Consider the following 57,671-nt stretch of genomic DNA (forward strand, 5'->3'; position numbering starts at 1 on the left):
TGCATTTTGATTAATGCAAGCCAATTAAATTAGTACAAATTATTGACTTAATTTAACCGACCTGATTAATACAATCAGCATTATTAGTATGTTAAAATAGTAATAAAAACTTTTCTATAAGTCATACTTATATTACATAATTTACATTAAAACAGATTTTAAAAATAATCTTATTTGATTTGACTAGAAATTTAAAATCTATTTAAAAATTAAATCTTGAAAATAAGGTTCTAAAATCTTATTGGAAGTTATTTCATAAAAAGTAAATAATTCATAATCGGGAAGTCCCGATTATGAACTATATCTGCTTGCGAGTAATCCACCAAGTACCCCAACTATTCCCATTAATAGGGAAGTGACATTAAGTCCTGATTCTTGCATGCCTACGCCACTTGGATTTGTGCTACTACTTTTATTTGGTGTTGAAGCCATGAGTTCAGGTACATTACCTGTTCCATAGGCACCATCAAATGGCACGTATCTTAGCCCTTCTGCTTTTAGTTGCGCGTTTATGTTAGATGAACAGACGCTTATATCACCTATCCTGTTTTCAGAAGTCAGGTATATAAATGGATTGAAAGTGTTTGTGTTTATAATGCTTATGTTATTTATTGCATTAGCAGTGCTGATAGCTGTATTATTGTTAGAATTATTCAGGGTATTGTTATTGGCTGAACTTTGAGTTTGGGTTTCCGCTTGTGCTTGGTCTTGAGTTTGGTTTTGAGAAGGATCCAGTACTGATGCGCCGCTGCCTATTGTTATGTTTTGAGCAGCAGTACTTCCTATCCCAACACCTGCAATCACAACAAGTGACAAGAATATTATCAATATCAAACTCAAAAACGAACAGGATATATATAAGAAAAATTAATAGAAATATATGCAAAGAGCGGATTTAAAAAACACAATAGATCAGATCAAAAGAGAAGAAGTAGTGCAAAAATGGTTAAAGGGACTAAAAGAAAGCACTAAAAAACCTTATTTAACAGCCTTAGCTGACTTTTGTGTTGTAACAAATAAAAATCCGACAACACTGCTAAATATCACTTATCAAGAACAGGAAAACCGTATCCCGCCATGGGAATTACAAATAGACCAATGGTTTATAGCATATAAAGACTACTGTTATGAACGGAATTATTCAAAACAAACCTGTCAGGGGCGTAGAGCGATAGTAAGCAGCTTTTTTCACATGTTTAAGATAAATACTCCAACTAACTTAGTCAGGCGAGAAAAAGACAAATTAATTGTTAAAAATGAACGTAAAGGTTTAACTAAACAAAATATAATAGATGCTACAAATGCTGCGAAATCATTCAAATTAAAGGCACTAATTCTAACACAAGCTACTTCTGGCATGGCTCAAATTGATGTACTTAAATTAACCATAAAACAATTTGAAAATGGATTAATTGATATAGGGAATGGCTGTAAAATTTGTAAAATAAGCATGAGAAGAACAAAAACCAATCAGGAACATATCACTTTTATAGGATTTGAAGCTGTCGAATTAATACAGAAATATCTTCAACATGAAAGAGGAGAATATCATCCAGAATGGGCTTTATTTTCAGCCGAAAAAGGGATAAAAAAAGCCTTTACTGCAAATGGATATAATTCAGCTATTAAACGTTTAAATAAGCGTTTGGGATGGGAAAATAAAAAATGGTTATTTGGTAAATTAACTACTCACATGTTCCGTAAGTTCTTTGAGACTCAATTAACTGATTCAGGTATGGTTGATGAGCATTTACGTCATTTTATGGGTTGGAAACCTAAGGATCCTTTAAAACAAAAATATTACCTTGCGAATTCTGAGGAGCTTCAAAAAAGTTATATCCAGCATTTAGGTTATTTATGCTTAAATGATGTTGAGACATTGACTATTGAAAGCAAAGAATACAAAGAATTAAAAGAAAAGTATGAAAAAGACGCTAAAGCAAGGGATGAAGAACTTGAAAAGTTAAGAGAGCAAAATGAACTGACAAGAAAATTAGTTGAAGATTTGATTAGAGACATGAAAAGTAATGAATAATTTATGGGCCCATAAGTATGACCCTTTTGTGTAGCCTAATGTTAAACAATGAATGTAACAGGAGGTGAACAAGATAGTGAAATCAAAGGTCAAAAAACAACCCATGTTTGCAGTGAGAATCAAGACAGATAAACCAAAGATAGACTGGAGCAAGTTTGTTAAAGCAAAGAAGAAAGATGAATATGTTACATCTGGATCTTTACTTGAACGAGCAGTATATGAATTTATGGAACGTGAAGGATGGGATATTGAAACTCAACAATTCATAGATTTTAATGATGATGAAATAGACGAGTTGAATCTAAAACACATGCACACTCACATCGATCCAGCATCAATTGAGGAAACTGTTGATCTTGCAGAAAAAATAATTCCCGAGATTCAAGAAAGTAAACAGGAACACTCTAATGAAAACAATGAAACTAAAATTAATGCAGCAAATGAAAATACTGAACAAACAAAGTTTATAAAAGTTAAATCTTCATTAAGTGAAGATTTATTTACTTATGCTTTTTGTAAACTTTGTGGAGACTTAACTGAAGTACATTATGACCATATAGAGCAATTATCATTGCCTTTTTTCAAAACTAAGGATAATAGGGCAGTTATTAATAAGTCTAATATACTTATTGGAAATCAGTGTGTGGTCAGAAAATTTAGTGATAAGAAATGGTATAAAGTCTTGCCAGGTGGAATACAAAGATTTACAACAAAAAATATTTATTTAGATGAAATTTTAGAAAAAGAAATTGAATCGGATTTTCTGGAAGCGCTAAGACCATAAAAATCCATTTAATATTTTCTTTTTTCAAATATTTAAATTTAATCAATAACATCTATGAACTTAATCTATTTTTATGATAATACATTTAAGAATATTTTGAATTAAAGGTTTATACTATTAATTAAAGATAAACATTTATGAATAAAAAAATGGAAAATGAAGACGTGCTGAATTACGTCATAGTTCAATGGGAAGGTAAAAATTCGCCACGAGTAAATATGCCTTCAAAATGGCTTAAAAAGATAAAAGCTAAACGACATGACACGTTTAAAATCAGTTTTGAGCTAATACACAGGCATGAAAGTGAAGAATAATTAAGTAACTTTTAATTAACTTATTTTAGAATATGGTTGATTTTAATTCTTTTTTAGTCCCATAGCTATTACTAAAATAAAATTTAAATATAATGGTGAAGGGTAAAATCAATAAGTTTATTCATCTCCTTTTCAACATAATCAGTCCTCTTTTACCCTTCATAACTAATAGATCACTGAAAGGGTTCTAGAAGGCTATTCAACATATATGTTTGGGATAATATGACAGCTGAAGATATTTTAAATGAATTTAACAATTCAAAAGAATATAAAACCTGGAAAAAAGCATTCATCAATATTTTACAATATATTATGGAGGACTCTTATGATGAGGAGTATATCGATAAAATATTGAATGATCATTTTTGTAATAAAAAAGTTAAAATGTTAAACTAAGTAAAGCTTTTTATATTCATTATTGGCATAGTTATCGGTCATTCCAGCAATATGATCACATATAACAGATAAATATGCATAATGATGTTCTAATATGCACTTAATAAAGATCATTTGTTTTTTTATTTCCTTATCTTTTGAAATATCTTCTTCATAATCGTTTATTTTTTCAAATATCTTTTGAATAATCCTTTTATTATAGTTTTTGTCACATTTTTCACATTCTTTATGTATATGTTCAGCATTGCCATTTATTTGATCTAAAAACTCGTAATTTAAGTTTAAATTATTTTCATTGGGGTAAGTTATCCTAAAAATATTTTCTAACTCTTCCATTTCCATTTCTAATTTTAGAAACTTTATTAATTCATTTATTTCATTTGGATGGCTATTTCTAAATTCTATTTCATCAATGGACATATTCTTCTGGTTCTCTTTTATTTTTGTTTTTAATCTTATTTCACAATCACACCGTTTAGTATTTTCATGAATTCTCATAGATAACTTATCTAATGTCTCCTTTGGCATTTGTCGGGGATTGGTGTAAAATGCTTTAAACAACTGTCTAACAATATAAATAGCCTTACCATCAAATACATTGACATTATAAGAATTTAAAATCCTATTTTTAATATAATATTCAATTTCATCATTTAATTTAGATCCAGAATCACTAAAATCAATTATTTTAGAATCAAAATATTTTCTATTATGCCAGTATACATTATTTCCTGTTTGTATTTTTACATTAGATTTTTTACATGATATATAATCTTTATTTACTAATTGTAATTTAAAATGATTTTCATTTTTAGGACTGTTCAATAGCTTATTTAATTTTTCTAATGAATTAAGAGTTACATCTTTAATAAAATAATCTAATATATCTCTAATTAAAGAATTCCATTTATACTCATCATTTAAACACTTTTTATTCTGATTAATTTTATTTTCTAATTCTTTAAGTAATTTAATTTCTTTATTATCCGGAACAACATATTTTCTAATGAAGTATTTTATAATCAGTTTATCCCATAGTTTACGGTTTATACTACCTTTTTTGAGTATTAATTTAGAAATAATCTTTTTGTCATGCTTTTTATAATATTCAAGAATATCTTTTGAATTTGCATCTTTTGCAAATGAAGCAAATTTAGAATAATATTTTGGCTCTAAATCAGAGATATTATATACATTTTTTTCAGTTTTAGTTCTTATTTTAGAAATATTTTTATTAATATATCCTATAATTTGGTCTTCATCTAGTTTAAGGTCTTTATCTCTTAATCCATCGTCTAAATCATGTTGTCTTTGAGCAATTTCGTCAGCTATAGCTACTATTTGACCTTCTAATGTCACTGGATCTGGATATTTTATAAAGTCTGGAATATGTTCCTTACATTGTATAAACCTTTTAATATCAAATTTTTTATCGGGTTTTTTAACATCTGTATGTTTTAAAATACCATCAAGTACCTGCCAAGTCAAATTTAACCCTTTTTCTTCCCCATATTTTTTTTCTAGAATATCTACAGTCCTTAAGCCATTAAAATTATGTTTAAATCCACAATAATTTATACAATATTTTAAATTTCCACCTAAATTATCTTTACCTCTCATAATTCCATCTAAAACATCTTCTCCTTGATGTCCAAATGGAGTATGACCAATATCATGTCCTAAAGCAATTGCCTCTGTTAAATCTTCATTTAACCCTAAATTTTTTGCTATACTCCTTGCTATTTGCATAACTTCAATTGTATGGGTAAGTCTAGTTCTATAATGATCTCCCTTTACATGAGAATAGACTTGTGCTTTGTGTTCTAATCTTCGGAATGCTTTAGCAAAAATTATTCTGTCTCTATCCCTTGAAAAATGATTTCTATCTACAAAATTAGGATTATCTTCTTTAAAATGAATTCTCCTATCTTTAAAAGAAGATTTTTGTGCATATTCCCTATTTATTTCTTTTTTTAAATTTTTAATTTCTTCCTTAGTGTAATCTAAAGATGACATTTTATCATAACCATTTATACCCTTAATAAATGAATAAAAATTGATATTTATTAAATATATACTTATATGGTGCACCTTAAATTTCTAAATTAATTAACAGATCTAAATTATGAAAAAACTTAAGTAATAATTCATTATATTTGGTTATATACTAGATTAAATCAGTAGAGGCATAAAGATGAGTTAGTATCATAATAATGGAATTGAGACAAGATTTAAAGGAGCAAATCAGTCTATTATTAACTATGAATATATAATAACTTTTGTGATAAAATAGGCGGTGAATAAGTTGAATAGCGACTATCCTGACATAATGGAGGCTTTTAGAGATATTGAAGAATTTTCAGGACCCCATCATTTGAGAAAAGAACATGAACTTATACAAGTGTCGAACGTATTAAGAAATTTTAGAAACTATGCTGAAGATGCAAATAAGTATATTGGACGTCATTCTGGAATAATGGTTTCTAATAGTTTTCAGAATTTGAATAATCCTGCAACAGTTGAAAAAAATATTAGTTGGTTAACTAGTGTTTCAGCATTGAAACTTAATGAAATGAAATTCACAGTAGATGCAGATGATCCTGAAACTTATGATGAAATATATCATAAAAGTTTGAGGATTCAAAATCAAATTAAAAATTTTAAAAATATTATTTCTGAAGGGATTCTTGTTCCAATACCTACTGTAATTGAAGAATATGATGGGATTAATAGGTACAGCCGTAAATATGATCTCTCTAAAAATGTTTTAGATGTGAAATTTTCAAAGGAATTGGAATTCACTGAAGAAAATTTGGTGAAATTACAAATTTTATTGCCCAATGTTGAAAATGTTCCTCTAAGTGAGATTTTAATTATGAGGAAAGAATATAGTGATATCTTTCATCGTTTTCAAAATAAAATGATGGATTATATGAGTGAATTTGATCGAGTAAGTTCTGTGGACAAACTTTTCCAAACTTCTTATAAACTTAATGAGGAAATTCGTAGATTAAATAGTAGTTTTAAAGATATTGACCACAATATGAAGCTTCAAAGACAAGGAATGTATCGTTCATTTGGAGTTATGTCTTTAGCATTTTTTGTTCCACATGACTTATTGCCTGTAATATTAACGCTTGGAGGTTCTGAACTTTTTAGAACTCTAGATAATCTTCGAATGCTATCGTTTGAAAAACAAAAATTACAAGAAGATCCATTTTATATGCCTTATAAACTGAGTAAACTTGCCAAAAAGAAGTCTAAATGATATAATCATATTTAATTGGCCTAATGCTGATTAATTATCATTCAAATTTATTTTTAAGGATAAATATTCTGTATAATTATGGAAAAAGTATTTCTTGAGTTAGTGTAAAATAAACTAGTGATCCAAAATAAATTTGTATAGATATGTAAAATTTAGTAAGTGATGATTATTTTTTAAATGAGTTACTCTCACTAGCCAATACTAAAAAATTAGGTTTGAAAACTATTTATATAATCTAACACTTGAAAAGTAATTTTAGAAGTCAGGAAAAATCAAAAACAATGAAATACAAACAATCTAAGATTAAATGATCTTTCTAGAAATAAAATTGCTGAAAAAACATGTAAATTCATTAAAAATTACCAAACTATGTCTAAGTTCCTTTAACAAATTATCTCTTCAATTTTCTAATTCTTTAAGCTCTTTAAAAGATACAGTATCTGTAATCTAATTTTTGCTCTAACATATTAAAGCACGATAAAACATCTAATTAGCAAATAAACTAACTAGAATTAGATTTAAAGTAGCAAAGACGAGCCCTATTTTATAGAATCCTTCAACTGGATCCAGAATCTAGCCCTAGAATAGTAGCCCTTAGCAGGGGTTAAATAGTTTAGGAAAAGTTGGGATTAAATTCTTAAAGGAGCTCATGAGGAGTAATGCAACCCTCAAGAAAAGCACGGTGGTTCTATTGGAGGTACCTAAGTGAATCCATTAAAAGGTACCAATCAAATGAATCTATTATGAGACCACAAATTAAATTTTTTTTTACGAAATCCTATTTAAACGTTCTATTAAACGAACCATGATTCATTTAGAAATATGCAACGAATATGAATTTTCATAAAATAAAGAATAATAAGTTGATTATACAAGAAAAGAGAAGTTGTGTCAGATAATATTGGATTTTCAAGTAAAAGATGGAAAAATAACATTAATAAGATTATAATCTTCTTGATATTGCATCAAGGCTTTTAAAATAATCAATTCCACTTTTAATTGATCTTATTGAACTGTTTAAATTCTGATTAAAATTATCAAAAAGTCTTGCCTTATTATCATGAGATTTATTATATATTGTATCTAAAGTATCAAATGCCAGTTTAAGGCTAAAATAAGCCATATTTACGGATGAAAGTACACTAGTGTATAGTTCCGGATTTCTACTTACTTTTTGTTCCCTAATTACTTTTTTATTTAAAATATTGAGCTTTTCTTCGGTTTGATTTACAATATGTTGATGTTCCATAAATAAAGAATAGCGATTAATTTGAACTGAATTTCCACTTATCACTGCTCTTGAAACAACATCTAAAACTGTGTCTGTTATTTTTATAAAGTTATTAATAGCTTCAGTACATATTTCCCTAATTTCATCTGTATATCGGTTTTTGATCATTTTTCATCCCCCATTAAATAATGATACAAGTATTGATTTATATTTAGATTATATAATATTAATTATAAGTCAATTAGGATTTATTTAACAGAGGGAAATTTCATGGATAGAATTTGCCCATCTTGCGGAATGTTAATGATGTATAATGAAATAGATAATTGCTGATATTGTGATTATTGCGGATATTTTGAAGAAAATTAATTATTTCCGCTTAAATTCCAAAAACCGGTTATAGTTTAATTCTATTAAAAGAGACCACAAATGAATTCTTTTTTACGGCTTCTTTTTTCATGAAATCATGTTAAAGGGTTCTGTCTAAAGAGGCTATAGTTAATTCTTTGATGAAACATGAATCCCCAAATTTTTTTGACCAGTAGTAAAACAAAGTCAAAGAAAATTTGGAGGTTAAATCATGAATAGAATCCAGGAAGAAACCCAGAAAAATGAAATAATTTATAGAATTCTAAGACGAATTCGTTCTATGAAATTTAAAAGAAGGTTCGCTAGAATTTGCTGTAAGTGTCCAATTGGCACCAATAAAGATACCAAGCAAAAGAATGCGTTTTTTTGTAAAAACTGCAAGTCTTTAGCGGTTAACCATTATAAACAGACTGGTGAAATTAGATTTCCTTTTACTTTGAAATTCAGAAGGTGAATTCTTATTTTTTTCTTTTTTAAAGGTTACAGTGTTGTATCCTTTTTTTAAAGATTTAATATTTGTTTTTTAGGCGAATTCTATTAGATATGCCATATTTCTTTTGGAAATACATGAAATGAAAAATTAAAAACTAATCATTTTATATGTGATAATTCTAAATTAAATTAAATGAGAATAGTGGGTTTTTTATACAGATCTATATTTAAAACTCTAATTATGTCTTCTTTAAATGTATGGTAGTGATAAAATGGAAAGGCAGCAAGGATACCCTGAATTCTGGGAGATGTTAATTGAAAAATTTAATGTTGAAATGCCAGAGGCAAAAATAAGTAAAACACGTGATAAACATTATTTACAAATCCTTACAGGAATTAATGGAATTCATTTTGAATGGTTTTTAGCGGGAAAGCCTTTAGATGGGTTTTTAGTTGCGCTACATTTTGAACTTAAAGATAATTATTATGAAAATCGAAGACTATTAGATTGTTTTGAATCTAGAAAAGAGGAATTTGAAAATATTTTTGAGGAAAAATTACAATTTGGTGGCCATAGTAACTCGACTCATATGTTCTTAAAGAAAGAAACTGATAATATGGACGATGTTACTTTAGATTGGGGAGTTAAAACTATGATTAAATTTTATGATACCCTTAAACCAATTTTAGATGAAGAACTAAATAAATATATTAAGATTTAAGGTGTATTAATATGGCAAGAAATGTGATATATTTCCCTTATATGGAATTACTAGAAGATCAGTGGCTCAATCAGGTTTTGTTATATTGGGATGACGTTTATTCAATAATTCCATCTAATTATAAATCGAATACTTTTGTATTAAGTGATTATACGGTTAAATTGATTAGAGAGGAATTAGTCAAGACTTTTAATCCTGATGATTATTTAAATCCAGATTATTTGAGTGAAAAGAAACTTTACAATTTCTATAATTTATTTTTAGATCATGTTAAAAGGGAGGAATATCCTGTTCCTAATGATACAAAAATAAGAAGTATGTTACCTACTTTAAGCGTTCATATGGATAAATTAGCATATTATAATGAAGAACAAAATATTTTGAGAGATTTAGATAAACTAGGACTTGTAAAAGAGAAGAATTTTCCATGGATTGAAGTTGAAGAATATACTGCAAAATCGTATATTGCTTATTTAGCAGCTTTTGGTGGAGAATTACCGGAAATTCAAGCAAGTCCTGTTACTAATGATCCAAAGGAGCTGAAACCATATACTCCTTCATATTATCAAAATGGTCAAATAAAAATTGAAAAAGATGAAATGCGAACCACTATCTTGGATAATATTTTACCTACTCCAAATGACCCTATAGATATTGAAATACTAAAGAAATTCAAGAATCGTCACTCAGATGATTTAATAGAATTCAGAAAATATATAGAAAGTGAAATTCATGATCTTTTAAAAGAGAGAGATTTATCTTATAGAAATGAACTAAAGGAAGATTTTGTAGTAGAGACTCAAGATAGAATCAATGAAATTTCTGAATCTATGAAAAAAAAAGGATGGAAAATAAATAAGGGAATGTGCTTAAATATTGTGGGAGCAATACTTGATTCTGTGAATGCAATACCTGCTTCTTTAGATTATCATCATATTAATCCTTTGTTACTAGGAAAAGCGGTTTTAAATGGAGCAAAAACAATATATGAGGTTTATAATTATAATAATAATGGAATAAAAGACGATGATTTGGCTTATGCAATATATTGCAAGAAAGAATTATTTAAGGATTAATTTGAAATTCATTCAAATTCAATGATACATTAACAGAAATTATGATATGGCCAAACTAATGAATTCTTTTTTAAGTGACCTATCAAATAGAGTTCAACTAATAGGGCTGGAAATCAAGTAATAGGTATAACATATACCACAAAATAAAAAATTTTGTGAAAAACAGGCATTAGTTATTTTTTTAGTAAACTGCGAACTTTAAACCCGTATCGGGCGTCATACGCGTATATTACAAAGACAACATCCCTTCGAGGAGCCTGATTATCGTAATATACAGGCATATGACGAAGTTCGCATATCTAAAACCATCCCTCACACCCCCTCCCACCTCCGATAAGGGGCTTCGCCCCAGAATGCCCATTTTTAAAATCATTGAAACAACACGTGAATGTATTAAAATTATTACAGAGATTTTACTTATCAATGAGCATTTGGTTATAGGTATTCTAGTTATAGGACATTTGGTAAATGATCACAAGGAACTAAGAAAAATTTATGCTTAAATTATTTTTAAATTTTATTATATTATCTAATTAGTTATTTTATATTATAAAATTAATAATAATATATTGATTTAACTTATAATTTTCTATTTTCCAATAAACACAAATAATAAAAGTAATAATTAGATCATTATACTTTATGTTTTGTTTACTAAGCTAATTTATTATTTTAAGGTCGTTAAAATGAGTGTGCTTGAGGATATACTTGAAGAATTTTTTAAAGACTTAAAAGAAAAAGAAAAAGTGCCTAATGATATTATAAATGGATTAATAGACTTAATTCAAAATGATAAGATTTCATCTGAAGAGTTATTAAAAATAATTAAAAATAGTGACTTAAATGGTTTTGAAGATTAAAAAAATACATATTAAAGCACTTAGAGGTATAAAAGACGCAGAAATTGAACTAAATTCCAATTCTCTTTTGATATATGGTGAAAATGGTACTGGAAAAAGTTCAATAGTTGATGCTATAGAATTTTTTTTTAAAAGAAATATTTCTACTTTAAAAGGGAGGGGTATTAACTTTCAGCGTCATGGTTATCATACTAAATGCAATCTCAACGATGTAAGAGTTGATTTGACATTTAATGGAAATATAACTCTTACTCGTACTTACAACTCTTTTAGTCCTGTGCCATCACAATTTAAAAAATATTTTGATTTAGCTCAAAAAGGTATATTCATTTTACGTAGAGGCCAACTTCTCTCATTTATTAATAGTACTCCCGCAGAACGATTTAAAGTAATAAGTGGTTTTATTGGAGTAGAATCTTTAGACAAAATTGAAAATGAGATAAAAAACTCTGTCAATAGTTTAAAACGAGATATAGATGTTAAAGAAAAAAGAATTGAACAAATTTTGAGTAGTATATCACAAACTGTTGGGAAAAAAATTAGTGATGAAAATGAAGTTTTACCTGTTTTGAATGAATTGTTTGAAAAAAATAAATTGCCTCAACTTAATTCTTTTGAAGATGCTCCAGAACATAGCTCAAAAATGTTTTCAATTGTTAAAGAAAATTCTGAAAATTTGAAAAATATTTTAATTCTTAAGGAAATTCAACAAGAAACAGAGAATATTAACATTGATTTATATGAAGGAGTAGAGGCTCTTAATAATAAAGTTGTAGTTCTTTTGACTCAGAATATGAAGGAAAATATGTCAATAAAGAAGTTACTTGAAAGTGGAAAAGAAGCTTTAGAAATAGAAAAATTAGAAAATAAATGTCCACTGTGTGAACAAAATTATAATAAAGAGATTTTATCTTCTAAAATTCAAAAAAGATTACAATTATTAGAAAAAACTTCTGAAGACTTCTCAAAATTGAAAGAAGAATTGCGTCCAATTACTGTAGAAATAGAAAGTTGGATTGGGAAATGTAATCATATTCTTAAACAAATAGAATCATTTGATGAATTTAAAGACAATAAAGTAAAATTACAGGAAAAAATTCACTTCTTAGTGGATTTCAAGAAAAAATTGAAGTTAACATTAGATTTAAAAGATCAGATACCATTAAAAGGTTTAAATGAAGAATTAAATGGTATTGAAAAAATTTTTGAAAGTATAAACAAAAAAAGTAAAGAAATAATTTCTAAAAGTGATATTACAGATGAAGAAAAGAAGTTTTTAGAATTAGTAGAAACTCTTGCTGTGGCAACAAGTAAGATTAAAGACATAATGGATTTAAATCATGATTTAAAAGATTTAGAATCCCAATTAAAGATAGCTAATAATGTATATAACTCATTTTTAGATGTAAAAAAAAGTAAAATACAATCAATTTTTGATTCCATACAGTTAGATATTCAAGATTTTTACTCGTTACTTCATCCTAATGAACCTCATAATAATATAGCGCTTAAGATTAGTGGTAGGGCGAGTGCTGAACTTAAAATTACTTCTTTTGATCGTGAAGATGAAGATCCAAGAGCTTTAACAAGTGAAGGACATCTTGATTCTTTAGGTTTATGCATATTTCTTGCTTTAGTAAAAAAATTTAATCAGGACTGTTCTTTAGTTATTCTTGATGATATTGTAACCACCGTGGATTCAGCGCATCGACAGATGATATGTAAATTATTGTTTACAAAATTTAAAAAGAAACAATTTATAATAACAACTCATGAAAATCTATGGTACCAGCAGTTAATTAAATCACAACAAGTTTTTGGAGTTAATTTTAAAAATTATACTATTACTAATTGGACTGTTGATGATGGGCCTGATTTAAAACCTTATCAAATTAAATTAGATAGGATCTACAATAAAATTGATTCAGGGGATTTAGCTTGTGCTGGAAATGAAGGAAGACAATATCTTGAGTGGATCTTAGAAGAAATATGTAAGTCTATCGATGCGGAGGTATTAATGAAAGCAAGGTATACTGCTGGTGATCTAGTGGGGCCCGTTAGGCATCAATTAAAAGATATAGTGGCAGATGCTGAAATTAAATGCCAAATAAAGGAAGCTTTTAGAGAATTAGATAATAATAGCATAATGGGCAATATTCTTTCCCATAGTAATTTACTTGCAGGTAATGTATCGCCAACAGAAGTTAGAAGATTTGTTAAATCTGTAAAAAAAAATACATGATCTAATGTCATGTCCTTCTTGTGGAAGATTCCTTTTATATCATAAAAGGGCAGGAATTCTAAAATGTCCTAAAAAGTGTCAAGATTCTGTTATCCCTGCTAATTAATTTTACTTTGGATAATATAAGAAAATATCTCTTGATATTTCAAGATATAAGAATAAAAATATCAAAATTAATTAATCATGTTGAAAAAGGTCCTTATAAGAATACAATAACTCAGTAGAGGAAATTAAATGGCTTCAATTAAATTACCTGAATTACCAAAAGAAAAAGAGTTTGAAGAGTATATTTCTGCTTTGTTTCAATCCAGCGGTTACTTCATAGAAAGAAGTATGATTGATAGGGAAGAAGGAGAAGAAGTACTAGAATTAGATATAGTAATCACAGATTATGATCAAAAATCATCAAACTCGAGATTAGTTGAGGTTAAATCCGGCAAATATGGATTTCCGGATATATTTAAAGTTAGGGGTTGGATGGATTATCTTAATTTTGAGCAAGGAATGTTCATCGTGCAGAATGAAACAGATAAGTTTAATTTTTATAAAGAAAAAGCTAAAAATTTAAATATAGAGCTTATATCTGTTGCAAATTTAACTGAATTTAATATAGAAGAAATTGTTGGGAAAAAAGAAGTTGATCCTCTTGATATAACGGTTTGGAGATTTTCATATTGGGTTGAACGAAATCTACTAAAGCTTCTAAATGATTATGCTAGTTCTCAAAAGGAAAGATTATGTTATAAGTGTTTGAAGAATTATTATTTTCAATTGAATAGTGATGCATTTTTTACTGAAAATGTAATTGAAAGAGTAAATAAAATATATGGTACATTTAATAGATTTTATCGTATATCTGCAAGATGTGGTAATGAATTAGAAGGTAAATCTTTTAAAGATGCACATAGAAATATACCCAATAATATTTTTAGTGATACTTACTATAAATGCAATTTAAATCCTATTCAGATATCGACTTTCATTGAACATAAGGCTAGACTAATATTATTAAAAAATGCTGTCGATTATATAATTTTAAGAGAGAATGATGAGAAAAAAGATGTTATTCAAATTTTAGAATTGGCTAGTCTTCCTCGTTCATTCCATAGGGCTCTAAGAAAGATACGTGAACATGAATATGTTCATAGATATCCGGTGTTTTGGCAATGGTTTATAAGATTATTTGGAGGTTTTATTTTATTGGATTATGAAGATGAAGAATATGAGCTCTTTTCTAAAAAAACAGGAATTCCTCAAGATGAAATTCCAAATGCTCTTGAGGCCTATGAATTACTATTTCCTCAAAAAGATGGTTGGTTTATGGATTTATCTAAAAACAGTTTGAATGTTAAGTTAATGAAGATGTTTCCAGTACCTTTTAGAGGTATTGGGGCATTCTATAGAAATAATGTATACACAGAATCTAATAAATATAAAGATTTAAAATGTGGAGGACTTACAATTTGTGATTTAGTAAAATGGCATCATTTAGGCTATGAAGTTTTGAAAAGAGGATATAAAGAGTAAGATATAAACAAGATTGTTGAAGAATGTTCTAATCTAAAATGATAACTAAATTAAAAACATAAACTTAAATCCTGTTTTTTCTAAAAATTAATCAATAAATAGTAGTGAGCAGCTATTTTTAGTCCTATTTTTTAAGTACCGCAAAATATGATACAAATTAAATTTAATAATAGAATCGAAGGGCGAAATATCGTCTCAGATATTCATAATTTACCCTTTTTAAATTAAAATTCGCCCTTCAACTCATTGCTTGTTGATGTTTCAATACTAAAAAAAAGTATTTTTCTCTATTTTTTTATTCTATTTTATTCAGATGAATGGGATTGACCTGGACATTAAATGGTGGCACTCAACGTCCAGGAAAGGTTAGTATATGGGTAATTTAATACTAATTTTTGACTTATTTATATTTTCATTTTAGTGAATTTATGCCAGAGTGTATAATCATAAATATGAATGAATGTAAAGATGTGTGAAAATGTGAGATTTAATTTCAAATTTAATGGAGAAAATTATTATATGGTTGTTCCTAATTACGCATGCAATTCATGAGGTCCCCTCATTCACGGTGGGTGTTTGTGACAGTATATGATAAAATCGATGATATTTCAGGTCCAAAAGAAGGCTCAAAAATGGTTCTTTCAGTAATGTTAGAAATAAATGTGTTAAGATAGAAAAATGATAATTATACATTAAATGGTTTTTATTGTATTTATTTTTATGAAGCCTATAATGAATTTAATAACGTGTCCTAATTTGAATAATTATTTAGCTAAAATATTGATGATTAAATTAAAATTGAATTGATTTTATGCAAAATATTTTTAAAATTTGTGGACGTATTGAGATTGCTTGGTTGAGCCTACAACGAATTCTTTTAGTGTGTCCTAAAGAGTAGGGTACTTAAAATTGTGAGATTATATAAAGGATAAATTAATGAGTTTCACAGGTGATTTTAAAGATATAATTCTAATTTTGATGTTGAAATTTAAGGGATTTACTTTAAATTGTAAATACTATGAAATTTGAGTTTTAATTTAACTTTCCCATCGGTAAATGCAGAACCATCGAGAAATGAGGAACTTTCATCAAGCATAAGGGCATCTACGAAAAATAAAAAATTTTTCTACAATACCCTTATTGCAGATGAAGTTCAGAAAAAATGGGCGATGGGTCTGCGAAACTATACCGATGGGAAAGAATTTTTTTTCAAATTTCGGATCTCAGATAAATTCAACTATCAAAATCCATTTTTAAACTAAATTATTAAGATTATTATAAAGTGTTCTTTGAAGTGATGGGTCGCTATACTACCCGATGGGAATGAACGAAGGGAATAAATAACTATATAAACCTTTTTATTTGATTTAAAGTCGTTATATTTAAATATAATGTTAATAATAGATATATTTGGAGTTATAATAACTCTGGTAAAGTTGGTGTTAAAATGGAACTATGGAAAGAATTAGTAAAATTAGCAGAATCCGAAGAAGATAGATGTGAAGAAATAAGTGGTATATTAATGACTACAGATCAAATGCAAAGAGATCTATTGAATTATGATCTTTTAGGGTACATATCCAATAAAAGTAAATAAAACTTTTATTTTTTTTATTTTTTATTAGTTGAAACAAATGGAAATTATATTATTAGGTAAAATAATATTTATTCATTTTTTATTATTAAAATTACGATTCATCTAAGCTAAAAAAGAAAATTATTTTATATACATTAACTGAATTTAGTAACATGCCATTATTCTCGCTTAATAACCATAAATTGGATAGAATAAACAAAGTTGATTTTAAATTAGAAAAAGATATACAAAAACTCACAGAAGAGAATTTAAACGAGATTTTTGGTTTAGAATTCGTGATAACTGAATTCCAATTAAATAATTTAAGGGTAGATACCCTCGCTTTTGATAGTGAAACTAATTCTTTTGTAATTGTTGAATATAAAAGAGAAAAGAACTTCAGCGTAATAGATCAAGGTTATGCCTATCTTGCTTTGCTTTTAAATAATAAAGCTGACTTTATTTTGGAATATAACGAGCGAAAAGGAAAGTTTTTAAGAAGAGAAGACATTGACTGGTCACAATCAAGAGTTATTTTTGTTTCACCGCAATTTACAAGATATCAGCAGCAGGCAATTGAATTTAAAGATTTACCTATTGAATTATGGGAAATAAGTAAATATACAAATGAAACTATTCTTTTTAACCAATTAAAATCTCCGGATACAAGTGAATCTATAAATACAGTTAGTTCAAAGAGTAAAGCCGTTCAAAAAGTCAGTATAGAAGTGAAAAAATATAGTGAAGAAAACCATTTAGATATCACTTCTGAGGAATTAAAAGAATTATATTTACAATTAAAAGAAAGAATTCTTGAGTTAGGGGATAATATTGAAATTAAGCCTTTAAAAATTTATATTGCATTTAAGTCAACTAGAAATTTTGTTGATATTGAATTTATGAAAAATACAATGAAAATATGGCTTAATTTAAAGAAAGGAAATTTAGATGATCCCAAATATATGGCAAAAGATGTTTCAAGTACAGGGCATCATGGTAACGGGGATTATGAGATTACATTAACGCCTGATGATGATTTAGATTATTTAATGACTTTAATAAAGCAATCTTATAAGAAAAATTCTTAATAAAAATAAGAAATTATTTATTTAATTTAAATTAAAAATAGGGGATAGTATGGTTATACAAAGTGAAGCAGCTTTGGAAAAATGTCTTATTGATAAACTTACTGATAGTGGATATGAATCTATAGAAATTACAGATTATAATGATTTAAAAATTAATTTTAAAACTCAACTTGAAAAATTTAATAATGTGAAACTTACTGATGATGAATTTGAAAGAATTTTAATTCATTTAGAAGGCGGAACTATCTTTGATAAAGCTAAAAGGCTTAGAGATAAATATGAATTAAGAAGAGAAGATGTAACCATCTATATTGATTTTTTCAATAAGAAGGACTGGTGTAAAAATCTTTTTCAAGTAACTAACCAAGTTACAATGAGGAAAAAATATGAAAATAGATATGATGTTACTATTTTAATAAATGGTCTTCCGCTTGTACAAATTGAACTTAAAAGGAGAGGAATTGAACTTAAAAAAGCATTCAATCAAATTAAACGTTATCATTTACATTCTTACAAGGGTCTTTTCCAATATATCCAGATTGTTGTGATTAGTAATGGTGTGAACACTAAATACTTTGCTAATAATAGTTTTAGAGATTTAAACTACAAATTAACATTTTTCTGGAAAGATAAGAATAATAAAAACATTTCAAATCTTGATGACTTTGTAGAAACGTTTCTAGAGAGATGTCATTTATCTAAAATGATTTCTAAGTATATGGTTTTAAATGAAACTGAAAAATTGCTTATGATTTTAAGGGCATACCAATTCTATGCAGTAGAAGCAATAGTTGATCAAGCCTTAAATACAAACCAAAATGGATACATTTGGCATACTACTGGAAGTGGAAAGACATTAACCTCATTTAAAGTCAGTCAAATCTTATCGCAAGAAGAAAAGATTGATAAAGTAATTTTTGTTGTAGATAGAAAAGATTTAGATGATCAAACGACGACAGAGTTTAATAAATTTTGTAATGGTGCAGTTGATGGAACTGATAATACTTATTCTCTTGTTCAGCAACTTTTAGGAAAAGTGCATCCTGGAGAATTTGAAAACCTTATAATTACAACTATTCAAAAATTAAATCGTGCTGTAAGCAGACATGAAAAAGTTCTAAGTGAAATTAAGGATAAAAAGATCATTTTAATATTTGATGAATGCCATAGAAGCCAGTTTGGAGAAATGCATAAGAATATCACCGACTATTTCACTAATTTGCAGTATTTTGGATTTACTGGAACACCAATTTTTGCAGTAAATGCCAACAATAAACGCACAACAGCTGATATTTTTGGAAAATTACTACATAAATACCTTATCCAGAATGCAATAAACGATAACAACGTTTTAGGCTTCTCTGTAGAATATTTTAAACTTTACAAAAATAAATCTGAAAGAGATTTACAAGTAGAAGGAATTAATACTAATGAACTAGTAGAATCAACAGACCGTTTAAAAACAATAGCCCAATATATTGTGGATAACCATAATAAAAAGACATATGACAGAGAATTTAATTCAATTTTTGCTGTCAGTGGCATACCTATTTTAACTAAATATTATGAAATATTTAAGGAAATAGACCATGACCTTAAAATTGCTACAATATTTAGTTTTGGAGCAAATGAAGATTTGGAAGAAGAAGATGAACATTCACGAGACAAATTAGAGAGATATATAAGTGATTATAACGGCCTTTTTGGCACTAATTTTAGTACAGATACCTTTGGAGAATATTATAAAGATGTTTCTAGAAGATCGAAAGACAGAAAGATCGATATTCTTTTAGTTGTTAACATGTTTTTAACAGGATTTGATAACAAATATCTAAACACACTTTATGTTGACAAAAATTTAAGACATCATAATCTTTTACAAGCTTATTCAAGGACCAATAGAATATTAAATGAAAAGAAAAAACATGGGAACATACTTTGCTTTAGAAATCTAAAAGATGAAACAGATGAGGCCATTAGTTTATATTCTGACGAAAATGCACCTACAAATGTTTTAATGAAATCTTACTGGGAATACGTCTCTGATTTTAAAGCAGTTTTACCTGAGCTATTTGACATTACACCAGATGTAAATGATGTTGATGATTTATCCTCTGAGGATAAGAAAAAGGAATTTGTTCAAATTTTCAGGGAACTTTTAAGAGTTCTTGCACGTTTAAAGACTTTTACTGATTTTAGCTTTGATAATTTGGGCATTACTCAACAGAAGTTTGAAGATTACCAGAGCAAATATTTAGATATATATACTGATATGAGACAGGTTGATGGACCTGAGAAAATATCTGTACTTGATGATATTGATTTTGAAATAGAGCTGGTTAGAAGAGACGATATTAATGCTGCATATATTTTAAAATTACTTAAAGAATTGGATAATACCAAACCTTCTTTTGATAAGGATAAAGAATTTATTCTTAATGAAATGGATAAAAGTTATGAACTTAAAAGTAAAATTAGCTTAATTGAAAAGTTCATTAATGAAAATATTCCTAAAATTCAGGATAAAGATGAATTTGAATGCCATTTTGAAGATTATATAACTAAAGAAAAAAAGAATGCTGTTAATAGTCTCATTAAAGAGGAAAAATTGAATGAAAATGTCACTAAGGATATAATAGCACAGTATGAGTTTTCTGAAAAGATTAGGAATGATTTAATTAAGAATTCTATTACTGAAAGGCTTGGTTTTATTGAAAAGCGCTCTAAAGTACAAGCTATTAAGACAAAAATTGTTGAAATTGTGGATAGGTTTAGCTGGTAAGCTTGCTCTTAATCACTAATATCTCAAAAAATAGAAATACTTATATATTATGACTTTCATAATAAAGAATAGAATGCATTTAATGACTTAGAGCAGCACTAAGTATTTGAAATTATAAGGGCCCTTAAAAAATTTTGGAGGTATTAAATGGAAGAGATAAACCTATCCGATGCAGCAGAAATATCTTCTGGCCTTACACTAGCACGATTTAAGGCTAAAAAAATTTCCAATGCTGAGGAAATCAAAAATTATTATCATATCACTTTAAAAAGTGTGGAAGATAATAAAATTGATTTGAACCTTTTAGAACCATTAAAAGCTAACAGGGGAATTGAAGAGCATTATTTACTCAAAAAAGGAGATATTGTAATTAAATTATCTCCCCCATACAATGCTGCAATGGTGGATTTCAATTGTGAAAATATAGTTGTACCGCCCAATTTTGCTATAATCAGATCTAAAGGAGATTTTGATCCAGAATATTTGGCATTTGTCTTAAATGGGAGTTTTGTAAGACTTCAGTTAAATAGACTTGTTGAAGGTGGAGCTTTATCTATAATTAAAAAAAGTTCTTTAAATCAAATCAGAATAAGAACAAGAGATATGCAGGAGCAAGTTAAATATGCCAAGCTTTTATCTCTTTTATCAAAAAGGAAAGAGCTTAAACTCAGAATCATAGAGCTTGAGGATTTATTAAAGGAAAATATTTTATTGAACATTTAAAAGGAGTAATTATCATGTCAGAATATCAAAATAAATTAGAAAGTAAATTATGGGCTATAGCAGATGAATTAAGGGGAAATATGGATGCTAACGAGTTTAAAAACTATATATTGGGCTTCATATTCTACAAATATCTATCAGAAAAGATTCAAATATACTTTGACAAGGAACTGGAAGAAGATGGAATTGACTTTGCAGACGCATACGAAGATATGAAATATAAGGAAGCTATTGAGGAAGAAGCAGTCGAAAATTTAGGATATTTCCTGGAGCCTAAGTGCATTTTCCAAAATATTGTAATTGAAGCTAAAAATGGCAGATTTATACTCGACAATCTTGAAAAAGCGCTGAAAAAGATAGGAGATTCAGCAGCAGGACATGAAAGTGAAGAAGATTTTGTAAATCTCTTTGAAGATGTTGATTTACAGTCATCAAAACTTGGAAAAACAGTTGAAGACAAAAACCGCATGATATCCAAGATCCTGCTACATTTAGCAGACATTGATTTCAAACTGGATGATGAGGAAAAAGACATTCTAGGAGATGCCTATGAATACTTAATTGGTAAATTTGCATCCAGTGCAGGTAAAAAAGCAGGAGAATTCTATACTCCACAACAAGTATCAAAAATACTTGCTAAAATCGTTACATTAGGTAAAAAAAGGCTTAAATCAGTTTATGACCCAACTTGTGGTTCCGGATCTCTGCTTTTAAGAGTATCCAAAGAAGCAGAAGTAGCTGATTTTTTTGGTCAAGAACTTAATCAAACTACTTACAACCTTGCAAGGATGAATATGATACTTCACGATGTTAAATTTGAAGATTTTGATATCAAACAAGGTGATTCCCTGGAGCATCCACAGCATATGGATATGAAATTTGAAGCAGTAGTGGCCAATCCTCCGTTCTCTGCTAAATGGTCAGCAGCTAAATATTTCCTTGATGATGAGCGTTTCAGTGCCTATGGTAAATTGGCACCTAAATCTAAAGCGGATTTTGGATTCGTTCAACATATGATTTATCATCTTGATGAAAATGGAACTATGGCCGTTGTTTTACCTCATGGAGTCTTATTCAGGGGCGCTGCTGAAGGTGCAATTAGAAAATATCTGGTTGAAGAGAAAAACTATCTGGATGCTGTAATAGGTTTACCTGCAAATATATTCTATGGAACTAGTATTCCTACTGTAATCCTTGTTTTCAAGAAGTGCAGAGAAGATGATGCAGATATACTATTTATTGATGCTTCTAAATACTTTGAAAAGGCTAAAAATCAGAATTATTTAAGAAATGAAGATGTTGAACGGATAGTAAATGTCTATAATAATAGGGAAGAGATTGAAAAGTTCTCTCATTTGGCTTCAATGGATGAAATTCAAGAGAATGACTATAATTTAAATATCCCTCGATATGTGGATACATTTGAGGAAGAAGAACCTGTTGATCTAGATGCAGTAGTTAAAGAACTTGAAAGCCTTGAAACAGAAATTAAAACAATTGATCAAGAAATTAAAAAATACTGCGACGAATTGGGCATTGATGCTCCAATATTATGAGGTGAATAGATGAATGTACCTGAATTAAGGTTTCCAGAGTTTAGTGGGGAATGGAAAGAAAAAAAGTTAGGTGAAATCTCTAAAGATGGAATGTACGGAATGAATACTGCTGCAACAGATTTTGATAGCGAAAATAAGTATATCAGAATAACTGACATAGATGAAAATTCTCATAAATTTCGTCCTAATCCATTATGTTCTCCCGAAGGTTATCTAGATGACAAATTTCTGTTGAAAGAAAATGATCTATTATTTGCAAGAACAGGAGCAAGTACAGGGAAGAGTTATTTGTATGAAAAAGCTGATGGAAAATTATATTTCGCAGGCTTTTTAATTAAATTTCATATAAACAACGCTAATCCTAAATTTATTTTTTATAATACGATACGAGAGAAATATTATAATTGGGTAAAAATGATGTCTGTAAGGTCAGGTCAGCCAGGTATAAATGCAGAAGAATACAAAAAATTTGAAATAAAATTGCCATCATTTCCTGAACAAGAAAAAATAGCCTCATTTTTATCAAAAATTGATGAAAAAATTGAAAAATTAGGGAAAAAAGAAGACTTATGGCAAAATTATAAAAAGGGAATGATGCAACAGCTTTTCAGCCAGAAATTAAGGTTTAAATATGAAAATGGCGATGACTTTTCTGATTGGGAAGAAAAAAAAATAAGCGAAATTGGTAAAATAGTTACTGGAACTACTCCTTCAACTAAAGATAAAGATAATTATGAAAATGGGAAATATCTATGGGTTACTCCGACAGATATAACTTCCTTTAAGTATATTAAGCAAACGGAAAGGAAATTAACGGATAAAGGTATTAAAAAAGGTAGAGAGATACCAGGGAATAGCATTTTAGTAACATGTATTGCTAGTATTGGAAAAAATTGTATAGTTAAAGAGAAATGCAGTTGTAATCAACAAATTAATGCTATAATTCCTAAAAAAGAATTTAATAATGAATTCATATATTATTTAATTGAAGAAAATTCTGACAAATTAAAAAAATATGCGGGGATTACAGCTACTCCTATCCTGAATAAAAATAGTTTCGAAAAATTGAGTTTTAAATTTCCAATATTTTTAGAACAAGCAAAAATAGCAAACTTACTCTCCTCAATCGACAAAAAGATAGAACAAATAAACAAAGAACTTGAAATCAACAGAGAATTCAAAAAAGGACTACTACAAAAAATGTTCCCTAAAGATCAAAAATCTACTGCTAAAGAAAGTACTCAGCATTCTATTTTGCCCAATAAACCAGCAGAACCGAGTGTTCTGCTTTAATTAATTTTTAAAGGTAGTATTAGATTTGATTCTAAGATATATTATGTAATAATAAAGGAGAGATAAGTAGGAATGATAAAACAGAAAATATGTTTAATGAACTTGAGATTAAAATAAAATCTGGAGAATATATGAAAGAAGCTGAAAAAGTAAGTGAATGGGGCGGAGCTGATGTTATTATCCAGAAAAAAATGACTCCACAAACTAAAAAATGGTTAGATAACCAAAATACAGTTATTAGCTCACAGAATACAGACCCCATGAAAAGAGCAGTCATCACACCATATTTTCATGAATTAAGCTGGTTATTCATGCAGTTGATGGATATTTACAGTGGACATTATGACTATATTTCAAAATATGATTTGTTTGGAGGCTTAGCTCAAACGGCTATAGATGCAATAAATGAAAATCCCGGAATAAGTTGTGAAGAACTATTAATGACTGTTTTTAACAAGTCTAAAGATTTAATAATTCAAATAAACCTAATGTGATGTAAAATTAATGGGGAGTGATCTAATAGGCAAGTTTGATTATAAGAAAGAAGAGTTTAAGTTTGAGCTTGATGATAATCATTTTGTTAAAACTAAACATGGTAGGAGGACGGAGCTAACACCAGAGGGTGCTATGACTATTTTAGGCTATTTCTTTAAGCCTCTTGGTATTGAGTATTTTGAGGATAGGAATTTAATAGGAATGGCCTGTAGTTATCCGGAACTTATAGCTTTTATGACTATGGCTATTGAAAGAAAGCCTAGTTATGATGTTTTAAATGGTAATAAAATTTTTATTACTCCTAATGAGGTTAGTTATATGTTTAAGAAGTTTTTAGGGTTTAAGCCTTTTAATAGGACATATGAATAACTTTTTATTTTTTTAATTAATGAAATCCTTTTTTTTAAATTGGCATTGATCGGTCAAAATTCATAAGTTTTAATAGTTCAACCAATATAATTAATATCAGGGGATAATTATGGATAAAATTAGCAAATGTCTTAAAGAATGGAACGCAACAGTCGAAGCCCTTGGTCAGGGAAAACAAACAGTTCTAATAAGAACCTACAAAACCACGCTTAAAGAGTTTCTTTTGTATCCAACAGTTAGTTACGCAAATAAAGACAATTATTTAGAAAACTTCCAGAATAAACACCAATCATTCGTTAAAGAACATGCCCTTCCAAAAAAGGAAGGCAATAAAGTTGAAATCAAATATTATGCTACTTTAGAAAAAATAGCTGAAAAATCTGCTCAAAGTACTAGCCGCTTACGAAATTTTTATATTTGGACTCCAGAACATGTTAAATCTTATTTAAAAGGACAAAAAGCTTATATTTGGGCTTTAAGAGTTTATGAATTAAAAGAACCATTTATGGCAGAGCCTACTCCAGGTGCTATTCGTTACGCTAATTTGAAAAAAGAGGTTTCTCTTGAGGGTATTAAACCTGTTTTAAGTGATGCTAAATTTTCAAAAAAAATTGAAGCTATAGGAAAATAATTTTTTATTTAAAACATCAAATGAAAATAAAGTAGTATCCACCTTAAATGAAATTAATTGAAATATTTAAGAAGAATGGTAAAGTTGGTGCAACTATGGAAAATTGCACCATTTATACTTATAAAAAACTAATTATTTAAATTTTTTGACTAAATAACCCTGAAAACAAGTCTTAATCTTCTTTTAAAATAATTGAAAAAATGATGGATTATATTAAGAATTAGACTGCCAAGTCCATGAATTAAAGCCTAAACTTTTGAAATTATTAAATCCTTGTAAATTTGTGCCATTTATTTCAAATCCAATATAGCTAACATCTCTCATTCTATGATTAATTCCATAACAACCATTAGATACGAGGTTTGCAGGAAGCTTATTATCCCCAAAAAGGGCTGTAACTTTACTGGCAGAATTTAATGGAGTTATAAACCATCCTGCAGTGTATAAACCTCTATTATCTCCTTTAACTATAATAGAAACAACATTGTTATGATGAACATTGTAATTAAAGGACGTTCCATAATAAGATGCATTTTTTAAAGTTGTCCCGGTATAAACTTCTTGAATAATTCTAGTTTTGCCAGCTGCTATATCTGAATAAATCCATTCTTCTTTATATGGTTCCCATTTTTGTTGAATGACATGAATTGGTTCTTTAAAGACATTTTTAGATTCTAAGTTATCTCCAACAACCTTTATTTCTATGTAATTAAGGGTTCCAAAATATGAATCAATTTTATAGGTACAAGAAGTATCATTCCAGGATGTAGGGCTGCTAGATTTAAATTGATCTCCTGAAGCAGTCATAGTAACATTATTATGAAGATAACCGGGAATAGGAACAGTTATATTAAGGATATCAACATCATGATCTCCAAAATTTATTTTACAATCAAGACTAGTAATCCCTGTTTTGCCAGATAAAGGACTTGTATAATTGTTTGTTGTGCTATTCCATGTAATGGGTGATCCCGCAACTTGATATATTTCGGTGACGTTTTTGGTGGAATTTTTGAGCATTAATTCTTGTAATCCAAATTTACGGATATTATTTTTATATGAAACCTCTTTAAATGTATTTAAATGATTTATAATTACATAACCTTCTTTAAAACTTCCATCAGTTCCAGCATTCATGGAAAAACTAATTCTTTTAGTTTGACCAGGGTTCATAGCAGGCACTTTAATATATTTTACAAGCGTCTTGTTATCAAAGGTCTTAATATAAAAATTCAGTGTAGTATTTTGGGAAGCTCCTGTTCCTCCGTTATATACTGTTACTGTATATCCTGGAACTAATTTATGGTACTGGTAAGGAAATCCATTTTTATCTAAACCTGATGACCAAACATCATAATGTGAAACCCTCGTAATGGTTAGATCAGGTATATAAGAAGCATTAGAACATGAAATATTAAAAAAGAAAGTTAATAGTAATGCAGTTACTAAAATACTTATGATAATTTTATAATTTGACATTTATATGTCTCCGTGATTCAATAGAAAAGTTTCTACCATGTAAATAGACCAGTCATCACTATCAAAATAACCGTCATCTCCAGCATTTCCAAAGCCGAAATCATCTAGAAAGTCAATGCTATTGTTATCACTTGAAGCGTTGAAGGGTGATTCTATATATTGGCCTTCTTGTAAGTTATCATAAGGTGAACCTGCACCCATATCATTAAAAAGTACATCAGTAATGATATTGGAGTTAGTGTTAGCGTTAGTCTGGTTAGTATCGCTACTGGTGTCTTCTGTGGGCTGGTTATTGATAAGCCAGTCTAACAAACCTTGATCAAAATTTGAATTCGTAGAACTATTTTGAGAGGTAGAAGAACTGTTCTTTTTGGAATTACCTGTTTTATAACCGGAATTATATTTAGAACTATAACTGGATTGAGGGTAAGAACTATTGGACCTTAAGTTACCTGTTGCATATCTAATTAAATTACTTAAAGTACCGTTTGTTTTGTTAGTTTTGTTTAAGGTGCTTCCAGCAGCTGCACCTAAAGCAGAACCTAAATCATATCCACAAACAACTCCATACGCTACAGGGGCAAAAAGCAGTATGGCCACTATAAATAATGCTATTTCTTGTTTTGAACCTGTTATAATCCGTGATTTCTCTTTTTTTGGCATAACTAATCGAGTGGCAGAGAAGGGGTATAAAAAAGGAACTCCTTTTTTGGTTACTATGTCAAAGAGTATGTGCATCATGTAACCAGATAAAAATGCTATCCCAAGCGTAGAATTAAGTAAAAATGAAAAAACTATTGGAATAAGCCAGATAACAGAATGACCCCAACCTCTATGCTCACCAATTACACGATCCGCAAGGTCAGGTAAGACAGATATCCAAGCAGTGAAAAGTAGTCCTGCTATTGAGAAAGGTAAGTTAAAAATCCAAACCAATAGAGTAAAAAGTAGAATTCCTCCTGCAATATGTGTATAAAACCTCATATTAATCACCTATTTATCTATAAAAAACATTAAACTCCTAACTATTAAAATAGCCATGATAAGTGCACTCATGAAAGTTCTACTAGTAGTTAATCCTAATTTAAATAATATAACAAATATAAACGCCCCTATAACAAAAATAAATGGTATGGTGACGTTCATTTCAGTTCCGTAGTTTTCTTTTTCTTCTTTGTTAACTAAAATGAAAGTTTTATGGAATCCATGCGCCTCTTTTTTGTAAATGCCCCAAATTGAACCAACAAAAACAATGAACTTATTTCCAGATACAGAAAGCCAGAATTGAGCAACTGATTTAGTTATGTTTTCAAAACGGTTAAAAACAATAACTAATTTGTCTTTTTGAATTGTTTTCTTTAAAATTTCTTTTAACTGAACAACTGTATTTTTAGCGAGCTGAGATTTTGTTTTAATATTCTTTCTATTTTTTAATTGAGAAACTTTAATGATTATATCGATAATTTTGGTCTTTATGGGATACATCTCATTAATATAAACAGAATATCTATATTTTTCATTAATTCTATCAAAAAATGGTAGAGTGTTCTTTTTCCAGATTAAAGTATTCATACCTTCACGTATATTGTTCAATACTCCGTTTAAAATCTCCATGTTTTCCATTAAATCAACCTTTTTTGGTATTCATCTGAAATTAGTTGATCAAATTCAATTCCTTCAAGCATGGCCGTGTTATAATCAATAGAATATGATTTTCCATGAATTTTAAGATCCATGATTTTTAAAAATCTCCAGTCTTCACGGTTGATGAATTTAATTGCAATAAAAGATTTAGCCTTTAAACCATTGGCAAAGCTGTTTAATGTGCCTATTTGCATTTTTCTAATCTTAATTAAAGTATTCAAGGTGGTTTTAACTTCCATAACAAAAATAGAATCCCCATCTCCTGCGATCAAGTCAGGGCATGAAGCTCCAGAGGCTGGAAAGCGACATGCTACAAAACCATTTTCTTTAAATGATTTTACAAGCTCTTGTTCATGTTTAATGCCCTCTTTTTTCATATTTTCAATTGTCATAAGCCTAGAACTCATTAAATCACCTTAATAAGGCTTGAATTTATAATGTTTAGTGCATAAAGAAGGATCAAATGTAACCCATTTACCATTTAGTAAGACTAATAATCTTCTGTGATTATTTGATTCCTTTGTTTTAAGCTGCTGAACTTTGACAGTATAACCATTGGCTTCTAAAACCATTTTGGAAAAGTCAGTTAAGCCCCAACAATCCCCATATCCAGTATCAATAACTCCTTGAGCAGTAGTTGCAGCCCCATGTTTCCAATCAAAATTGTAGTAAATGTAGTCTAAGAGTATTTTAAGGCCACTAGCACCATTTAGATTATTTAAATCACCACTAATGCCAGATGTGGGGTCAATAATCATTTCACCCGGAGCAAGCTGATCAAATCCAGAATCATAGGAAATAATATCACATCCTTCATCGTCAGTATTTGGAAGATTTTCATAAGCCATAACTGGGCTTGTAAAAGTAATTCCAAAGATGCAAACTATGAGAATTGCAATTAGCTTTTTATTCATGATAACACATCCATACAGAACAAAGGCTCTAAATAGTGATAATCAATCCATAGTTCAACTAACAGTGTCATGTTCCAAACATTGTATACTATTTCAAGCTTCATTTTATCTCAAAAAGAATTATTAAGAGATTTACTCAAATAGGGAACTATCTCCTTCTTCATCGCTTTAATCATCATCACCATAGTCTACATCAGGATTATAACTATTTCCAGGATCTAAAGGATCATAATCACTTTCATGTTGTTGACCATCATCAAAATCTTCACTATTATTGTCATTGTTCTCGTCTGTATTGACAGTAGAATTATCCGGATTAGTGTTATTGTTGTTATCTCCTGAATCTATTTCAGAATTATCATTGTCTGTGTTAATCTCGTTATTTCCGGAATTAACCTCTGAATTATTGATGTCAGTATTATTATCAACTCCAGAATTTACATCCTGACTACTATTGTCCATATTGTTGTTAGTTGTTTGATTATCATTATTTGGTTGATGTACTGGAGGCTTTGGTTTTATTGGTTTATTAATTTGTTTAGATATCTTATTGTTCTTAAGGGCATGTTTTAAAGCAGTTAATATGCTTAAAGTACCTTGATCATCAATATTGCCCCGATTATCAGAAGCTTCATTAATTTTAGCATTCTGGTTATCTGTTCCATTAGCAAGATTATCCATCATTTCACTTTCATTTAACTCAGTATCATTTTGTACAGGTTGAGCTACCTGCAAAGCATGTGTATTTGGTTGATTTCCCATCATTACGCCATATCCAACACCACCAACAGCAACAATTGCAATAGCGAGGATAAGAACGTATTTAAAATGGAAATTATCAGGAAATTGCATTTTTATTTCTCCTTTTAAATTTGTACAATATTTTCATTCATTCAAGTTCCCAAAAAAAAGGAAAAAAATATGGGGGTAAAAAATTAATTATGGCTCATGAGAAGTATCTTTCGTTATTGTTCTCATTTAGTTCAGAGATTACGTAATAAGGGTCAACTGTAGCTGTTCCTTTATTGAAAGCACCTGTGATAGTGATATTTTTTGTTTCTCCAGCGTTTATTGTACCTGCAGATATGTGTATAGTTCTGTAGGTCCCGTCAGTTTTCTGTACTACCCATTTAACTAGCACTTTGTTAGCATTGCCCAGTCCAATGTTTTCAATTTTGGCTGTTGTAGAGTTGCTTGATTTAGTTATGGAAGAAATCCTTAAATCAGGCATCATAATAGCTTGATAAGCTTGTACACCTGTAGAAGTTCCACCAATTAAGTATCCTCCGAATAGTATAGGTTCGCTAGTTGATGTAAAATCAGTGACTGGTGTTTGAACTGTTCCATCTTCTCTGTTAAGAATTACGAGTTTAGAATTACTTGCAACGAGAACATAAGCGCCTTTAACTAGTATGTATTTAGCAACCTGTCCAGCACCTAATGGGGCTGTAGATGTCCATTTAACAGCACCTGTAGTTTTATTTAATGCTTTAACATCGTTACCTTCTCCAATGAAGAGGTATTTTCCTGCTTTCATAGCAGATCCATTTGAGGAAACAATATTGGAAGTTTTCCATAGTGTTGTACCATTAGGGTCTACTGAAGCTAATCCAGAGGTAGATGCAGAAAAAATATCTACTCCATCACTAGTAATGCTATTAGGTTGACCCGTTGGAGCATTCCAAGCTTGAGTCCAAGCACTGGCAGCGCCTAGTGATGCAACAAGGCAAGCAATAAAAGCTATTAACAGGTATTGTCTTTTAAATTTCAAATTATCACCTCCGCACAACATATAAAAGACACATAATTATAAGTAAGTCATTAAATACTCGTTATGGGACTAAAATAGTATTTATGGGCCCAAAAAGCCAGAATAAGCCAAAAATTTGTATTTAACAATTTGAACATAAAAATAAAATAAAATTTCTTTTTTGAACATTTTTCATTTTGGATATTTACAGCTGTAAAAGTTAGCGTTCAAAAAATTCTTTAAAAAGTGGACAAAAGCACAATTTAATTAGCATGTATGTTGTTACTTTGTTCAATTCTGAACCTTGTTTTTAGACATTATTTTGGCTGAACTTCGTTAAATTTAACTAAAGCGAAGTATAATAAATTAATTTTTGTACTGTTTAAATCATTTTTAGTACTTTATTTTGATTAATATTATATTAAATCTGTGATTAACTGATTTTGTAACTTAATAATCCTAATTAATCTAATTATTGTACTGTAAAGCTTTAAAATTTACATTTAAGCTTTTCTACTTTTCATTAAATAGTATATCTTTTTAATATAGTATGATCTTATAGTACCGTAAGTACTTACAATGGTCAAGTGTTTTAAAGAGGTGTAAAATTGTCTTGCAGAGTAGATGAAAGAAGAATTTTAGCTGCACTAAATCAGCTTGAAAGAAAAACAGGAAAACCAATGCGAAAAAATTTTCTAAATAAAGTCTATCTAAACAGAAAAAAGGATGCAAAACTAACACTGCTAAGTTTTGTGACAAATAAAAGTGAAAGCAAGATTGCAGGGGAATTAATAAGCCAACATATAAAAAATTTTGAAAATGAGAATGGAAGATTAGAAATATTAGCAAAAGAGCTTTTAAAGGTGAGTAAATGCATAAAAGATGTAGGTATTCCGGTGGAATAGGAACTTGCATAGAATGTAAAATTTGCTATCCCAAAAATGATGAGAGTATAAAGAATTACATTAAAAAAATTTTTAGAATGATTAAAACAATGTTCTTTAATTAGAGGAAGAAATTATGAAAAATATTAACTGGTAGAACTGTTATTCAAAAAAGCCAATTTTACATTATATCATATAGCCCATCTTACCGAAAAAACATTAAATTACAATTAAACAATTATGAAAAATGTGTGTGAGTATGGAAAAAAAGCATATTACATTCTATTTTATTTGGAAAATCATTCAAACTCAATTATCTTTAAAATTCTGTTTATTAAATAAAAAGCAGTATTTACTACTATTTTCAACTAATAATCCTTTAAAGTCATTATTTTTCTATTTATTTACTTCTATTCGGTTTAATTTTTCTTATATGATATATAAAAACAATCTAATGAGTAATACTAAAATAAATAAAATTAATTTAGTAATAATAATTCATTAAATTTGTATAATGAAATATGCACAAAATGTTTAACATTTTAGCTAACTTCAAGATAAATCCAACAAAATGTTTAACATTTTAGTAAACTTCTAAATGAACCATTAAAAAGGAAATATTATAACTTCAAATTAAAAATAGAAGGAATTAAAATGTCTAAATATGTTAATAAGCTTTTAAAATTTTATAATGAACAAAAAGATATTAAACCACCTAAACCGTATATTAAATCATTGAAAAAACTTTTAGAATTTTATGGAGTTAAACCAGATTAAGTTGACAATATAAAAATGTTAATTATCAATTCTTGATATATCTATATAAAGCATTTCAGTTTACTTTTTTCTTATAATATCTTCAATTTGTGGTATGTATCTTGTTCACTTTCAAAAATGATGTTATCAATATCTTGTTCATATGGTAACCTCCTATTTTTTGGTGCAGAGCTGGGTTATGACACCCTTAACAACGCAATTGCTCTACTAATGATTAATAATAGGTTTAAAGCAGTTTTTTGTCTTTTTTTGAATTTTTAATGTAAACTAATTGCAGGCTATTTTCCTTGATGATTATATTTGGTAAGTTGTGTTATTACTTGCTTATTTGTGTGTTATTACTTGCTTATTATATCAGTAATATAATAAAAACTTTGCGATTAGTATTAAATACAAAAATAATATTAATATAATATTTTAATTAGTTAATAATTAACTACTAATTTAAGTAATATTAATATAGTCTGTTTTATAATTCTCTTTGATATAATTAAATTTAAAAAAAATTAATGTATAAAATGAAATAGAAATAGAGCTTAATAATAAAATCTAATAGTTTTTTCAGTAGATATGAAAAAATAATTTATATTTAAATCAGTATATTAATTCAATTCTTAAATAATTGATATTCTTCCTAAAAAAGTGCATTTAACTATATTAATTTTGGTTTTAAAATAATAAAAGGTATGATTAAGGAAATTAGTTCCTTAATCTACCATACAATAAACCACTACCTATCATCAATGTTGATAAAACAGCAGGTAATATAGGTAAACCAGTTTTTTGCATAGGTACTGTTTTTCCAGCGGATTTATTTGCAGCATTGTTTGCAGCGTTGTTACCTCCAGCGGCTCCACCAGCAGCAGCTGAATTGTAGTATAAAATACTAATGATTTTCTTTTGGATGATTATAATGGTTGGTTCATCATCTTTGCCATCTTCTTTTCCATCATCGCCATCTTTTGCATCATCGTCATCATTTACTTCAGACTGGTCATCATCATCTTGTTGATCATCAGTTACATCAGATTGACCAGCATCTCCATCATCTACAGCATCCTGACCTTGATCAGCACCTTGTACAGTTGTATCATCTGTACCTGTATCTGCTGCAGCACCAAATCCCATTCCAGCACCTATAACCATTACAAATGCTAGAAGCAATACTAATGCTTTTTTCATATTCTTTTCCTCCAGTATTTTAGGCGTAGGGCCGGGTTAGTAAAACTCCATCTATCTTTAAGATGCCCTACTTAACGATTTATCTGCTTTGAGTCCCTAATTATTTGACTCAATATCAAAAATGGGACATTAAATGCCCTTATTTTTTAGTTTTTGTTTACAAGGATCTTCTAGTTAAGGGAGAGATCAATGGATGCGTAAAACTAATTGTGGAAATTATTGATTTTTTAGATTTGATGGATTGTAACATATCTTCCCCTTTGATAGTTGTATTTCTTGCAAGTATCATGTTATTACTATTGTAGCTTATTATATTATTAATATAATAAAAACTTTACTATTTGTATTAAAAGGAAAAATGATATTAATATACCCGGCAGATCAACCAATAAAAAAATAGTAATTTAACTAATATTAAGAAAGCATTTTTTGCAACCCTCTTTAGTACTAACAAATTTAAAAAAATAAAGTTTAAAAAATAGAGTGCAATTAGAAACTTCTAAATAAATTTGATTTATTTTGCAGTAATTATAATGAAATGAACTTTATTTTGTATATTGAAACGTATAAATCGATAATGACTAATATTTCATGATAATAAACGATTTAAAAGCTAAATCTATTAAGTATTTGAGATAATTAAGACTACATGGTAAGTGTGAAAATAAAAATGGAGTTTAAATTGTATTAATGTTGTATTTAAATCATATGAATTGATAAAAAAAGTTTTTAGTATATATAAATAAATTTAAACCTATAAAATTAAAAAAATAAAATAAATAAGGGTTATTTCCTTAATTTTCCATACAATAAGCTACTACTTACAAGTAATGTTGATAAAAGTGCAGGCACAACCGGTAAACCAGTTTTCTGCAGTGGCAGTGTTTTTCTAGGATCTTTCTGATTATTTGTGCTGGGATCTAAGTTTAGGTTAGATGAATCAATAGTTATATTTCCGACATCGTTTGAATCTTGTTCTGCAGCTGCACTAAGTCCAATACTAACATTTATCGTAACGACAAAAGCTAGAAATAAAACCAATGTTTTATTCATGAGATTTCCTCCATTAATTTTTTGTGCAGGGCATCATCTTGAAATGATTAATTGCCCTCAGGGCGGATAACATGTTGAAACTAATTTATTAGAAATGGAATTTAACTGGCTTAAATTGTTATGCATATATTTTATTGTATTAAATGGATTTTAGGGGAATTTAAGCTGTTAATACATATGGATTGTGAAATATGGATTGTTTGTGCTTTAGTTTTTAGCAGGATTATCCATGCCCATTATGTTAATAATATTATTGATTATTATATTAATAATGCAATAAAAACTTTCTTATTTTTACTAAAAAGAGGAACAAAAATAGTACAATAATTTAATCAATTCAATAGACTATAATAATGCTTATAATAAAAATAAAATTTTTATTATCTATTTTTTTAATAGTAAATAAATTAATAAACTGTTTTGCATCAAATAATGAAAATCTAAATAAAATTCAGAATTAACATATCTAACGGTTAAATATCTTTAAAAATCAATAAATTAAACTAAAATATTTATTATGATAAATAAAAATTTTATACTGAAAAATGTATAAAAATTAAGGAGTGGATTATTTCCTTAATTTTCTATACAATAAACCGCTGCCTACAAGTAATGTTGATAAAAGTGCGGGTACAACTGGTAAACCTGTTTTCTGCATAGGTAATTCATTGATAGATCTATTTTTATAATTATATTCCTGAATTTCACTGTATATTTGACTAGCTTTGCTGCCTGAAGCAAGTTCAGTTCCTGTATTAGATCCTGCATTCACGTTTACATTGTTTATATCATTATTAATGGCTATTTGATTATTTATGTAATTAGCATTGTAACATTCATCGTCATCATCACACCCATAGTCATAGTCATCACAGCATTCATAGTCATCATGGCAGTTCCACAGCGTATCATAATCTTTATTGTGGCATCTATCGTATCCTTTATCTCTATCTTTCTTATTCCAGAATCCGTCGTACCAATTATCTCTGTCATTTCCATTATAGTTATTTCCATAATCTTGCTCAAAGTTATTTCCATCATTTTCTCCTTGACCACTATGAGTGTTATCCCTATTTTGATTTATATTATCACTGTTTTCATCATTTTGAGAATTATCAATATTGTTTCCATCAGTGGTGGCTGTGTTAATTGTATTTCCAGGATCATTAGTATTTGAATTTAAAGTTGCGCCGAATCCAATGCTGGTACCTGCTACCACAGCTATGGTTAGAAATAAAACCAAAACCTTTTTCATTCAGTTTCCTCCTGTTATTTTTCAGCACAGAATTAACTATTAAGTTCTCCAAATCAAGTCATTAACCCTATTAAACTGTATATTTAGTTAAAATGAGGGTTAAAAATATTTAATTTTTATTATGCACGTAGTGGGACATTTTGTATGATATAAAAGTCCATAGAAAATTAGATGTGGTTATGAAAAAAAATCTCAATTATTGGTGCATAACATATCTCCAAGATTTTCTTTTTGATAGTGGTATTCATTGTTTCCTTCAAAGTAATACTTTAATTAATTATTATATTACATATGTAATAAAAAATTTACTATTAGTAATAATAATTTAAATTATATAAATATACTGAACTAATCATTCAACAAAAAATTAGTAATTTGAACATTATTAAACAAAATTACATTAATATTTTCTTTCGAATTAAGTAAATTAAAAAAAACAAAATTATAAAATAAAATTTAGATAAAAAATATTAAATTAATTTAATTGATTTTTTGTTATTTATAAGAAAACAGGATATATTTAATATAATTAAAAGATTGTCATGTAATTATCAGATATTTTTAGAATAAAAACCATTAGGATCTTTAAATATTAGGATAAAAGTATTAAATAGGGCAGTGGGCAAATAAAAGAATTTAACATATTAGAATTTTTAATATCGAAAATGTAAAATGGTTATGATAGTTGTTTAAATAGCTAATAAAATTCATTAATAGCCAGTATCTTCTGTGGGAAAAAGTAAATAAATATGAAAAACCTACTTCAAATATTGATTTATTATAGCGAATAACCAAATATTTTTGGCAAGTATTTATAAGAAATTTATGGTTGTGCTTTAAATTTCAACTCAAAAATAAGTATTTAAAAAGTTATGTTATGCGCTTAAATGAATACTAATTTTGAAGGATACTTTTAATTTTTTTAAATTGGGAAGTTGAGTATGTGCGGAATAGCAGGAGTAATGGGAACCAATATATCAAAAAAACTATATGATATGCTTATCTCTTTAAAACACAGAGGTCCAGATGGAACAGGCGTTTTTGTAGATGATGTTACATCTTATGGGAATTTAGATAATTTAAAAATTTCTGAAGGATCATTTGGACTCGGACATAATTTACTTTCTATAGTTGGATGTGAACCTGATTCACAACCCATAGTCTATGATAATTATGTTTTAGTATGTAACGGGGAAATATACAATTTTAAAGAACTTAAAAACAAGTTTAATATAGATTTTAAAACAGATTCTGATTGTGAAATTATTATCAGTCTTATTAAAATGTTTTATGAGGGCTCACTTTACGATGCAGTAATAAAAACCATTGAACAATTGGATGGAGACTATGCATTTGCGGTGTATGATGGTAAAAACTTCGCAGCAGTGCGGGACCCTGTTGGGGTAAAACCGCTTTATTTTGGAGAAAATGATGATGAAAAAACTTTTGCATTCGCTTCTGAAAAGAAAGCACTCTGGAAAATAGGTATAAATGATGTAAAAACACTTCCACCTGATTCAATGCTGTACAATAATGAACTGGTGAGCAATAAATTAAATGGAAATATCAATATACCGAATTTAGGAAGCCAATCTAATTTATCTAAAGAGACACTAAGAAAACAGTTAAAGGATCTTTTGATAACATCTGTAAAAAAGAGAGTATCTGGACTTTCTGAAGTGGGTATACTTTTTTCAGGAGGCATAGACAGTACAATAATTGCTAAAATAACAGATGATCTTGGAATTGAAACGCGCCTTTACAGTGTTGGCCATAAAGATTCTGCTGATCTTAAGTTTGCTAGGAAAACCGCAGAAAAAATGAATTTACCCCTTAGAACCAAGGTAATAGATGTGGATGATGTCAAGAGATATTTGATACCTGTACTGGATGCAATAGAAGAATTCAATATCATGAAAATTGGAGTTGGAATGCCTGCATACATTGCAGCAGAAATGGCATATGAAGATAATTTAAAAGTCATGCTTTCAGGACAAGGGGCAGATGAACTCTTTGGAGGATACAATCGTTATTTAAAGTTTTATGAGGAGAAAGGAGAAAGGGCACAGGAAGATTTGAAGAAAGATATTTTAAACCTGTATCATGTAAACTTACAGAGAGATGATGCTGTCACTATGGCAAATTCAATTGAACTTAGAGTGCCTTATCTTGATCCCGATATTATAAATATTGCTATGAACATACCTATGAAGTATAAAATAAATAAAGACGATACCTTGAGAAAATGTATTCTCAGGGAAGTAGGAGCTGAACTTGGAGTGCCTGAAGAAATCGTAAAGAGGCCTAAAAAAGCAGCTCAATATGGATCAGGTATCCACAAAATGCTTGTTAAAAAAGTTTTAAAGGATGAATCCTTTAAAAATATCCAAAATAAATTTGACATATATTATTGAAAAATAAACGAATTTTAAAGGGGAAAGACAAGCCCACCGCTCAAAAATTTATGAAATTTTTGGCGTCCTCAAAATTTTTAATTTTGGGACATCGAAATCAAAGATTTTGAATGCCCCGAAAATCAAAGATTTTCGAGGGCTTTTTAGAAAAAAGCCGGCAAAATTTCATTTTGTGGCGTGCAAAAATTGAAGATTTTTGCAGTTACGAAATAGAGTTTCGTAAACGTTGAAAATCGAAGATTTTCAACAGGTGGATCAAAAACTTTCCTTTAAAATTTACATCATTAAAAAATAGATTTTAGAGGGGAAAAAAATGAAAATAGAAAAAGAAGCTGAAATAATATTGGAAAAATTTCGGGAATCCCTTCAAGACATTCCTGAACTTGAAGAAACTCAATATATTGTTGATAACGTTAATCTAACGCGTCCAGATTGTGGGAAGGATAAAAACCCCGAAAAAATTCTTAGAAATGCAGAACTGGATGAAAATGGAAATGTTATTGCAGAAAAAGGAAAATGGGTAAAATAAACACCATTTATCCTTTTTAATGAGGTATGATGGAATGAGATTAAATCTAGTTTTAGAACTTTTAGATATCCCTGGACAACTTACTGATGCTTTTAAGCCTATTAGTAGGCTTGGAGCTAATATAGTCACTGTAATTCACCAGAGGGATGTAAAAACAGAAAGGGGTACAATACCTGTCCAGATTACAATTGAGGGAGATAAAGATACATTGGATAAGGTTATAGACACTCTTGAAAGTCAGAATATTCAGATAATGGAAGTAGACGGTGTTTTAAGGAAAGAAAAAATAAGAACAATCTTTATTGGAAATATCGTTGAAAAAGATGTTAAGGATGCACTTGGCAGGCTTAATAACATTGAAGGTGTAAGAGTAATTGATTTCAATTTAAAAATTGGGGATGATCCAGAAAGATCAGCATCTAAGATCATTCTTGAAGCAGATTCCGGTAAAAGAAAAGAGATACTGGGAAACATAAAAGAAATTGGAAAATCTAAAGGATTTTTAGTTATAAATGAAGTTTAGACGTTGATTCGCTGCTGCTTAGGAGAGTAAGTAAATGAAAATTTGTATTTTAGGTTTTGGTGCAGTTGGAAAGGGCGTAGTAAAGGCTATTTCCATGAAAAATAATAGATTTAAAGAAAAATATGGATTAGATCTTAAGGTGGTAGCAGTTACGGATACTTCTGGAGCTGCAATCTCTAATAATGGGTTAGATCTTGATTTACTCCTTGAAACTAAAGAAAAAACTGGAAAAGTTTCTAATTATCCAGAATATGGAGTTTCTGGAATATCAAATGTGCATGTACTTGATAAGGCTGAATATGACTGTCTTGTTGAAGTAACTCCTACTGATATCTGCAACGGTGAACCTGCTAAAACACATATTTTAAAGGCATTTGAGGATAAAAAAGATGTAGTTACCTCAAATAAGGGACCTTTAGCTTTATACTTCAAAGAACTAAATGAATCTGCAATGAATAATGGAGTCCAATTTAAATTTGAAGCTTCCGTAGGAGGGGCAATGCCAATTATAAACTTTGCCCATGAAACTTTATCCAGCTGTGATATAGATTCTATATTAGGAATTTTAAATGGTACAACAAACTACATACTCTCAAGGATGGCTAAGGAAGGTTCATCATATGAACAGATTTTAAAAGAATCTCAAGAGCTGGGAATAGCTGAAACTAATCCTGCACAAGATGTTGAAGGTATAGATGCAGCGTGTAAAACTGTAATTCTTGCAAATTCACTTTTAGGTAGAGATGTAAGTTATAAAGATGTGGAAGTAACTGGAATATCAAAAATTACTCCCGAATCCATTTCTCTTGCTAAAAATGAAGGTTATCTCATTAAATTAATTGGGGAAGTATCGGGAGATGTTCTTGAAGTCTCACCAAGACTTGTAAGGGAAGGATCTCCTTTTGCAGTAGACGGCACGCTGAATGTGGCGACACTTAAAACAGATCTTGCCGAAGATGTAACTGTTGTTGGAAAAGGTGCAGGGCCCCTTGAAACTGCTTCTGCGATTTTAAGTGATATAATAAGTATTTACAAGATTAAACAATGCAACGGGTAAATAAAATAACACGATATCAGTTTGGATCAATATTAACTTGGAGACTTTTTAAAAATGAAATACGTAGTTGTAATAGGAGACGGAATGGCAGATTATCCCCTTGAAGAATTAAATAATAAAACTGTTCTTCAAGCTTCTGTGATTCCCAATATGGATTTTATAGCATCTAATGGTACAAATGGATTACTTAAAACCGTTCCTGAAGGTATGCAGCCGGGATCTGATGTTGCAAACCTTTCAATAATGGGTTATGACCCTAAAAAATATTATACTGGAAGAGGGCCGCTTGAAGCGGCAAGTATAGGCGCTGATCTTCAAAATGGAGAGGTTGCTTTTAGATGTAATTTTATAACCGCAAAAGATGGAAAATTAGCAGATTTTAATGCAAATCATATTTCTACAGGAGAAGCAAAAGAGCTTATAGATACTTTAAATCAGGAATTTGCAGAAATTGGAAAATTTTATCTTGGTGTAAGCTACAGACATTTGTTTGTAATGGATAATACCGAATCAGCTTCGTTAAAATCCACTCCTCCTCACGATGTGGTTGGAGAAGGCATTGAAGAAAACCTTCTAAAGCCTTATGATGATAAAAATGCGGAATTATTAAATAAGATCATGCGTGACTCGGTGGAAATACTTGAAGATCATCCTGTAAATAAAAAAAGAGTTGCAGATGGTAAGTACCCTGCAAATATGATATGGTTATGGGGACAGGGAACTAGGCCCAATATGGATCCGTTTATTGAAAAATATGGATTAAAAGGTGCTACCATTACAGGTGTAGATCTTATAAAAGGTCTTGGATCTTATCTTGGACTGACTAATATCAATGTTCCAGGGGCAACTGGTTATTTTGACACGGATTACAGTCAAAAAGCGAATTACGCAGTGGATACCTTAAATGACCATGATTTAGTGTTTGTCCATGTTGAAGCTCCAGATGAGGCAGGGCATGCTGGTGACATAACAGAAAAGATCAAAGCTATAGAAAGTATAGATGAAAAAATCATTGGAAAACTTCTTGATGAACTCCCAAAATTTGATGATTATGCTATTTCTATACTGCCTGATCATGCGACCCCTATATCTGTTAAAACACATACAACAGATGCGATTCCTTATGCAATGTGCTCTACAAATGGGGTTAAAGATAATGTCAATCAGTATAATGAATTTTCAGCAAAAATGGGTTCTTTGGGCACCATTGAAGGACATAAATTTATGAAAAGTTTTTTGGATATTTGAAATGAATAATTTTAATATCCATATTATTTGTTAGAATTAATTTTAGAGCATTCCATTAATGTTATAAATAATGCTTTATAAATCCAGATTGTAGATTATAATTTTAACTTGATATAAGATTTTTAATGATATACATCGATATTATTAGGAGATGGTTTAGCTGTCAAAATATATAGTGGTAACTGGCGGAGTTGTAAGTTCAATTGGAAAAGGAATAACTGCAGCATCAATTGGTAGGATATTAAGATCATATGGAATTGATGTAACTGCAATAAAGATAGATCCTTATTTAAACTGGGATTCAGGAACTCTTAATCCTTATCAACATGGAGAAGTGTTTGTTACAGAAGATGGTATGGAAACTGATTTAGATTTAGGGCATTATGAAAGGTTTTTAGACGTAGAACTCTCCGGTGATTCTAATATAACCACAGGTAAAGTTTATTCATCTGTTATTGATAAAGAAAGGAAAGGAGATTATCTTGGATCCTGTGTACAGATAATTCCACATATAACTGACGAAATTAAGTCAATGATAAGAAAAATTTCAAATAAAAACGATGCGGATGTAGTTTTAGTTGAAATAGGTGGAACTGTAGGGGATATAGAAAGTCAGCCATTTTTAGAAGCTGTGAGACAGCTGCGTAATGAAGAGGGGCATGACAATGTAATGTTTGTTCATGTAACTTATGTACCTTACCTGAATGCTGCAGGTGAGTTTAAAACTAAACCTACCCAGCACAGTACTAAAGAATTGAGAAGTACTGGTATTATTCCAGATATGATAATTTGCAGGTCTGAGTTATCTATTGATACTCCCCTAAAACAAAAAATAGCTCATTTTTGTGACGTTGAAAGAAATGCTGTTATAAACTGTCCTGATGTTAGTTCAATTTATGAAGTTCCTTTAATTCTAAGTAAAGAAAATGTAGGGGAATATGTACTTAAAAGATTAAAAATGGAATCTCGACAGCCGGACCTTAAGGACTGGCAAAAAATTGTGAAGTCCTTAAAAAAAGAGGAACCAGTAGTAAATATAGGAATTATAGGGAAGTATGTAGAGCTTGAGGATGCTTATATAAGTATCAGAGAGTCTTTAAAACATGCAGCCGCGAGTATTGGAGTTAAAGTTCATATAGACTGGATAAATGCTGGAAATTCACTTGATACTAACAAACTTGAAGGATTAGATGGATTACTTATACCTGGCGGTTTTGGTGAGAGGGGTATCTCTGGAAAATTAGAGGCGGTAAAATATTCAATAGCGCAGAAAGTCCCACTGTTTGGAATTTGTCTTGGAATGCAGTGTATGGTAATTGAATTTGCAAGATTGAATGGTTTTGAAGATGCAAACAGTACTGAATTTGATCCAGAGACTAAGAATCCTGTTATTGACATCATGCCGGAACAGATAAAGATCGAGTATATGGGTGGAACAATGAGGCTTGGTTCTTATCCATGTAATGTTAAAACTGGAACACAGGCATATGAAGCTTATCAAAAAAAGTCTGTGGATGAACGACACAGGCATAGATTTGAATTTAACAATGAATACCGTGAAATATTGCAGGAAAAAGGGTTGATAATTTCAGGTATATCACCTAATGATTTGCTTGTTGAAATGATAGAGCTTAAAGATCATCCATGGTTTTTAGGCTGTCAGTTCCATCCAGAATTTAAATCAAGACCAAATAATGCTCATCCTATCTTTGTATCATTTATGAATGCATCATTTGAAAATAAAAAGAATAAATCTTAGGCTATTTAATTTCAAATATCTAAATATCTACAACGGGTCAAGTGATTATCATGGTTTTCGATATACCTTTAGTCTGTACATTCATAGCAATTATAGCATGTTTGTATGCAAGTTATACAGATTTAAAATCTGGAATTATCCAGAATAAACTTACTTTCTCATTAATTGGTTTGGGAATTGTCTTAAATGCAGTATATGCATTTATGATTAATGATATCTGGTTTATTGTAACTGGTGTAATATTTACGGCAGTGATCTTTGCTCTGGGCTATATTTTCTGGAAATTAGGGGCGTGGGCAGGTGGAGATGTTAAATTATTTACAGCACTGGCAGCTTTACTTCCTTTTTACCCATTAGCTTTAAGTTACAATATATGGGGTGCAGCTTTCCCAATTGTTTCTATCTACGGGTTCCCTATTACTCTTATAATAAATAGTTTGCTTTCTATACTTCCTTTCCTCTTAATTTACGTGTTATTTATAGCAATACGGAGGAAACCTTATCTTGTGGACGAATTATTGGCTCCAGTTAAAGAATATAAAAAGAATATTGTACTGGCACTGGTTACAACAGCAGCAGTTTCATTGACATATGTCATACTGCCTTATCTACCTTACAGGACAATAGTAGTTTCATTAGTTCTTATTATTGTCTTATCTTTCATTATCTCGAAACTGCCGGATATGGTAAAGGCCGTTATTCTGTTTGTCTTCACGGTATTTGCGTTATACACAAATATACAAGTAACAGTAATTGGTATAGTTGCTATATTCTTATCAATAACAGCTATTGGAATTATTAGAAAATTGATTACATCTGTAAATAGAAAAGCTCTCCAGGATGACTATGAAATTTCTGATTTAAAAGAAGGGATGATACCTGCTTATAATATGTATGAAAGAGCAGATGAAGTTTATGTGGATGATAAAGGTTTTTTTGATAAAATAAAAGAATCTTTAAAAAATGGGGACCCTACTGGAATCACTGCCCCTAAAGGTAAGCTTTTAATAAGTTCTATGGCAGCAGGTTTAACTGAAGAAAATATAACTCTTCTTAAAAAGTTATTTGAAGAAAATAAAATAGATCCTAAAATTAAAATCAAAAGGGGAGTGCCATTTGCACCTTCCATCTTGATAGGTCTTTTAATTTCCCTATTTATAGGGGATTTAGCTGTCATACTCCAGAAAATATTATATGTAATACTATATTGATTTATAGTATCATATAATAATTAATAGAACTTATCTTAAGCTATGTACACTTAATTATTTATATAAGATATAAACAACATTAACCAGAAAGAATTAAAGTAATAGGGCAATTTCGGTTTAATTTTACTTGTAACAGTAATCTATGAAATTCATTAATTTATATATGCATAAAGCCTTATTAATAACACAAATTAGAGGAATTTCAATGAATATATTTGCCAAATTCGGTGAGTTAATCATAAAAATATTTAATTTTATTGGAATGCTAATTTTAGCAATACCTAAAATCCCTTCTATTTTGAGGGGCATTAACACTAACGATATTAAAGATAAGGTTAATTCAGGGTCTTTTAAAGAAAACTTGTCTAAAGTAAAAGATACAGGTCTTGAGATTGGTGAAATGGGAGTTTCAAAAGTTTCTGAAATGAGAAATCCTCAAAGTTCTCAATTAAATAAGGATACTGAAGAAATTCAGATGCATGATACACCCTTATCTGGAAAATTTACTTCAAAAGAAAAGGAAAGAACCGTATTTAAACTTCAACTAATTTCTATAGGTTTTTTAGTTGTATCAGTACTTTACCTATTTAATTTTCTGTCTTTCATTATTTTCTGTATTCTTGGAATTCTATTAGTTGTATACATGGTATATCTGCTGAGGTCTAAGGTTAAATTAATGTATCCTATAGATTTTAATGCTTATCGCGACTTTTTTTTAATGTATATTGTGGCAGGTATAGTCTTAGTCGTAGTCAGCAGTAATCCAAACTTTATCATGGCGTTTTCATTTGAGTTTTTCCCATATCTTACAGTTCTGATCTTTGCAGCGCTATTATCTGTGGCTGTTTTTTTAATTTTCAGAATAAGGTATCATCGAAATTTCACCTATGGGACTGTAGTTGAAACCAGTGAAAATACAGCCTATGTTAAGGTAGAATATGATATATGTTCCAATGTGAAGCCTGATATGTACTTTGTAACTAACAGCTGTGGTGCTGGTAAGGGAGACGAAGTTAAACTTCAAATAAAAGAAAAACTATTAAGCACTGGTGGAAATAAGCCTGTTAGTATAATTGAGATTATAAATTAACTATTTTTTTATTTAATTTTAAAAAAAGGAATACAAAAGCAGTAAAATGAATTTATAAATTACGCTACTTTAATTGTGTATACATGTTTATTTGTTACAATGGTGTTGCTGGTCACATTGTATCCCTGGGAGGCTATTGAAGATAGTATACTGCTTTTTATGATTTGATTTTGGTTACTGGAAAGCGAACCACTGATATCTACTTGAAGTGTTATATTATTTCCATTAGTAGTTGTGGTTATATCTTCGACTGTTACAGGTTTCATGGTTCTATTTAACATAGCAAGGGTAGTTGTTGCATTATCTGCTGCGGATCTTACCGCTGATGTTATAACATTTTGTTCGTTTGCATTTCCTGCATACCAACCAATAGCACCTACAATTACCGCCATAAGGGCAAGTATAAGAACGAATTCTAATGATATTTGTCCCCGTCGATCCATTATCATAGTTAACTCTTTTTCAGTAGTGGAGTATATGTTTTACTATTTTAACCAGTGTATTACTATTTAATTAATCTATATGTTTTTTGTTTAAATATATTTACAATTTTAGAAAGTGTAATACTATTTTGGGGTAGGATAAGAGGTAACAAACATATATAAATATTGTTAAGTTATATAAAATATCAATTGAAGTTTATATAATCATAATATAGGAGTGTAAGAATTTGGGATTAATATCAGGCGATTCAAGGGGCCAATTATTTTCTTTAGATATATTGTTTGCTCTTATACCTTTAGTGCTTGTTTTAGGCATGGTTGCTTCTGATATGGACAATATAACATATTTAATACAGGATACTGTTTATCGAGGTTCCACTGAAAGGGTTGCTGCAGATACATTGAATACATTACTTGAAACATCGGGGGATCCTACAAACTGGGAACAAAATGGATCTGTAAATGTTGTTGGAATTGCAAAGTATGATTCTACTAAGGGAATACCCTTAGAAGGAACGGTATCGGCAGGTAAACTGACAGCTCTGAATGTATCTAATATGCAGAAACTTATAGGCAATGAATATGGATTCTATTTGAATATTACTACTATAGATGACAGTACCATCTTGAAAAGTATAGGTACAAATAATGTAGGTGCAAGTGGAGCGGGAATTAACAGCACTGCTTCTGATATTGTTAGGGTAGAAAAAGTGGCTAATTATGCAAGGCTGGATGTAGTATCCTCTATAAAAGATGCTATCCGTGATGCTGGAGTTCCAAGAACATATACTAGCCCGCCTAATCCTTTTCCAACTAATAATTTTTATCTTACTATCTATGATTATTATGTTCTTGTTGTAAATAATGGATATGACTCTGCAACCGTAGATATCAACAGTAACACTGTAATAAAAGGTAATAATTTTAACGGGCAGAGCACACGTCATGCTAACATAACAGAACAAATTGATGAGTCATTTTTAAAGAATATGACAACTCTACAGGATAATACAGTAACTGTAAGGACTGTAAGTAATCCCCATTCTTCAATGGATGTTTATATAATCCAGGCCCCTAAAGGGACTCCTGAAGATCAAATTAGTTTAGATAACATTAAACCAAAACCATGCAGGGTGATACTATTTCTGTGGACCAATTAGGGATTGATTGTTATGGATGAAAAAGGTTTTATATTCACAGTTGATGCATCTTTAGCTTTAATAGTGGTAATAGTACTTACTGCTACTATTACCGCATATACACTGCTTCCTTATTATCAAGGTGAAGACCACCAGCATCTAGAGACTCTGGCAGACAGTATTTTAGAAACTATGGAACAGAGCGGACAGTTACGTACTGATGCGGTTTATTATTCTAGTGGTGATGCGAGTCTTATTGCCAAAGCCAATGCAGATTTAAATACAACCCTTGGCATGCTGGTACCTTCAGGTATTGCTTATAGAATTACTATGACCTCTGGAAACTCATATGTGGTCCAAAATACAACAGGTACCCGTAATTTGCTTACCAGTAATGATATTGCAACTAAAGTTAAAGTCATATCAGGGCCGCAGGAAGGATGGGTAGGAAGAGCTTATTATAAAATAGAACAGGTTCAGTTTGAGGATCAAACGGATACAGCAGTAACTACGCTCTGGAACTTCCACAACTGGCTGCAGAACTTTGACCCATGGGATGGTGGTCTTAGTACTTATAAATACTGGGGTATGTCAGGTACTTCGAGCTCAAGTAGCCCTAAAAGTATTTCATTTTACATTAATGGAACATCAATAAATGGGGCTAAATTTTTAATAGGCAGTTGTTATGACCGTAACAGTTGGACAAGTCCCAGTGCTTTCGGTGCTAACTTTATTTTAAACGGTAATAATAACAAGCATAACATAACTAGTGCAAAATTTGGCAGTGCTTTATATTATACTACGTACAATAGTGGTGGTACTTATAGACGTTACATGTACAATTATTTGGGAAATATAAGTAACTCTGAATTAAATATTGGAACAAATAACTTTTATCTCAATTTCTTTGCAAATTCATATCATGAGTTACCCTGGTTTTCTATAATAGGAAATTATACTACAACGATGAAGGTCCCTCAGGGGGTTGTGACTGCTACCTCTGATTTCCCAGACATTGCAGGGGCCGGTACATCATCCAACTCTTTGACCTATGATCTGAATACTGGAACAGTAACAAATTCTTCTGGAAGTAGTATAAGCTGGAATACTATACAGAGCAGCGATATAAATACAAATAAACCTTTCCAAATAACAGGCATACCTTATGGTACATCCACAGGGTCTGCAGTTGCTTCTGTATCTAATGTTTATTTACCTCCAAACACTCGGCTTTTTGATGCTTATACGGTTATAAATCCATATGGGGGTGTAGATAGGGCTATTGTACAGGTTAAAAATTCAAAAGGTACATGGCAGACCATATTCACTTCATTTGGTTCTTATACCGAACGTGATGATGGAGGTTACGGTAATATTCCAGGGATATTAAACATAGCACCTTATCTTACTTCAGGCAATAATCAGGTTAGAGTTATTATATGGGACGATGCGCCAAGCAGTGATAATGACTTAGTTGGACTAACCAGCTGTTATTCTATAATTAAATACAGTCAGCTGCCGATTAGGTGGGATACTTATCCATTTGACAGCAAACAGTATGATGATTCTACCGCGACTCAAACTAAAACTTTTAAAGTAGATTCTGATGCCCAGGAAGCTATATTATTTATAGGTACTGGATTAGATACTAAAAACATAACAGTTACAATTAAAAACAGTACTGGAGCAAGTTCAACACTTTATAGCAGTGGCCCCGTTCCATTTTCGCTGGACCTGGGAGATCTTGATGCAGCAAAAACAACCCATTTACTTACAACTATAAATCCAAATGGTACCTATCAACTGAAACCTGGAAATTACACTATAAGCCTAAGTATAACTCCAGGAGCATCATATGAATCAGGTGATTATGGAGGGTCATCTAGACCTAGTGGAGCTATTTCGTATAATGCTATTGCAAACCCTGAAATTTTTTCGGGTACAAGAGTAAGCATTGTTTACCCTAAATTCCTGTCAAGTATATGGGTGGATTCATTTGCATCAAACCCAACTGATGCAAAGACCATTGCAGCTAATAATTTAACTAATACCCTACGGTCATATGGATATACTGTAGATACCAGCCAGATAAAAACTGAGGCTATCTACACTGGGGATGTGCCAAATTCCATACCTGTACGATTGGAATTATGGAAACAATAAGAGATGATAAAATGGACGATAAAGGATACGCATTCACACCGTTAGCACTTTTATTAATGATACCGGTGGTCATACTGGCTATTTCATACAGCGGCATTGTAAATGAAGTTAACCTTCTTTCTGCAATAGTTATAGGTGGAGATGTCACTGCCACTGTAGCAAGTGATGTTGTAAATGCTATACAACAGGATACTGCAGATGCAGGTAGAAGATCTTCTTTTATGGCAGTTCAGTCAGTAATAAATAGTACTAATGTGCTGGCCGATAATCAACCATTTTTTAATACTACGGGGAATACAAGTAGGGCTTATATTACAAACACTACTGCAGAAACGATAAATATTAATATTACTAATACTTGTAAAGATCTGGAGAGGCAGACAGGCAGGATTATATATATAAATGGTAGATATATTAACCCTAATAATGATGATTCTGCCCCTATATTTCAAGGAAGTGATTTAAGTATTTCACAGGATGATCCCTATGGATTTACAATTTCTATACCCAGTATAGCCATAACAGTTGTGCAAAATTCATCATCTGCAGGTCAAAATATGACGTTTAACACACCTGTTCAAACTGCTTATGTTTCTATTGAAGGTCTGGAAGATCCATATGTGTGGGTAAATGCTAAAGAGAGAACCAGTTCTGTTTTCTACAAATATCCTTATTATAATACTTATATGGGCAATTTAGAATATCACTTCGCTGATACTGTATCTGCAGGCAAATTAGATAATTTATATGAATGTCTTGAAGGGGCTAATACGATTATGGGATATCGTCCTTATTACTTCCCAGATACGCATGGGCTTACATTCTTTGATAGATTAGAGGGCAGAACGAATAATACATCTGCAGGGCCAAATAGTGCTAAAATGAGCACATTTATTCTGTACGATCCTTTACAGGAAGATCATGGTAACAATCCAACATCCATGTTAGATCATGAATATTTTGCAAGTGTAACTGGTTATACTATAACAACTAAACATGGTTCGACTACCACTACTGTTATGGGACCTGATGGTAAAAATTTCCTTATTTCCACTGCTTATCGCGGATATCTCAATCTTTCCGCTAGTTATAATTATTAGGTGAAAAAATGAGCTTAGACAGTAGAGGACAAGCAAGTGCTGAATTGATACTTGCAACGGTAATATTCATGGTCATTGCTTTAAGTTTAATCCAATTAGTAAGTTCTGGAATGGATAAAACAGACAGCGGAAACCTTGGTCAAGTTAGGATGATAGGTGAATCTGTAGCTGAAACAATTAACACGGTTTATATAAACGGCCCAGGATATTCTGCCAATTTAACCCTTCCAGATTCTCCAGCTAATTATACAGTTTATGTATACAGCAATGGAAATTTAAGTATGTCCTATCACAATAACAATATAACCATTAAACTGGTACCAGCACGTATCCAATCTTTTAGCATGACTAATAATGGTACACCTCATCAAGTTAAAAACAATAATGGAACTATACAATTTACATAATATCTAAATAAAAATTCAGTCAATTATTATCGGTGATTTCTATGGATCTAGAACCAGGATGGGAAAAAAAAGCTTTAATTGTATTAGGTATAATTTTTGTTATTATTGCAGTTTATGCATTTAATCCGTTTCACAGTAATTCGGATGTAGAGTATCAGAATGGATCTCCAGATGATGGAGTTGTAACACCTGCAGCTCCTGTTGCGACTGCTAATAATTCTACAGCAAATAACACTACAGCTAATGTAACAAATAACAGCACATTTCAAATATCTGCAGATGTAGCCAAGAATATAGCTGCAGGAGCTAATCCGGGATATACAGCAGGACAACCAACTCAAAGCAATGTTACTATAAATAACACTGTAATGGCTGTATGGATTGTTCCTTTAACAAAGGGGTCCACGTCAAAGAAGGTTTATGTCGATTTATCCACTGGGACAGTAGTGGGAAATGCATAACTGAATATAGATGTAAATTTAATTTTCAATTATTTCTCCATTTTTTTTATTAGATGCATTTAATGGTTTAAAGTGAATTTTCTTATTTTAAACATTTTTGAAAATAAATTAGTGGCTTAATTCATTAGCCCCTAGGATTAGTACAAAGTTAAATAATTAAAAAATTTTATAAGTGTATATTGATAAAATATAATAAATTATTATTTGAGATTTCTCCAGCATAAAAATATTTGTTCTCATTTAGAAAATAAAAGTGCAGTAGCAAAAAAGATATATGTTGATTTATCAAAGGAATAATAGTTGTAAAGTGAAACTTAGTGTAATACAGAGATTGAATAGTCGTGGGACGTAATCATGGAAACTATCGCAGTTATATTAATGGTTATATTATTTTTAGTACTAATGGTATTTGTATTTTCAACCGCTCTTTTAACGCCAATTATAGGCAAAAAAAATCTTATATTTGTAGTATTAATGGGTTTTATAGTAGGTATCATTGGCGGGGCATTTTTTATATCTCCAATAATGGATGATATTCCAAATATTGCTTCTGCATTTTATCAGAGTACATCTACAGATTTAGATACTATATATTTAGATATTCCAGATAGTGTAGATGTTAATCAGTTTATAAATACTGCAAAAAATATAGATGGAGTTAAAAACGTTAATGTGACAGGAATAACGATTAAAACATCAAGTTTCTCTGATTATTGGAAAAACACGCTTCCAGATCGCATACCTGCTTCAAATACTAATATAACATCAGTACAGATTCAGGGAAATGATACTTTAAATATCCAGATTCAAAATGGAAGCAATGCTAAAGATACAATTAAAAGTTTAGATGACTGGCTGATGTTAATAGCAGGAATAAGTTCATCATACAGTGCTGTGCATGTAACTGTTCAAGCCGATCCTTCTAAAACTGATCAGGTTAGAGATCAACTGTCACAAACTGTAGTGGTAACAAGTATAGAAGGCCCTACACAGGATAAAATCAATTCTTTAAAGGCAATACTTCCAAATCAATCCAATGTAATCATTTTATGTGGATTTATTGGAATGTTTGTTGGCTTAGCAGGGGTATTTATAGATAGCATTCTTGGTATTTTTGAAAATATCAAGGGAAGAGTAGTTAAAAAATGAGGAGTGAATATGAAAGCAGCAGTTCTTTTTTCAGGGGGTAAAGATAGTACAATGGCAGCATACAGTGCCATTAAGGAGGGGCATGAGGTAGAGTATCTTGTCTCGGTATTTTCTGATAATCCTGCATCGTACATGTTTCATGTTGCAAATATACATATTACAGAACTTTCAGCTGAAGCAATGGGAATAAAACTTATTAAAAAAGTTACAAAGGGAATTAAAGAAGAAGAATTAGAAGATCTTAAAAATATTCTAATTGAATTGAAAGATAAAGGAATTGAAGCTATTTATTCAGGTGCTCTTTTTTCTGTATATCAAAAGTCAAGAATAGATGCACTCTGTGAAGAGTTGGGGCTTGAATCATGCGCGCCACTATGGCATAGAGATCCTACAGAGTACATGGAAGAGATTATTGACCTTGGATTTGAGGTTATAATAACAAGTGTAGCTGCTGAAGGCTTTGATGAGCCATGGCTTGGTAGAAAAGTTGATAGGGACTCTCTCCTTGAGATTGTGGAATTAAATAAAAAATATAAAATACACATTGGCTTTGAAGGTGGTGAAGCTGAAACTCTTGTTTTAGATGGACCTATCTTTAATAAAAAAATTAAAGTGATGGAATCAGAAAATATTTGGGAAGGGGACAGCGGTTATTTTTTAATTAAAGAAGCTGAATTAGAAGAAAAATAAATTAATCAGTTTTATTACTTTTTTTTAAATTATATTGATTCTAAATTTCAAAATAGCGGTTCTAAATTTGTTTTTAATTTCCGCAACATAAAATTAGATGAAAAATAAGTTTTTGCAAATTTAGCGTCCTTAAATTAAATTTATTAAAAACAAACATTAACTGATTCTTTATTAAATTAGTTCAAAATTATCAAGAATCTATTTTTAGATACTATTTAATTTCTGGAGCGATCCAGTCTATAAATCTTTGAACATCATCAGTTTCAATTTCAACGTCAATTTCTCCCAGTGGAGATAGATCATCTTCTACAAAATTGGGAACCCCAACAAATGCTGCCTGTTTACTTAATTTGAAATGAATTTTATTTGCACCAATTCCTTTTAACATCATTTTCCTGGCAACACCTCTGATTTTCCTTTCCCTGAGTTCCTTACGTAAATTTGTAATTGATTCTTTTTCACCAGATACAAGGACATAATTTTCCCCTATTTCTATATCATCATAATCAAACATGTTTTTCAGTGTTTTGGTGACTTTGTCAATATCTTCTGTGGGATTCAATTCAGTCTTAGCATATATCTTACAGTTCATTTTTATAAACTCCTGCGGGTGTGAATTAATTTTAGATTTTTTAATCTTAACAATCAAAAATCAAGGATTAATCAGTGTTTTTTTTAACTACGAAAACCGAAGATTTTCTGTGTTTGAAAATTAAAGCATGCGAATCCCTAAAAAATCGTAGATTTTTGGGGCCGGCAAAACTACGTTTTTGGTGTAAAAACCACAAGCAAAAATCTATGATTTTTGCTTAGTGTTTTTAACCTCATTTTTTAATATGCTGCGTATTGAATTTTTAAACTTCCAGACCGGCCCTTCATTTACTATCATATAATCTGATGTGGCTATAACGTTACCTATCCCAAATTTAAGTTCTCTATTATCTCTTTTTATAAATTCTGCCACATTACTGGAATCATCTTCTCTTTTTCTTCTTTTTAATCTACCAAAGCGTGTTTTAGGGCTGGAATGGATAGCGATAATTTTAAATGTTTTAAAATTTTTCTTAAATATTTTTACTTCATACGGGCTTCTTATACCTTCGATTATAAATTTTAATTCACATTCTGCAGTTTCATCTTTTGAATGCTCTTTAATTAGTTCTACACATCTTTCTGCAACTACATAGTCGCCATACTCTTCACGTAGTTTAACTGCAGTTTCCCCAATTTCAGCGTTTCTTTTTACTGCTTCATCTCTTATAACATCGCCCATTCGTATTATATTGACATCCATATTCTTAGCAACTCTTGCTACGATGCTCTTACCTGATCCTGGTAGTCCTGTTACTCCTATTACCTGCATGATCTCACTCTTTAATGATTTCAGTGATAAGTCCATTGTTTTGAAATTTCATCGTTATTCAAATTCCTTAATGGAATTTAACATAATCTTCAATGATTCTTTAAGGTTATTAATATTGTTAAAATTATCCATCAGTTTTTTTAGTTCATCTGGGTTCTTAGTCTTAAGTTTATTTACTTTATGGGTAAGACACGGCATTGCCCTTGTAATATTGTCGACTACAGTTAATGATGCAGTTTTAGCTGTCCGTGATAATGGATTTAAGTCTATAGCTATTACAAATTTACCTTCCTTTACCAGCGCTTCTGTTCTGTCACCATCTTCCAGTGGAACCAGGATCACATCTGCTTTATACATACCTTCAGGGCTGACGCTTCCCCTTGGACTATCCAGACCTTCAATATGTTTGAAATCTTCCTCTTCTGTACCTAAAATTTCTCCGGCTCCCTGATCTTTTAAAAATTTCCAGATGGTTTTAACTCTTTCAGGAGTTCGGTAAAAAAGGTTTATCTCAATTTTTGCCCCTAAAGCTTCTGCTAATTCTACAACATGCTCTGGAACAAGGGCAGTGGTGTTACCATTTACAGATATAACTGGATTTTTTGCAAGGATTAAAGCTGCAGCTGCTGCTTCTATAGCTTTTTCTGCAGTTTCAGTTGTTTTTTCTCCAATTAAATAATCAAAAGCTTCTCCTCTTCCATGGGCTATCATTCCAGAATCGGCTAAAATTCCAGATTTATATGCATTTACAATTTTATCTCTTGAAATTAAAGATTTATATCTTGGATGGCTCTTTGGTATCATATTAATTAGTCCTGTAAAATTTAATTAATCAGTAAAAATTCTATATCCTGGCTATTTTATTATATTAATAAGGTATAGCTATTTATTTAATATTCAAATGTCTGTATAATTATCAATACTTCTATTAACCCAGATATGATTTTATAAGATAGTTAAAAAGATCTATATTCCTAATTTTTTGTTACATTAACTATGTATAAACACATACTTATAGCCTCAGAGTTTGAGGTAATTAATTGAAATGCACTCCAGGGGTTCCCTGTTAATTAACTTTCATAAAACTTTTAATTACAGCTTTTCTGTTTATAATATGGCCTTAATTAAATATTTAAACTAGCAAGTAATATATGAAACATATTTAAAAGAAATTAAAACAATTCATATAATTGTTTTAATGCAAAGATATTTTTAACCAGTATGATATAAAATAATACGGGGATAACATGAAAGAAAGAATAGAAATAAACAGGCCAGATAATGATAATGAACCAATTGGAAGACCTGAGGGAAGAGAAATAAAAAAAAGCAGAGTTAACAAATGGGGCATATATCTAAGTATCATTGTTATTGTGGCTGGTTTAATTTGGTATGCTATAAACATGGGATATATTCCTATGGAATTTATAAAACAGCAGGCCGGCCCAATATTAGTCGTGCTGATTGGACTATTAATTTTAATAAAATCACTATCGAGATAAGGTAAAATAATTTTTTTAGGAAAAATTGTTTAAATACTAAATTTGGACATTTTTGAACTAAAAATTTGAGTTTAATGAAATCTTGTTTAAACCACAAGGTAAGAGGCGTTTATATGAAAGATATATTAGAAAAATTATCAAATGCAGCTGGAGTATCCGGTTTTGAAGAAAATATTCGAGAAATTATAACAGATGAAGTAAAAGACCATGTGGATGAAATCGAAACCGATAATCTTGGTAACCTCATAATGGTTAAAAAAGGGAAAGAAAATGGGAAAAAGATAATGCTTGCAGCCCATATGGATGAAATTGGGCTAATGGTAAGACACATTGATAAAGATGGATTCATTAAATTCTCTAAAATTGGGGGAATAAATGACCAGATGCTTTTAAACCAGGAAGTTTATATCCACACAGATAATGGGAAAGTTCTGGGAGTTTTAGGTTCAAAACCACCCCACAGGATGAAAGCAGCAGAGAGAAAAAAAGCTGTTGAATATGAAAATATGTTCATAGACATCGGGGCAAAGGACAAAGAAGAAGCAGAGAAAATAGTCAATGTTGGTGATGTTGCAACAATTAAACGTGAATTTTCCACACTTAGAGGTTCTATTGTTGCAGGGAAGGCATTTGATAATAGGGTAGGCTGTTTAGTGCTTATTGAAGTTATGAAAAGGATTAAAAGCGACGCTACCATATATGCCGTTGGAACTGTA

Annotated in this window: 55 protein-coding genes (1 of these 55 running past the window's edge); 38 read left to right on the forward strand and 17 right to left on the reverse strand. The window is 30.0% G+C overall.

Annotated features, from left to right (window positions below):
- Positions 1-291: 291 nt before the first annotated feature.
- Positions 292-816 carry a hypothetical protein gene (locus EJ01_RS14850; protein WP_157197645.1) on the reverse strand — a complete coding sequence of 175 codons (525 nt, stop codon included), beginning with the start codon at positions 814-816 and terminating at the stop codon, positions 292-294.
- A 64-nt stretch (positions 817-880) separates the two neighbouring features.
- Here EJ01_RS14850 and EJ01_RS14855 point away from each other — a divergent pair, with 64 nt between their 5' ends.
- The 4 genes from EJ01_RS14855 to EJ01_RS17405 all read left to right on the forward strand — a co-directional run bounded on the left by EJ01_RS14855 (position 881) and on the right by EJ01_RS17405 (position 3,529).
- Entirely contained in the window at positions 881-2,035 is a 1,155-nt protein-coding gene (locus tag EJ01_RS14855) for a tyrosine-type recombinase/integrase (protein ID WP_048082504.1), read from the forward strand.
- A 76-nt stretch (positions 2,036-2,111) separates the two neighbouring features.
- Positions 2,112-2,819 (forward strand): hypothetical protein, encoded by a 708-nt coding sequence (locus tag EJ01_RS14860; RefSeq protein WP_048082505.1) that lies wholly within the window; start codon positions 2,112-2,114, stop codon positions 2,817-2,819.
- 137 nt (positions 2,820-2,956) lie between these two features.
- Positions 2,957-3,133 (forward strand): hypothetical protein, encoded by a 177-nt coding sequence (locus tag EJ01_RS17400; RefSeq protein WP_157197647.1) that lies wholly within the window; start codon positions 2,957-2,959, stop codon positions 3,131-3,133.
- 222 nt (positions 3,134-3,355) lie between these two features.
- Entirely contained in the window at positions 3,356-3,529 is a 174-nt protein-coding gene (locus tag EJ01_RS17405; RefSeq protein ID WP_157197648.1) for a hypothetical protein, read from the forward strand.
- On the opposite strand, the gene dgt is transcribed toward EJ01_RS17405, so the two are convergent.
- Entirely contained in the window at positions 3,521-5,545 is a 2,025-nt protein-coding gene (dgt, locus tag EJ01_RS14865; protein WP_048082506.1) for a dGTP triphosphohydrolase, read from the reverse strand. The genes EJ01_RS17405 and dgt overlap by 9 nt on opposite strands.
- Positions 5,546-5,834: 289 nt before the next feature.
- On the opposite strand from dgt, the gene EJ01_RS14870 reads away from it, so the two are divergent.
- Positions 5,835-6,797, forward strand: a complete 963-nt coding sequence (locus tag EJ01_RS14870) for a hypothetical protein (RefSeq protein WP_048082507.1) — start codon at positions 5,835-5,837, stop codon at positions 6,795-6,797.
- 943 nt (positions 6,798-7,740) lie between these two features.
- Here the strand turns inward: EJ01_RS14870 and EJ01_RS14875 are convergent.
- A complete protein-coding gene (locus EJ01_RS14875) occupies positions 7,741-8,196 on the reverse strand; it encodes a hypothetical protein (RefSeq protein ID WP_048082508.1) in 456 nt (151 codons plus the stop codon).
- Positions 8,197-8,608: 412 nt separating this feature from the next.
- On the opposite strand from EJ01_RS14875, the gene EJ01_RS14880 reads away from it, so the two are divergent.
- The 15 genes from EJ01_RS14880 (at position 8,609) to EJ01_RS14945 (ending at position 25,769) form a co-directional block, all read left to right on the forward strand.
- A complete protein-coding gene (locus tag EJ01_RS14880) occupies positions 8,609-8,851 on the forward strand; it encodes a hypothetical protein (RefSeq protein ID WP_048082509.1) in 243 nt (80 codons plus the stop codon).
- Positions 8,852-9,101: 250 nt separating this feature from the next.
- Complete coding sequence (locus EJ01_RS14885; protein WP_048082510.1) at positions 9,102-9,551, forward strand: DUF4268 domain-containing protein; 450 nt, start codon at positions 9,102-9,104, stop codon at positions 9,549-9,551.
- A gap of 11 nt (positions 9,552-9,562) precedes the next feature.
- Complete coding sequence (locus EJ01_RS14890) at positions 9,563-10,627, forward strand: hypothetical protein (RefSeq protein ID WP_048082511.1); 1,065 nt, start codon at positions 9,563-9,565, stop codon at positions 10,625-10,627.
- 686 nt (positions 10,628-11,313) lie between these two features.
- Positions 11,314-11,487 (forward strand): hypothetical protein, encoded by a 174-nt coding sequence (locus EJ01_RS17410; RefSeq protein ID WP_157197649.1) that lies wholly within the window; start codon positions 11,314-11,316, stop codon positions 11,485-11,487.
- Positions 11,471-13,729 carry an AAA family ATPase gene (locus tag EJ01_RS14895; protein WP_048082512.1) on the forward strand — a complete coding sequence of 753 codons (2,259 nt, stop codon included), beginning with the start codon at positions 11,471-11,473 and terminating at the stop codon, positions 13,727-13,729. The genes EJ01_RS17410 and EJ01_RS14895 overlap by 17 nt, the downstream gene beginning before the upstream one ends.
- A 234-nt stretch (positions 13,730-13,963) precedes the next feature.
- Positions 13,964-15,256 (forward strand): restriction endonuclease, encoded by a 1,293-nt coding sequence (locus EJ01_RS14900; protein WP_048082513.1) that lies wholly within the window; start codon positions 13,964-13,966, stop codon positions 15,254-15,256.
- A 1,447-nt stretch (positions 15,257-16,703) separates the two neighbouring features.
- The gene (locus tag EJ01_RS17415; protein ID WP_157197650.1) at positions 16,704-16,853 is read left to right on the forward strand and encodes a hypothetical protein; all 150 of its coding nucleotides are present in this window, start codon (positions 16,704-16,706) and stop codon (positions 16,851-16,853) included.
- 182 nt (positions 16,854-17,035) lie between these two features.
- Positions 17,036-17,920 carry a DUF5655 domain-containing protein gene (locus EJ01_RS14910; RefSeq protein WP_211251455.1) on the forward strand — a complete coding sequence of 295 codons (885 nt, stop codon included), beginning with the start codon at positions 17,036-17,038 and terminating at the stop codon, positions 17,918-17,920.
- Positions 17,921-17,969: 49 nt separating this feature from the next.
- Positions 17,970-20,702 (forward strand): type I restriction endonuclease subunit R, encoded by a 2,733-nt coding sequence (locus EJ01_RS14915; RefSeq protein ID WP_048082516.1) that lies wholly within the window; start codon positions 17,970-17,972, stop codon positions 20,700-20,702.
- A 147-nt stretch (positions 20,703-20,849) separates the two neighbouring features.
- Positions 20,850-21,425, forward strand: a complete 576-nt coding sequence (locus EJ01_RS14920) for a restriction endonuclease subunit S domain-containing protein (RefSeq protein ID WP_048082517.1) — start codon at positions 20,850-20,852, stop codon at positions 21,423-21,425.
- Between the two features lie 14 nt (positions 21,426-21,439).
- A complete protein-coding gene (locus EJ01_RS14925) occupies positions 21,440-22,981 on the forward strand; it encodes a type I restriction-modification system subunit M (RefSeq protein WP_048082518.1) in 1,542 nt (513 codons plus the stop codon).
- A 9-nt stretch (positions 22,982-22,990) separates the two neighbouring features.
- Entirely contained in the window at positions 22,991-24,274 is a 1,284-nt protein-coding gene (locus EJ01_RS17585; protein WP_169740472.1) for a restriction endonuclease subunit S, read from the forward strand.
- Positions 24,275-24,405: 131 nt separating this feature from the next.
- Positions 24,406-24,768, forward strand: coding sequence for a hypothetical protein (locus EJ01_RS14935; protein WP_157197651.1), 363 nt, complete (start codon positions 24,406-24,408; stop codon positions 24,766-24,768).
- Positions 24,769-24,778: 10 nt separating this feature from the next.
- Positions 24,779-25,138 (forward strand): hypothetical protein, encoded by a 360-nt coding sequence (locus tag EJ01_RS14940; protein ID WP_048082520.1) that lies wholly within the window; start codon positions 24,779-24,781, stop codon positions 25,136-25,138.
- Positions 25,139-25,247: 109 nt separating this feature from the next.
- On the forward strand, positions 25,248-25,769 hold the full coding sequence (locus tag EJ01_RS14945; RefSeq protein ID WP_048082521.1) for a DUF1802 family protein: 522 nt from the start codon (positions 25,248-25,250) through the stop codon (positions 25,767-25,769).
- Positions 25,770-25,982: 213 nt separating this feature from the next.
- Here the strand turns inward: EJ01_RS14945 and EJ01_RS14950 are convergent, their stop codons facing one another.
- The 7 genes from EJ01_RS14950 to EJ01_RS14980 form a co-directional block, all read right to left on the reverse strand.
- Positions 25,983-27,248, reverse strand: coding sequence for a CARDB domain-containing protein (locus EJ01_RS14950; RefSeq protein WP_048082522.1), 1,266 nt, complete (start codon positions 27,246-27,248; stop codon positions 25,983-25,985).
- Positions 27,249-28,232: a metal-dependent hydrolase gene (locus tag EJ01_RS16785; protein WP_052376258.1), complete on the reverse strand. Its 984-nt coding sequence runs from the start codon at positions 28,230-28,232 to the stop codon at positions 27,249-27,251.
- A 9-nt stretch (positions 28,233-28,241) separates the two neighbouring features.
- A complete protein-coding gene (locus EJ01_RS14960) occupies positions 28,242-28,871 on the reverse strand; it encodes a hypothetical protein (RefSeq protein WP_048082523.1) in 630 nt (209 codons plus the stop codon).
- Complete coding sequence (gene hjc / locus EJ01_RS14965; RefSeq protein WP_048082524.1) at positions 28,871-29,299, reverse strand: Holliday junction resolvase Hjc; 429 nt, start codon at positions 29,297-29,299, stop codon at positions 28,871-28,873. The genes EJ01_RS14960 and hjc overlap by 1 nt, the downstream gene beginning before the upstream one ends.
- Before the next feature lie 9 nt (positions 29,300-29,308).
- Entirely contained in the window at positions 29,309-29,806 is a 498-nt protein-coding gene (locus EJ01_RS16790) for a transglutaminase domain-containing protein (protein WP_052376260.1), read from the reverse strand.
- Positions 29,807-29,974: 168 nt separating this feature from the next.
- Positions 29,975-30,658, reverse strand: a complete 684-nt coding sequence (locus tag EJ01_RS14975) for a hypothetical protein (RefSeq protein ID WP_048082525.1) — start codon at positions 30,656-30,658, stop codon at positions 29,975-29,977.
- A 94-nt stretch (positions 30,659-30,752) separates the two neighbouring features.
- Positions 30,753-31,577 carry an outer membrane protein assembly factor BamB family protein gene (locus EJ01_RS14980; RefSeq protein ID WP_048082526.1) on the reverse strand — a complete coding sequence of 275 codons (825 nt, stop codon included), beginning with the start codon at positions 31,575-31,577 and terminating at the stop codon, positions 30,753-30,755.
- A gap of 587 nt (positions 31,578-32,164) precedes the next feature.
- Here EJ01_RS14980 and EJ01_RS14985 point away from each other — a divergent pair.
- Positions 32,165-32,461: a hypothetical protein gene (locus EJ01_RS14985; RefSeq protein WP_048082527.1), complete on the forward strand. Its 297-nt coding sequence runs from the start codon at positions 32,165-32,167 to the stop codon at positions 32,459-32,461.
- 1,455 nt (positions 32,462-33,916) lie between these two features.
- Here the strand turns inward: EJ01_RS14985 and EJ01_RS14990 are convergent.
- The 3 genes from EJ01_RS14990 to EJ01_RS15000 form a co-directional block, all read right to left on the reverse strand.
- On the reverse strand, positions 33,917-34,399 hold the full coding sequence (locus EJ01_RS14990; RefSeq protein WP_048082528.1) for a hypothetical protein: 483 nt from the start codon (positions 34,397-34,399) through the stop codon (positions 33,917-33,919).
- Between the two features lie 786 nt (positions 34,400-35,185).
- Positions 35,186-35,452, reverse strand: coding sequence for a hypothetical protein (locus EJ01_RS14995; RefSeq protein ID WP_048082529.1), 267 nt, complete (start codon positions 35,450-35,452; stop codon positions 35,186-35,188).
- 568 nt (positions 35,453-36,020) lie between these two features.
- Positions 36,021-36,707, reverse strand: a complete 687-nt coding sequence (locus tag EJ01_RS15000) for a hypothetical protein (RefSeq protein ID WP_048082530.1) — start codon at positions 36,705-36,707, stop codon at positions 36,021-36,023.
- 941 nt (positions 36,708-37,648) lie between these two features.
- Between EJ01_RS15000 and asnB the strand changes: the two genes are divergently transcribed.
- From asnB to EJ01_RS15040, 8 genes are all read left to right on the forward strand, one after another.
- The gene (gene asnB / locus EJ01_RS15005; protein ID WP_048082531.1) at positions 37,649-39,121 is read left to right on the forward strand and encodes an asparagine synthase (glutamine-hydrolyzing); all 1,473 of its coding nucleotides are present in this window, start codon (positions 37,649-37,651) and stop codon (positions 39,119-39,121) included.
- A gap of 313 nt (positions 39,122-39,434) precedes the next feature.
- Positions 39,435-39,650, forward strand: a complete 216-nt coding sequence (gene gatC / locus EJ01_RS15010) for an Asp-tRNA(Asn) amidotransferase subunit GatC (protein WP_048082532.1) — start codon at positions 39,435-39,437, stop codon at positions 39,648-39,650.
- A 34-nt stretch (positions 39,651-39,684) separates the two neighbouring features.
- Complete coding sequence (locus EJ01_RS15015) at positions 39,685-40,173, forward strand: amino acid-binding protein (protein ID WP_048082533.1); 489 nt, start codon at positions 39,685-39,687, stop codon at positions 40,171-40,173.
- A gap of 34 nt (positions 40,174-40,207) precedes the next feature.
- Positions 40,208-41,230, forward strand: coding sequence for a homoserine dehydrogenase (locus EJ01_RS15020; protein ID WP_048082534.1), 1,023 nt, complete (start codon positions 40,208-40,210; stop codon positions 41,228-41,230).
- A gap of 54 nt (positions 41,231-41,284) precedes the next feature.
- Complete coding sequence (locus EJ01_RS15025; RefSeq protein ID WP_048082535.1) at positions 41,285-42,478, forward strand: cofactor-independent phosphoglycerate mutase; 1,194 nt, start codon at positions 41,285-41,287, stop codon at positions 42,476-42,478.
- 160 nt (positions 42,479-42,638) lie between these two features.
- A complete protein-coding gene (gene pyrG, locus EJ01_RS15030) occupies positions 42,639-44,237 on the forward strand; it encodes a glutamine hydrolyzing CTP synthase (protein ID WP_048082536.1) in 1,599 nt (532 codons plus the stop codon).
- Between the two features lie 50 nt (positions 44,238-44,287).
- Positions 44,288-45,448 carry an A24 family peptidase C-terminal domain-containing protein gene (locus tag EJ01_RS15035; RefSeq protein WP_048082537.1) on the forward strand — a complete coding sequence of 387 codons (1,161 nt, stop codon included), beginning with the start codon at positions 44,288-44,290 and terminating at the stop codon, positions 45,446-45,448.
- A gap of 205 nt (positions 45,449-45,653) precedes the next feature.
- Positions 45,654-46,538, forward strand: a complete 885-nt coding sequence (locus EJ01_RS15040) for a DUF2101 family protein (RefSeq protein ID WP_048082538.1) — start codon at positions 45,654-45,656, stop codon at positions 46,536-46,538.
- A 59-nt stretch (positions 46,539-46,597) separates the two neighbouring features.
- Here the strand turns inward: EJ01_RS15040 and EJ01_RS15045 are convergent, their stop codons facing one another.
- Positions 46,598-46,987: a class III signal peptide-containing protein gene (locus EJ01_RS15045; RefSeq protein ID WP_048082539.1), complete on the reverse strand. Its 390-nt coding sequence runs from the start codon at positions 46,985-46,987 to the stop codon at positions 46,598-46,600.
- A 221-nt stretch (positions 46,988-47,208) separates the two neighbouring features.
- Here EJ01_RS15045 and EJ01_RS15050 point away from each other — a divergent pair, with 221 nt between their 5' ends.
- From EJ01_RS15050 to EJ01_RS15080, 7 genes are all read left to right on the forward strand, one after another.
- Complete coding sequence (locus EJ01_RS15050) at positions 47,209-48,141, forward strand: hypothetical protein (protein ID WP_048082540.1); 933 nt, start codon at positions 47,209-47,211, stop codon at positions 48,139-48,141.
- A 12-nt stretch (positions 48,142-48,153) separates the two neighbouring features.
- Positions 48,154-50,283: a hypothetical protein gene (locus EJ01_RS15055; protein ID WP_048082541.1), complete on the forward strand. Its 2,130-nt coding sequence runs from the start codon at positions 48,154-48,156 to the stop codon at positions 50,281-50,283.
- Positions 50,271-51,383, forward strand: coding sequence for a hypothetical protein (locus tag EJ01_RS15060; protein WP_048082542.1), 1,113 nt, complete (start codon positions 50,271-50,273; stop codon positions 51,381-51,383). Before EJ01_RS15055 ends, EJ01_RS15060 begins: the two co-directional genes overlap by 13 nt.
- Before the next feature lie 8 nt (positions 51,384-51,391).
- Complete coding sequence (locus tag EJ01_RS15065; protein WP_048082543.1) at positions 51,392-51,790, forward strand: hypothetical protein; 399 nt, start codon at positions 51,392-51,394, stop codon at positions 51,788-51,790.
- Positions 51,791-51,831: 41 nt separating this feature from the next.
- Positions 51,832-52,251 (forward strand): hypothetical protein, encoded by a 420-nt coding sequence (locus EJ01_RS15070; RefSeq protein ID WP_048082544.1) that lies wholly within the window; start codon positions 51,832-51,834, stop codon positions 52,249-52,251.
- Positions 52,252-52,605: 354 nt separating this feature from the next.
- The gene (locus tag EJ01_RS15075) at positions 52,606-53,400 is read left to right on the forward strand and encodes a hypothetical protein (RefSeq protein ID WP_048082545.1); all 795 of its coding nucleotides are present in this window, start codon (positions 52,606-52,608) and stop codon (positions 53,398-53,400) included.
- A 9-nt stretch (positions 53,401-53,409) separates the two neighbouring features.
- Complete coding sequence (locus EJ01_RS15080; protein ID WP_048082546.1) at positions 53,410-54,090, forward strand: diphthine--ammonia ligase; 681 nt, start codon at positions 53,410-53,412, stop codon at positions 54,088-54,090.
- A 211-nt stretch (positions 54,091-54,301) separates the two neighbouring features.
- Here the strand turns inward: EJ01_RS15080 and EJ01_RS15085 are convergent, their stop codons facing one another.
- The 3 genes from EJ01_RS15085 to EJ01_RS15095 all read right to left on the reverse strand — a co-directional run bounded on the left by EJ01_RS15085 (position 54,302) and on the right by EJ01_RS15095 (position 56,257).
- Positions 54,302-54,682 (reverse strand): RNA-binding domain-containing protein, encoded by a 381-nt coding sequence (locus EJ01_RS15085; protein ID WP_048082547.1) that lies wholly within the window; start codon positions 54,680-54,682, stop codon positions 54,302-54,304.
- 204 nt (positions 54,683-54,886) lie between these two features.
- Entirely contained in the window at positions 54,887-55,453 is a 567-nt protein-coding gene (locus tag EJ01_RS15090; protein WP_048082548.1) for a nucleoside monophosphate kinase, read from the reverse strand.
- Between the two features lie 54 nt (positions 55,454-55,507).
- A complete protein-coding gene (locus EJ01_RS15095; RefSeq protein ID WP_048082549.1) occupies positions 55,508-56,257 on the reverse strand; it encodes a 4-phosphopantoate--beta-alanine ligase in 750 nt (249 codons plus the stop codon).
- A 443-nt stretch (positions 56,258-56,700) separates the two neighbouring features.
- Between EJ01_RS15095 and EJ01_RS15100 the strand changes: the two genes are divergently transcribed.
- Both EJ01_RS15100 and EJ01_RS15105 read left to right on the forward strand, forming a co-directional pair.
- Entirely contained in the window at positions 56,701-56,955 is a 255-nt protein-coding gene (locus tag EJ01_RS15100) for a hypothetical protein (protein WP_048082550.1), read from the forward strand.
- 113 nt (positions 56,956-57,068) lie between these two features.
- Positions 57,069-57,671: the 5' portion of a M42 family metallopeptidase gene (locus tag EJ01_RS15105; protein WP_048082551.1), read on the forward strand. Its footprint extends 426 nt past the window's final position; the window shows 603 of its 1,029 coding nt (coding positions 1-603); its start codon is at positions 57,069-57,071; the stop codon falls past the right edge of the window.

It is taken from the genome of Methanobacterium veterum (assembly GCF_000745485.1).
Classification (GTDB): domain Archaea; phylum Methanobacteriota; class Methanobacteria; order Methanobacteriales; family Methanobacteriaceae; genus Methanobacterium_D; species Methanobacterium_D veterum.

Bases quoted from the DNA above. Each gene is read 5' to 3' on its own strand.
- EJ01_RS14855 (WP_048082504.1), top strand. From the start codon at position 881: ATGCAAAGAGCGGATTTAAAAAACACAATAGATCAGATCAAAAGAGAA.
- EJ01_RS17400 (WP_157197647.1), top strand. From the start codon at position 2,957: ATGAATAAAAAAATGGAAAATGAAGACGTGCTGAATTACGTCATAGTT.
- EJ01_RS17405 (WP_157197648.1), top strand. From the start codon at position 3,356: ATGACAGCTGAAGATATTTTAAATGAATTTAACAATTCAAAAGAATAT.
- dgt (WP_048082506.1), bottom strand. From the start codon at position 5,545: ATGTCATCTTTAGATTACACTAAGGAAGAAATTAAAAATTTAAAAAAA.
- EJ01_RS14875 (WP_048082508.1), bottom strand. From the start codon at position 8,196: ATGATCAAAAACCGATATACAGATGAAATTAGGGAAATATGTACTGAA.
- EJ01_RS14880 (WP_048082509.1), top strand. From the start codon at position 8,609: ATGAATAGAATCCAGGAAGAAACCCAGAAAAATGAAATAATTTATAGA.
- EJ01_RS14885 (WP_048082510.1), top strand. From the start codon at position 9,102: ATGGAAAGGCAGCAAGGATACCCTGAATTCTGGGAGATGTTAATTGAA.
- EJ01_RS14890 (WP_048082511.1), top strand. From the start codon at position 9,563: ATGGCAAGAAATGTGATATATTTCCCTTATATGGAATTACTAGAAGAT.
- EJ01_RS17410 (WP_157197649.1), top strand. From the start codon at position 11,314: ATGAGTGTGCTTGAGGATATACTTGAAGAATTTTTTAAAGACTTAAAA.
- EJ01_RS14895 (WP_048082512.1), top strand. From the start codon at position 11,471: ATGGTTTTGAAGATTAAAAAAATACATATTAAAGCACTTAGAGGTATA.
- EJ01_RS14900 (WP_048082513.1), top strand. From the start codon at position 13,964: ATGGCTTCAATTAAATTACCTGAATTACCAAAAGAAAAAGAGTTTGAA.
- EJ01_RS17415 (WP_157197650.1), top strand. From the start codon at position 16,704: ATGGAACTATGGAAAGAATTAGTAAAATTAGCAGAATCCGAAGAAGAT.
- EJ01_RS14915 (WP_048082516.1), top strand. From the start codon at position 17,970: ATGGTTATACAAAGTGAAGCAGCTTTGGAAAAATGTCTTATTGATAAA.
- EJ01_RS14920 (WP_048082517.1), top strand. From the start codon at position 20,850: ATGGAAGAGATAAACCTATCCGATGCAGCAGAAATATCTTCTGGCCTT.
- EJ01_RS14925 (WP_048082518.1), top strand. From the start codon at position 21,440: ATGTCAGAATATCAAAATAAATTAGAAAGTAAATTATGGGCTATAGCA.
- EJ01_RS17585 (WP_169740472.1), top strand. From the start codon at position 22,991: ATGAATGTACCTGAATTAAGGTTTCCAGAGTTTAGTGGGGAATGGAAA.
- EJ01_RS14935 (WP_157197651.1), top strand. From the start codon at position 24,406: ATGAAAGAAGCTGAAAAAGTAAGTGAATGGGGCGGAGCTGATGTTATT.
- EJ01_RS14940 (WP_048082520.1), top strand. From the start codon at position 24,779: ATGGGGAGTGATCTAATAGGCAAGTTTGATTATAAGAAAGAAGAGTTT.
- EJ01_RS14945 (WP_048082521.1), top strand. From the start codon at position 25,248: ATGGATAAAATTAGCAAATGTCTTAAAGAATGGAACGCAACAGTCGAA.
- EJ01_RS14950 (WP_048082522.1), bottom strand. From the start codon at position 27,248: ATGTCAAATTATAAAATTATCATAAGTATTTTAGTAACTGCATTACTA.
- EJ01_RS16785 (WP_052376258.1), bottom strand. From the start codon at position 28,232: ATGAGGTTTTATACACATATTGCAGGAGGAATTCTACTTTTTACTCTA.
- EJ01_RS14960 (WP_048082523.1), bottom strand. From the start codon at position 28,871: ATGGAAAACATGGAGATTTTAAACGGAGTATTGAACAATATACGTGAA.
- hjc (WP_048082524.1), bottom strand. From the start codon at position 29,299: ATGAGTTCTAGGCTTATGACAATTGAAAATATGAAAAAAGAGGGCATT.
- EJ01_RS16790 (WP_052376260.1), bottom strand. From the start codon at position 29,806: ATGAATAAAAAGCTAATTGCAATTCTCATAGTTTGCATCTTTGGAATT.
- EJ01_RS14975 (WP_048082525.1), bottom strand. From the start codon at position 30,658: ATGCAATTTCCTGATAATTTCCATTTTAAATACGTTCTTATCCTCGCT.
- EJ01_RS14990 (WP_048082528.1), bottom strand. From the start codon at position 34,399: ATGAAAAAAGCATTAGTATTGCTTCTAGCATTTGTAATGGTTATAGGT.
- EJ01_RS14995 (WP_048082529.1), bottom strand. From the start codon at position 35,452: ATGAATAAAACATTGGTTTTATTTCTAGCTTTTGTCGTTACGATAAAT.
- EJ01_RS15000 (WP_048082530.1), bottom strand. From the start codon at position 36,707: ATGAAAAAGGTTTTGGTTTTATTTCTAACCATAGCTGTGGTAGCAGGT.
- asnB (WP_048082531.1), top strand. From the start codon at position 37,649: ATGTGCGGAATAGCAGGAGTAATGGGAACCAATATATCAAAAAAACTA.
- gatC (WP_048082532.1), top strand. From the start codon at position 39,435: ATGAAAATAGAAAAAGAAGCTGAAATAATATTGGAAAAATTTCGGGAA.
- EJ01_RS15015 (WP_048082533.1), top strand. From the start codon at position 39,685: ATGAGATTAAATCTAGTTTTAGAACTTTTAGATATCCCTGGACAACTT.
- EJ01_RS15020 (WP_048082534.1), top strand. From the start codon at position 40,208: ATGAAAATTTGTATTTTAGGTTTTGGTGCAGTTGGAAAGGGCGTAGTA.
- EJ01_RS15025 (WP_048082535.1), top strand. From the start codon at position 41,285: ATGAAATACGTAGTTGTAATAGGAGACGGAATGGCAGATTATCCCCTT.
- EJ01_RS15035 (WP_048082537.1), top strand. From the start codon at position 44,288: ATGGTTTTCGATATACCTTTAGTCTGTACATTCATAGCAATTATAGCA.
- EJ01_RS15040 (WP_048082538.1), top strand. From the start codon at position 45,654: ATGAATATATTTGCCAAATTCGGTGAGTTAATCATAAAAATATTTAAT.
- EJ01_RS15045 (WP_048082539.1), bottom strand. From the start codon at position 46,987: ATGATAATGGATCGACGGGGACAAATATCATTAGAATTCGTTCTTATA.
- EJ01_RS15055 (WP_048082541.1), top strand. From the start codon at position 48,154: ATGGATGAAAAAGGTTTTATATTCACAGTTGATGCATCTTTAGCTTTA.
- EJ01_RS15060 (WP_048082542.1), top strand. From the start codon at position 50,271: ATGGAAACAATAAGAGATGATAAAATGGACGATAAAGGATACGCATTC.
- EJ01_RS15065 (WP_048082543.1), top strand. From the start codon at position 51,392: ATGAGCTTAGACAGTAGAGGACAAGCAAGTGCTGAATTGATACTTGCA.
- EJ01_RS15070 (WP_048082544.1), top strand. From the start codon at position 51,832: ATGGATCTAGAACCAGGATGGGAAAAAAAAGCTTTAATTGTATTAGGT.
- EJ01_RS15075 (WP_048082545.1), top strand. From the start codon at position 52,606: ATGGAAACTATCGCAGTTATATTAATGGTTATATTATTTTTAGTACTA.
- EJ01_RS15080 (WP_048082546.1), top strand. From the start codon at position 53,410: ATGAAAGCAGCAGTTCTTTTTTCAGGGGGTAAAGATAGTACAATGGCA.
- EJ01_RS15085 (WP_048082547.1), bottom strand. From the start codon at position 54,682: ATGAACTGTAAGATATATGCTAAGACTGAATTGAATCCCACAGAAGAT.
- EJ01_RS15090 (WP_048082548.1), bottom strand. From the start codon at position 55,453: ATGCAGGTAATAGGAGTAACAGGACTACCAGGATCAGGTAAGAGCATC.
- EJ01_RS15095 (WP_048082549.1), bottom strand. From the start codon at position 56,257: ATGATACCAAAGAGCCATCCAAGATATAAATCTTTAATTTCAAGAGAT.
- EJ01_RS15100 (WP_048082550.1), top strand. From the start codon at position 56,701: ATGAAAGAAAGAATAGAAATAAACAGGCCAGATAATGATAATGAACCA.